General features: G+C 40.5%; 56 protein-coding genes and 1 tRNA gene (2 of these 57 cut by a window edge). 28 read left to right on the plus strand and 29 right to left on the minus strand.

The features are described 5' to 3' along the window. From B9Y81_RS14315 to B9Y81_RS14330, 4 genes are all read left to right on the plus strand, one after another. Positions 1 to 303 carry the 3' portion of a beta-ketoacyl-ACP synthase III gene (locus tag B9Y81_RS14315; protein ID WP_085537583.1) on the plus strand. The gene continues 696 nt to the left of window position 1, outside the view, so only the last 303 of its 999 coding nucleotides appear in the window; its start codon lies beyond the left edge, outside the window; the stop codon is at positions 301 to 303. Then, positions 287 to 1177: a GTPase Era gene (gene era, locus B9Y81_RS14320; protein ID WP_085537584.1), complete on the plus strand. Its 891-nt coding sequence runs from the start codon at positions 287 to 289 to the stop codon at positions 1175 to 1177. The genes B9Y81_RS14315 and era overlap by 17 nt, the downstream gene beginning before the upstream one ends. A gap of 18 nt (positions 1178 to 1195) precedes the next feature. Continuing rightward, positions 1196 to 2506, plus strand: coding sequence for a ribosome biogenesis GTPase Der (der, locus tag B9Y81_RS14325; RefSeq protein WP_085537585.1), 1311 nt, complete (start codon positions 1196 to 1198; stop codon positions 2504 to 2506). 408 nt (positions 2507 to 2914) lie between these two features. Continuing rightward, positions 2915 to 3997, plus strand: a complete 1083-nt coding sequence (locus tag B9Y81_RS14330) for an NAD(P)H-dependent flavin oxidoreductase (RefSeq protein ID WP_085537586.1) — start codon at positions 2915 to 2917, stop codon at positions 3995 to 3997. Positions 3998 to 4209: 212 nt separating this feature from the next. Here the strand turns inward: B9Y81_RS14330 and B9Y81_RS14335 are convergent. The 3 genes from B9Y81_RS14335 to B9Y81_RS14345 form a co-directional block, all read right to left on the minus strand. After that, positions 4210 to 4284: transfer RNA gene (locus B9Y81_RS14335), tRNA-Arg, on the minus strand. Between the two features lie 65 nt (positions 4285 to 4349). Next, positions 4350 to 5075: a DNA repair protein RecO gene (gene recO, locus B9Y81_RS14340; RefSeq protein ID WP_085537587.1), complete on the minus strand. Its 726-nt coding sequence runs from the start codon at positions 5073 to 5075 to the stop codon at positions 4350 to 4352. A 3-nt stretch (positions 5076 to 5078) separates the two neighbouring features. Then, positions 5079 to 5921 carry an MBL fold metallo-hydrolase gene (locus B9Y81_RS14345; protein ID WP_085537588.1) on the minus strand — a complete coding sequence of 281 codons (843 nt, stop codon included), beginning with the start codon at positions 5919 to 5921 and terminating at the stop codon, positions 5079 to 5081. 130 nt (positions 5922 to 6051) lie between these two features. Between B9Y81_RS14345 and B9Y81_RS14350 the strand changes: the two genes are divergently transcribed. The 4 genes from B9Y81_RS14350 to B9Y81_RS14365 are packed head-to-tail and all read left to right on the plus strand — an operon-like array spanning position 6052 to position 9964. Further along, positions 6052 to 6978, plus strand: a complete 927-nt coding sequence (locus tag B9Y81_RS14350) for a Mur ligase family protein (protein ID WP_085537589.1) — start codon at positions 6052 to 6054, stop codon at positions 6976 to 6978. Then, entirely contained in the window at positions 6975 to 7523 is a 549-nt protein-coding gene (locus tag B9Y81_RS14355; protein WP_085537590.1) for a DUF4924 family protein, read from the plus strand. The genes B9Y81_RS14350 and B9Y81_RS14355 overlap by 4 nt, the downstream gene beginning before the upstream one ends. Before the next feature lies 1 nt (position 7524). Beyond that, positions 7525 to 8382 carry a dTDP-4-dehydrorhamnose reductase gene (gene rfbD / locus B9Y81_RS14360; protein ID WP_085537591.1) on the plus strand — a complete coding sequence of 286 codons (858 nt, stop codon included), beginning with the start codon at positions 7525 to 7527 and terminating at the stop codon, positions 8380 to 8382. A 1-nt stretch (position 8383) separates the two neighbouring features. Then, positions 8384 to 9964 carry a peptide chain release factor 3 gene (locus B9Y81_RS14365; protein ID WP_085537592.1) on the plus strand — a complete coding sequence of 527 codons (1581 nt, stop codon included), beginning with the start codon at positions 8384 to 8386 and terminating at the stop codon, positions 9962 to 9964. A gap of 4 nt (positions 9965 to 9968) precedes the next feature. Here B9Y81_RS14365 and B9Y81_RS14370 read toward each other — a convergent pair whose 3' ends face one another. From B9Y81_RS14370 to B9Y81_RS14385, 4 genes are read right to left on the minus strand one after another with little or no spacing between them, the layout of a single operon-like run. Then, the gene (locus B9Y81_RS14370; protein ID WP_085537593.1) at positions 9969 to 10661 is read right to left on the minus strand and encodes a YjjG family noncanonical pyrimidine nucleotidase; all 693 of its coding nucleotides are present in this window, start codon (positions 10659 to 10661) and stop codon (positions 9969 to 9971) included. After that, a complete protein-coding gene (locus B9Y81_RS14375) occupies positions 10661 to 11533 on the minus strand; it encodes a Cbp1 family collagen-binding glycoprotein adhesin (protein WP_085537797.1) in 873 nt (290 codons plus the stop codon). The genes B9Y81_RS14370 and B9Y81_RS14375 overlap by 1 nt, the downstream gene beginning before the upstream one ends. Positions 11534 to 11547: 14 nt before the next feature. Then, the gene (rsmI, locus tag B9Y81_RS14380) at positions 11548 to 12249 is read right to left on the minus strand and encodes a 16S rRNA (cytidine(1402)-2'-O)-methyltransferase (protein ID WP_085537594.1); all 702 of its coding nucleotides are present in this window, start codon (positions 12247 to 12249) and stop codon (positions 11548 to 11550) included. A gap of 10 nt (positions 12250 to 12259) precedes the next feature. Beyond that, the gene (locus tag B9Y81_RS14385) at positions 12260 to 12919 is read right to left on the minus strand and encodes a hypothetical protein (RefSeq protein WP_085537595.1); all 660 of its coding nucleotides are present in this window, start codon (positions 12917 to 12919) and stop codon (positions 12260 to 12262) included. 202 nt (positions 12920 to 13121) lie between these two features. Between B9Y81_RS14385 and B9Y81_RS14390 the strand changes: the two genes are divergently transcribed. From B9Y81_RS14390 to phoU, 9 genes are all read left to right on the plus strand, one after another. Further along, positions 13122 to 13928 (plus strand): threonine/serine exporter family protein, encoded by an 807-nt coding sequence (locus B9Y81_RS14390; RefSeq protein WP_085537596.1) that lies wholly within the window; start codon positions 13122 to 13124, stop codon positions 13926 to 13928. Between the two features lie 3 nt (positions 13929 to 13931). Then, positions 13932 to 14462: a threonine/serine exporter family protein gene (locus B9Y81_RS14395; protein ID WP_176221500.1), complete on the plus strand. Its 531-nt coding sequence runs from the start codon at positions 13932 to 13934 to the stop codon at positions 14460 to 14462. A 379-nt stretch (positions 14463 to 14841) separates the two neighbouring features. After that, positions 14842 to 16194, plus strand: coding sequence for an Ig-like domain-containing protein (locus tag B9Y81_RS14400; RefSeq protein WP_085537597.1), 1353 nt, complete (start codon positions 14842 to 14844; stop codon positions 16192 to 16194). Between the two features lie 857 nt (positions 16195 to 17051). Continuing rightward, positions 17052 to 17372 (plus strand): DUF4249 family protein, encoded by a 321-nt coding sequence (locus B9Y81_RS14410; protein WP_394335453.1) that lies wholly within the window; start codon positions 17052 to 17054, stop codon positions 17370 to 17372. 127 nt (positions 17373 to 17499) lie between these two features. Further along, positions 17500 to 18993 carry a butyryl-CoA:acetate CoA transferase gene (locus tag B9Y81_RS14415; protein WP_085537600.1) on the plus strand — a complete coding sequence of 498 codons (1494 nt, stop codon included), beginning with the start codon at positions 17500 to 17502 and terminating at the stop codon, positions 18991 to 18993. Positions 18994 to 19270: 277 nt separating this feature from the next. Continuing rightward, positions 19271 to 20470 carry a phosphate ABC transporter permease subunit PstC gene (gene pstC, locus B9Y81_RS14420; RefSeq protein WP_085537601.1) on the plus strand — a complete coding sequence of 400 codons (1200 nt, stop codon included), beginning with the start codon at positions 19271 to 19273 and terminating at the stop codon, positions 20468 to 20470. 5 nt (positions 20471 to 20475) lie between these two features. After that, positions 20476 to 21366, plus strand: a complete 891-nt coding sequence (pstA, locus tag B9Y81_RS14425; RefSeq protein WP_085537602.1) for a phosphate ABC transporter permease PstA — start codon at positions 20476 to 20478, stop codon at positions 21364 to 21366. Positions 21367 to 21378: 12 nt separating this feature from the next. Continuing rightward, entirely contained in the window at positions 21379 to 22131 is a 753-nt protein-coding gene (gene pstB, locus B9Y81_RS14430; protein WP_085537603.1) for a phosphate ABC transporter ATP-binding protein PstB, read from the plus strand. A 20-nt stretch (positions 22132 to 22151) separates the two neighbouring features. Further along, a complete protein-coding gene (gene phoU, locus B9Y81_RS14435; RefSeq protein WP_085537604.1) occupies positions 22152 to 22832 on the plus strand; it encodes a phosphate signaling complex protein PhoU in 681 nt (226 codons plus the stop codon). A gap of 16 nt (positions 22833 to 22848) precedes the next feature. Here the strand turns inward: phoU and B9Y81_RS14440 are convergent, their stop codons facing one another. The 16 genes from B9Y81_RS14440 to B9Y81_RS14520 form a co-directional block, all read right to left on the minus strand. Continuing rightward, entirely contained in the window at positions 22849 to 25275 is a 2427-nt protein-coding gene (locus tag B9Y81_RS14440; RefSeq protein WP_085537799.1) for a glycoside hydrolase family 95 protein, read from the minus strand. Between the two features lie 105 nt (positions 25276 to 25380). After that, a complete protein-coding gene (rny, locus tag B9Y81_RS14445; protein ID WP_085537605.1) occupies positions 25381 to 26916 on the minus strand; it encodes a ribonuclease Y in 1536 nt (511 codons plus the stop codon). A 104-nt stretch (positions 26917 to 27020) separates the two neighbouring features. Beyond that, positions 27021 to 27320 carry a cell division protein ZapA gene (locus B9Y81_RS14450; RefSeq protein WP_085537606.1) on the minus strand — a complete coding sequence of 100 codons (300 nt, stop codon included), beginning with the start codon at positions 27318 to 27320 and terminating at the stop codon, positions 27021 to 27023. 5 nt (positions 27321 to 27325) lie between these two features. Then, on the minus strand, positions 27326 to 27619 hold the full coding sequence (locus tag B9Y81_RS14455; RefSeq protein WP_085537607.1) for a hypothetical protein: 294 nt from the start codon (positions 27617 to 27619) through the stop codon (positions 27326 to 27328). A 154-nt stretch (positions 27620 to 27773) separates the two neighbouring features. Beyond that, positions 27774 to 27974, minus strand: a complete 201-nt coding sequence (locus B9Y81_RS14460) for a winged helix-turn-helix domain-containing protein (RefSeq protein WP_085537608.1) — start codon at positions 27972 to 27974, stop codon at positions 27774 to 27776. Positions 27975 to 28102: 128 nt separating this feature from the next. Beyond that, positions 28103 to 28768, minus strand: coding sequence for a B3/B4 domain-containing protein (locus tag B9Y81_RS14465; protein ID WP_085537609.1), 666 nt, complete (start codon positions 28766 to 28768; stop codon positions 28103 to 28105). Then, on the minus strand, positions 28765 to 29562 hold the full coding sequence (gene pgeF / locus B9Y81_RS14470; protein WP_085537800.1) for a peptidoglycan editing factor PgeF: 798 nt from the start codon (positions 29560 to 29562) through the stop codon (positions 28765 to 28767). Before pgeF ends, B9Y81_RS14465 begins: the two co-directional genes overlap by 4 nt. Positions 29563 to 29569: 7 nt before the next feature. Next, positions 29570 to 30742 (minus strand): GTPase ObgE, encoded by a 1173-nt coding sequence (gene obgE / locus B9Y81_RS14475; RefSeq protein ID WP_085537610.1) that lies wholly within the window; start codon positions 30740 to 30742, stop codon positions 29570 to 29572. Between the two features lie 14 nt (positions 30743 to 30756). Then, complete coding sequence (locus B9Y81_RS14480) at positions 30757 to 31326, minus strand: adenylate kinase (RefSeq protein ID WP_085537611.1); 570 nt, start codon at positions 31324 to 31326, stop codon at positions 30757 to 30759. 24 nt (positions 31327 to 31350) lie between these two features. Further along, on the minus strand, positions 31351 to 31887 hold the full coding sequence (gene hpt / locus B9Y81_RS14485; RefSeq protein ID WP_085537612.1) for a hypoxanthine phosphoribosyltransferase: 537 nt from the start codon (positions 31885 to 31887) through the stop codon (positions 31351 to 31353). 436 nt (positions 31888 to 32323) lie between these two features. Next, complete coding sequence (locus B9Y81_RS14495; protein ID WP_085537614.1) at positions 32324 to 33142, minus strand: phosphate ABC transporter substrate-binding protein; 819 nt, start codon at positions 33140 to 33142, stop codon at positions 32324 to 32326. Positions 33143 to 33230: 88 nt separating this feature from the next. Then, on the minus strand, positions 33231 to 34517 hold the full coding sequence (locus B9Y81_RS14500; RefSeq protein WP_085537615.1) for a porin family protein: 1287 nt from the start codon (positions 34515 to 34517) through the stop codon (positions 33231 to 33233). A 130-nt stretch (positions 34518 to 34647) separates the two neighbouring features. Beyond that, complete coding sequence (locus B9Y81_RS14505; RefSeq protein ID WP_085537616.1) at positions 34648 to 35181, minus strand: hypothetical protein; 534 nt, start codon at positions 35179 to 35181, stop codon at positions 34648 to 34650. Between the two features lie 105 nt (positions 35182 to 35286). After that, positions 35287 to 35868 (minus strand): porin family protein, encoded by a 582-nt coding sequence (locus B9Y81_RS14510; RefSeq protein ID WP_085537801.1) that lies wholly within the window; start codon positions 35866 to 35868, stop codon positions 35287 to 35289. Positions 35869 to 35981: 113 nt separating this feature from the next. After that, positions 35982 to 39671, minus strand: a complete 3690-nt coding sequence (gene purL, locus B9Y81_RS14515; protein WP_085537617.1) for a phosphoribosylformylglycinamidine synthase — start codon at positions 39669 to 39671, stop codon at positions 35982 to 35984. A 198-nt stretch (positions 39672 to 39869) separates the two neighbouring features. Continuing rightward, positions 39870 to 40346, minus strand: a complete 477-nt coding sequence (locus tag B9Y81_RS14520; RefSeq protein WP_085537618.1) for a DoxX family protein — start codon at positions 40344 to 40346, stop codon at positions 39870 to 39872. Positions 40347 to 40743: 397 nt separating this feature from the next. On the opposite strand from B9Y81_RS14520, the gene B9Y81_RS14525 reads away from it, so the two are divergent. After that, on the plus strand, positions 40744 to 42675 hold the full coding sequence (locus tag B9Y81_RS14525) for a UDP-N-acetylglucosamine 4,6-dehydratase family protein (RefSeq protein WP_085537619.1): 1932 nt from the start codon (positions 40744 to 40746) through the stop codon (positions 42673 to 42675). 25 nt (positions 42676 to 42700) lie between these two features. Here the strand turns inward: B9Y81_RS14525 and B9Y81_RS14530 are convergent, their stop codons facing one another. From B9Y81_RS14530 to B9Y81_RS15545, 6 genes are all read right to left on the minus strand, one after another. Further along, entirely contained in the window at positions 42701 to 43108 is a 408-nt protein-coding gene (locus B9Y81_RS14530) for a hypothetical protein (protein WP_085537620.1), read from the minus strand. After that, positions 43105 to 43548 carry a D-Ala-D-Ala carboxypeptidase family metallohydrolase gene (locus tag B9Y81_RS14535; RefSeq protein WP_085537621.1) on the minus strand — a complete coding sequence of 148 codons (444 nt, stop codon included), beginning with the start codon at positions 43546 to 43548 and terminating at the stop codon, positions 43105 to 43107. The genes B9Y81_RS14530 and B9Y81_RS14535 overlap by 4 nt, the downstream gene beginning before the upstream one ends. Next, positions 43532 to 43750 carry a hypothetical protein gene (locus B9Y81_RS14540; protein ID WP_085537622.1) on the minus strand — a complete coding sequence of 73 codons (219 nt, stop codon included), beginning with the start codon at positions 43748 to 43750 and terminating at the stop codon, positions 43532 to 43534. Before B9Y81_RS14540 ends, B9Y81_RS14535 begins: the two co-directional genes overlap by 17 nt. A 20-nt stretch (positions 43751 to 43770) precedes the next feature. Further along, complete coding sequence (locus B9Y81_RS14545) at positions 43771 to 44220, minus strand: HU family DNA-binding protein (protein WP_085537623.1); 450 nt, start codon at positions 44218 to 44220, stop codon at positions 43771 to 43773. A 695-nt stretch (positions 44221 to 44915) separates the two neighbouring features. Continuing rightward, positions 44916 to 45080, minus strand: a complete 165-nt coding sequence (locus B9Y81_RS15345) for a hypothetical protein (RefSeq protein WP_176221501.1) — start codon at positions 45078 to 45080, stop codon at positions 44916 to 44918. Positions 45081 to 45944: 864 nt separating this feature from the next. Continuing rightward, positions 45945 to 46427, minus strand: a complete 483-nt coding sequence (locus B9Y81_RS15545; RefSeq protein ID WP_085537624.1) for a hypothetical protein — start codon at positions 46425 to 46427, stop codon at positions 45945 to 45947. A gap of 459 nt (positions 46428 to 46886) precedes the next feature. Here B9Y81_RS15545 and B9Y81_RS14560 point away from each other — a divergent pair, with 459 nt between their 5' ends. The 10 genes from B9Y81_RS14560 to gmd form a co-directional block, all read left to right on the plus strand. Then, positions 46887 to 47870: an SDR family oxidoreductase gene (locus B9Y81_RS14560; protein ID WP_085537626.1), complete on the plus strand. Its 984-nt coding sequence runs from the start codon at positions 46887 to 46889 to the stop codon at positions 47868 to 47870. A gap of 1 nt (position 47871) precedes the next feature. Continuing rightward, positions 47872 to 49149, plus strand: a complete 1278-nt coding sequence (locus B9Y81_RS14565; protein ID WP_085537627.1) for a nucleotide sugar dehydrogenase — start codon at positions 47872 to 47874, stop codon at positions 49147 to 49149. A gap of 7 nt (positions 49150 to 49156) precedes the next feature. Next, positions 49157 to 50683, plus strand: a complete 1527-nt coding sequence (locus B9Y81_RS14570) for an MATE family efflux transporter (protein WP_085537628.1) — start codon at positions 49157 to 49159, stop codon at positions 50681 to 50683. A 4-nt stretch (positions 50684 to 50687) separates the two neighbouring features. Continuing rightward, positions 50688 to 51698 (plus strand): glycosyltransferase family 2 protein, encoded by a 1011-nt coding sequence (locus B9Y81_RS14575; RefSeq protein WP_085537629.1) that lies wholly within the window; start codon positions 50688 to 50690, stop codon positions 51696 to 51698. Then, positions 51695 to 52702 carry an ATP-grasp domain-containing protein gene (locus B9Y81_RS14580; protein ID WP_085537630.1) on the plus strand — a complete coding sequence of 336 codons (1008 nt, stop codon included), beginning with the start codon at positions 51695 to 51697 and terminating at the stop codon, positions 52700 to 52702. Before B9Y81_RS14575 ends, B9Y81_RS14580 begins: the two co-directional genes overlap by 4 nt. An 81-nt stretch (positions 52703 to 52783) precedes the next feature. Next, a complete protein-coding gene (locus tag B9Y81_RS14585) occupies positions 52784 to 53965 on the plus strand; it encodes an O-antigen ligase family protein (RefSeq protein WP_085537631.1) in 1182 nt (393 codons plus the stop codon). Beyond that, positions 53952 to 55046: a glycosyltransferase gene (locus B9Y81_RS14590; RefSeq protein WP_085537632.1), complete on the plus strand. Its 1095-nt coding sequence runs from the start codon at positions 53952 to 53954 to the stop codon at positions 55044 to 55046. The genes B9Y81_RS14585 and B9Y81_RS14590 overlap by 14 nt, the downstream gene beginning before the upstream one ends. A 75-nt stretch (positions 55047 to 55121) precedes the next feature. Next, positions 55122 to 56339: a glycosyltransferase gene (locus B9Y81_RS14595; protein WP_085537633.1), complete on the plus strand. Its 1218-nt coding sequence runs from the start codon at positions 55122 to 55124 to the stop codon at positions 56337 to 56339. A gap of 12 nt (positions 56340 to 56351) precedes the next feature. Then, a complete protein-coding gene (locus tag B9Y81_RS14600) occupies positions 56352 to 57113 on the plus strand; it encodes a glycosyltransferase family 2 protein (protein ID WP_085537634.1) in 762 nt (253 codons plus the stop codon). Between the two features lie 7 nt (positions 57114 to 57120). Further along, on the plus strand, positions 57121 to 57671 hold the 5' end (the start) of the coding sequence (gene gmd, locus B9Y81_RS14605) for a GDP-mannose 4,6-dehydratase (RefSeq protein ID WP_085537635.1). 601 nt of this gene lie beyond the right edge of the window; the window shows 551 of its 1152 coding nt (coding positions 1-551); its start codon is at positions 57121 to 57123; its stop codon lies off the right edge, out of view.

A 57671-nucleotide genomic window follows, 5' to 3' on the forward strand; every position in this document is an offset into this window, starting at 1 on the left:
GCGGCAGCTGAAATTGTTGAAAGGAATGGATTAACGAATGATGATATTGACTGGGTTGTTCCGCATCAGGCAAATTTACGTATTATTGATGCTACGGCGAAACGTCTTGGTGTTCCGGAAGAAAAGGTAATGATTAACATTCAGAAATTTGGAAATACAAGTGCAGGTACTATACCCCTTTGCCTTTGGGAATGGGAAAGTAAACTCAAAAAAGGCGATAATTTAGTACTGGCTGCATTTGGAGCAGGATTTACTTGGGGAGCAATATATCTGAAATGGGGATATGATGGAAAAAAAGCATAAGTCTGGTTTTGTAAATATTGTAGGAAATCCGAATGTTGGAAAATCTACGTTAATGAATAAGTTGGTGGGAGAACGTATTTCAATCATCACTTCAAAGGCGCAGACTACACGGCATCGAATATTAGGAATAGTGAATACGCCTGATATGCAGATTGTCTATTCAGATACTCCAGGAATATTACGTCCGAACTATAAGCTTCAAGAGTCCATGCTTAATTTCTCGGAATCCGCCTTAGGCGATGCTGATGTTCTTCTCTATGTAACTGATGTGGTTGAAACTGTTGATAAGAACGAGGATTTTCTGCGAAAAGTTCAGGCTTTGGATTGTCCGGTGCTTTTATTAATTAATAAAATAGATCAGACGGATCAGAAAAATCTGGAGTCTCTTGTAGCTCATTGGACAGAACTGTTACCTAAAGCAGAAATTCTTCCTATTGCAGCGTTGTCAAACTTTAATATCGATTATATCAAACGAAGGATAGAGACATTGATGCCTGAGTCTCCGCCTTTCTTTGAGAAAGACGCTTTGACAGATAAGCCTGCCCGTTTCTTTGTGACAGAAATTATCCGGGAAAAAGTGCTACTTTACTATCAGAAGGAAGTTCCTTACTCGGTAGAAGTAGTTGTTGAAGAATTTAAAGAAGAGAAGTCTTTGCTTAGAATCAAAGCTTTGATTGTAGTAGAACGTGATTCCCAAAAAGGTATTATCATAGGTCATCAAGGGCAAGCGCTGAAGAAAGTGGGTGCCATGGCAAGAAAAGATATTGAGAAATTCTTTGGGAAGAAGGTTTTTTTAGAAATGTATGTCAAAGTAGAAAAGGATTGGCGTAATCGCGATAATCTTTTAAAAAACTTTGGATACCGAATGGAATAATATAGTATAAGGAGTTTTATGGGAAATATAGTAGCGATTGTTGGAAGGCCTAATGTTGGTAAATCCACTTTGTTTAATCGTTTGACACAAACACGTCAGGCGATTGTAAATGAGGAGGCCGGAACAACACGTGATCGGCAGTATGGAAAAGTAGAATGGACAGGACGTGAGTTTTCTCTGGTTGATACCGGAGGTTGGGTTGTTAATTCGGAAGATGTATTTGAAGGAGAAATTAATAAGCAAGTTCAGATTGCGATTGAGGAATCTGATTTGATTCTTTTCGTTGTAGACGTTGTAAATGGTGCTACAGATTTGGATAATGAAGTTGCATCGATTCTTCGTCGTAGTAACAAACAAATTATTGTTGTTGCAAACAAGGCGGATAACTATGAATTACATCCTCTTGCTGCTGAATTTTATTCTTTCGGACTGGGTGATCCGTCTTGTATTTCCTCAATTAATGGTTCATACACTGGTGATTTGTTAGATAGGATCATTGAACTTCTTCCCGTAAAAGAGGAGGAGGAACTGGAAGACTTCCCTCGTATTGCCGTTGTTGGACGACCTAATGCAGGTAAATCCTCCTTAATAAATGCTTTTATTGGAGAAGAAAGACATATTGTAACGGATATAGCCGGAACAACACGTGATTCGATATACACACACTACAATAAATTTGGACTAAACTTCTATCTGGTGGATACCGCAGGTATTCGTAAAAAAGGAAAAGTCAACGAAGATTTGGAGTATTATTCCGTAATACGCTCTATCAGGGCGATAGAAAATTCGGATGTATGTGTCCTTATGTTAGATGCGACTCGTGGTGTAGAAAGTCAGGATCTTAATATATTTTCATTGATACAAAAAAACAGAAAAGGATTAGTTGTTTGTATTAATAAATGGGATTTGGTTGAAGATAAATCACAAAAGGCAATCGAAACATTTATCGGTGCAATCCGTAACAGATTAGCTCCGTTTGTGGATTTTCCAATTCTCTTCATTTCCGCACTAACCAAACAGCGTATCTTAAAAGTGCTTGAATCAGCGAAGATCGTTGATGAAAACATGAAAAAAAGAATACCAACGGCTAAACTGAACGAGGTTCTACTTCCATTGATTGAAAGCTACCCTCCTCCCGCTTGGAAAGGGAAGTATATTAAGATTAAATATGTAACACAATTACCTGCAGGAAGAGTACCATCTTTTGTGTTTTTCTGTAACCTGCCTCAATGGGTGAAAGATCCTTACAAACGATTCTTGGAAAATAAGATCAGAGAGAATTGGAGCTTTTCAGGTACGCATATAAATATATATATACGGGAAAAATAAATGAAAAGGATTACGGAAACGTAGTCCTTTTTTTATTTTAATCAAATCAGTTTAATCACTATCCTTAGGTAGCACCGCCTTATTTATACTTATTTTTAGGTATTGTACACTCCTGCACAGCGCCTTATCTTTGCTGATGTAAAAAGTAACACTATTAGTATAATCGCTATATCAGAACCTTATGCTGATTATGTAAGCATATAAGATGATTAACACCGTATAAAGAGAAGAGTTATTGGTTACTTCTCTTTGTGAAAAATATAGCCTCCTTGTGAAGGGTGGCTATTTTTTTTTGCACTTGAAAACGTAATTCACAAAAAAAGAGAATGTGTGCAATAATATTATAGATCGTGCACATAAAATGAATATGTGTGTTATCTTTGCTTTCAATTACTAAAATATAACTGAATGAAAGCATTAACAATTGGAGATTTAACAGCTCGTATACCAATAATACAGGGTGGTATGGGGGTAGGAATATCTCTTTCTGGATTAGCCTCAGCCGTAGCCAAAGAAGGGGGTATTGGTGTGATTTCGGCAGCAGGATTAGGTCTTTTATATAAAAAACTCTCTCCTAATTATACCGAAGCCGGAAACCTCGGACTTATTGAAGAGATACGGAAAACGCGCGACAAAATGCGCGAGACAAGAGGTGTGATAGGTGTGAATATCATGGTCGCTTTATCAGACTTTGCAGAACTTGTGAAAACGAGCATCTCAGAAAAAGTAGATATCATATTCAGTGGAGCAGGACTTCCGTTGGATTTACCCTCTTTTCTGAAAAAAGATAGTGTTACAAAACTTGTTCCAATCGTATCAAGTCCTCGCGCGGTACGAATTATCTGCGAAAAGTGGAAAACAAACTACGACTATCTTCCTGATGCCGTAGTGCTGGAAGGTCCTAAAGCAGGCGGTCACCTTGGTTATAAAGAAAACCAACTGGAAGATGAACGATTCTCTCTGGAAGAACTACTTCCCCAAGTAGTTCATGAAGTATCTCTTTTTGAACAAAAATACCATAAAAGCATCCCTGTTATTGCTGCCGGTGGTATTTATACCGGAGAAGATATCCTCCGGATTATGGAATTAGGAGCATCCGGTGTGCAGCTTGGGTCACGCTTTGTTACCACTACGGAATGCGACGCGTCCGACACCTTCAAGAATAGCTATATTGAGGCGCATGAGGGCGATATTGAAATAATTAAAAGCCCTGTAGGTATGCCCGGCCGAGCCATTCATAGCTCGTTTCTGGAAAAAGTAAAAGCAGGAGTAAAACAACCCAAAAATTGTCCTTACAACTGTATCAAAACCTGCGATATAAGTACAAGTCCTTATTGTATTGTAATGGCGTTGTATAATGCTTGTCGTGGAAATTTCGAAAATGGCTATGCCTTTGCAGGAACAAACGCATTTAAAGCAAAACGTATAATGACCGTAAAAGAAACTTTTATGGAATTACTGGATGAATGGAAATCATCCATGAAGAAGTAAGTACAGCTACTTACTAAAAAAATTAAAGCGCGTAATTCAGGTTTTTAATCTGAATTATGCGTTTTTTTTGTTGGAAAAACGCCCTTTTTAAACCCTATGAAAATCAACGCCTGTAGAGGCCGAAAAACATAAAGGTTATTTTTCGAAAAATAAAGGATATATTTTGAAAAATAAAGGATATGTTTTAAAAGATAAAGGATGTGATTTTTTTATGGTAGCTCCGAGGGGAATCGAACCCCTATCTAAAGTTTAGGAAACTTCTATTCTATCCGTTGAACTACAGAGCCGTGTTCGGGTTTGCAAAAGTAAGACCTTTTCCTTATATGAGCAAACAATCCTGCCGCAAAGTAATTTAGTCGAACAGGCTTTGCATTACTGAAATAGACTTGATTTCAGGGAATTCCGGTATGTGCAAACGATAATATTCTATGATGCGGTTAATGATGGATACGCGTTCGCGGCGAGAAAAGGTATACAATGACATGTTTTCAAAACTTATGCGGAAAAGTGTATTGAAGGCTTCGCTCTCTTCGCGATTTAAGAAATGACGGTGTGCCGGAATTGAGCTGACAAATGTACCGTTGAGCATATCAAAATAGCTGTTTATTCTTTTTCCGTCCGTATTCGGATAAATCCCTAAGTGCACCAGCAGTCGAAGCAGGAAAACGATGTGAAAGTTTGCCACCCCTTCTTCCGCGATTTCGAATAGTTGAATAGACGAAAAAAGATAATTGAAAAGATGCGGATCGGGCTGGGTGTCTTTTACTGCCCTGAATAAAACCTCGGCAAGGAATAGGGCTATGATGTTTTTTACCGGATTGCAATAAATCTCGGTTTGAGGAAAGCACATCCGGGTTTCCTTTATACGATGGAGGTCTCTTTTATTCAGGTGCTCCACGTCCATTTCTACAACCGACAAGGGGATGAATAGGGCTTTAGACAGGTTTGTTCTTTTTCCTTTCCTTCGGGGAACGAGAAACGATGCGCGACCAAATGCCTCGGTGTAAATGTGTGTTATCGAGTATGTGTCGTTGTAGGCTATCGTATGCAATACGATTCCCCGTGTTTTAACTAACATACTCTACCTGTATTTAGAATGGTCAAAAACTTCATCGGGCTTGAAGAAATTGCCTATTTTTTTTATGGTTGCACAGCGTGTGTAGGCATCATGACAAAAGATAACAACCTGGTTTTCTTTTACGGCGTAGTCCAACATTCTTATTTTTTCGTCGTAAGATAACATCGGGTTCGTGTCATAGGCCGATATCCAATGTGGAGAAACGCTCGCGGCTAAGGGGACAACATCTCCGGCAAACAAATAGGTATTCTTTTCTCCCCTAATATAAGGAACAAGCTGACCTTTTGAATGCCCGTTGTAGAGCTTTAGCATAATGCCCGGATAAATGGATGTGTCGTCTTGTATTAGTTGAACAACGCCTTTTTGGATGGCCAGGTCCAGATTTTCACGCATGAACGAAGCGCTTTCTAATGGATGGGGATGCATGAAGCTTTGCAGCTGAGACTCGCTGAGCCAATGTTTGGCGTTTGGAAAAGCAAGCTCTAATGTGCCCGTTTCTTTATTTTTGAGAGTTACGTAGCCGCAATGGTCAAAATGCAGATGAGTTAATATTACATCTGTTACATCATTACGGGAAATGCCTCTTTTCTGAAGCTCTTCTGCAAGGTCTGTTAGGCCATAAAACTTATAATAACTCAGCAGTTCGAGTTGTTTATCTCCCGCTCCGGTATCGATCAGAATAACCCGTCCGCCGGGAGTTTTTACCAGCACGGTGCGCATAGCCAAGACGCAGCCGTTTGTATCGTTCGAGGGGTATCTTTTGCTCCAGGAAGTTTTCGGGATAGCCCCGAACATGGCGCCACCATCAGCATAAAAAAAACCAGTGTCAATTAACTCTATTTCCATTGCGACTGTATGTTATTACCCAAAGATACGGAATCTGTAGAAAATATAAAAAATGAGCAGAATTTAAAAATCTGATCGGGAACTTTTGTTATCTCTTTTTTCATCGTATTTTTGTTGCAAAATGGGAATAATGCGAAAGGTTCATTTAGTGTCCGGTACGGAACCATTGTTGTTTGATATAACTTTGGCCATCCGTGAGAAAGGATACGAAGTATCTGTTTCCGGAAATAATTTTACTCCGGAGATGATTGATCGTCTGGAACAGTCGGGCTGTACTTTTTTTGGCGAAGGCTGGTTTCCGGAAAAAATGACAAAAGACATCAACTTCGTTGTCTTAGGCTCAACTGTTGATAAAGACAATCCGGAATTGATAAAGGCTAAAGAATTAGGTCTTCTTGTTCAATCAATCCCTGAATTTATATATCAGCGAGTGAAAGAGAAAACCCGTGTTGTAGTTGCCGGTACGCGAGGGAAAAAAACGATTCTCTCCATGGTCAGCTATGTGCTGTTAAAACAAAAGGTGGTGTTCGACTATGCATTCACAAGTAAAACTTCGGTGTTGCCGGATCAGGTGAAAATGAGTTACGAATCACGAATCGCATTAATTGAGGGAGACGAGTTGATAACCTCTGCCCTTGATCCTCGTGTGCGTATGGAGTTTTATCGTCCGCATATCGGAGTGCTTACAAATATTTTGTGGGAGCCATCTTCAGAATATCAATCGCTGAAAGATTACACGAAGACATACCGTTCATTTATCGCTTCCATAGAACGCGAAGGCAAACTTATTTATTTTGGTGGTGACCAAACCGTTAGCTCTCTGGCAGAAGAAACAAGAGAAGATATTACCGCAATACCGTATGAACAACATGTGGTTGAAGAAGAAGACGGAAAAATATATCTTTCCACCCGGTATGGGAAATTTCCGGTAGAGATTCCTGATACCTATTTCCTCGTAAACATGAATGCGGCGCGACTGATATGCCGTCAGTTAGGTGTAAAAGACGCCAGTTTTTATCAGGCAATATCTGAATATACCTTATCTTTGCAACCATGATTGTTGCAAAGCAAAAAAGAAAAGAAAATATAGTTGAATATTTATTGTACATGTGGCAGATCGAAGATCTGATACGTGCGAATAACTTCAACTCCGAACTGATCAGTAAAAACATCCTGTCAAAATACGATCAGCCCGAAAGCGTGAAGAGGGAAATCCTTGTATGGTATGAAGAGTTAATCGAGATGATGAAGCAGGAAGGTGTAACCGAAAAGGGGCATATTCAGCTCAACCGAAACATCATTATCACACTTACGGATTTACATCTCCGCCTTTTGAAAACACAGGATGAGATGGTATATGCCGCGGCCTACTACAAAACACTTCCCTATATTGTAGAGTTGAGAACCAAATCCGGATCACAGGAAACTCCCGAGTTGGAAACTTGTTTTACGGCCATATACGGCTTTCTGCTTCTGCGTATGCAAGGAAGAGAAATTAGTGCGGAAACAATGGATGGTATCAAACAAATTAGTTCATTCTTAGCTATTTTGGCAGAGAAATACCGTCAGGATATGAACGGCGAACTCAAACAAACTGATTAATATGAAACAGGTTCTTGTTACGGGATCAAACGGACAGTTAGGTAATGCGTTGAAGACTTTATCTTCCGGCTATCCTTCTTTCAGGTTCATCTTCGCCGATATCGACGTGTTGGATTTAACAGACCGGAATGCTGTTTTCTCGTTTGTTGAAACCAATAAAATAGACTATATACTGAATTGCGCGGCCTATACCGCTGTAGATAAAGCCGAAGAAGATCAGGCGCTTTGCACATTGGTAAACCATGTGGGGGTTAAAAATATAGGAGAAGCAGCGTCTCAATTTAAAATAAAGGTGATTCACGTTTCAACCGACTATGTGTTTGACGGAACGAACCACAAGCCCTACGAAGAAACCGATGCAACAAATCCGGTTTCTATATACGGGAAAACAAAACTCGCAGGAGAAAAAGCATTGTTCGAGGCATGTCCCGGATCAATCGTTATCCGAACCTCCTGGCTTTATTCAGAATTTGGAAACAACTTTGTGAAAACAATGTTAAGACTCGGAAAAGAGCGAGACCAATTGTCAGTTGTCTACGACCAAGTCGGTACACCGACATACGCAGGAGATCTTGCGCTTGCCATGCTTACAATTCTACAGTCCGGAGAGTTTATACCCGGCATATATCATTATTCAAATGAAGGAGTTTGCAGTTGGTATGATTTTACAATCCGTATCCACCAACTCGCCGGCATAGACTGTCGCATATATCCGATCGAAACAAAAGACTATCCAACAAAGGCCATTCGACCGCATTATAGTGTATTGAATAAGAGAAAGATAAAAAGTACGTATCAAATCTCGATCCCTCACTGGGAGGAGAGTTTAAAAAATGTAATTTTCCAATTAACGAAATAAGATGAGTCAGTATTCAGAAGAGATAAAGAGAAGAAGAACTTTTGCAATTATTAGCCACCCTGACGCGGGGAAGACTACATTAACTGAGAAGTTATTGTTGTTTGGAGGTGCTATTCATGTGGCCGGAGCTGTAAAATCAAATAAAATTAAAAAAACGGCTACGTCCGACTGGATGGAGATCGAAAAGCAGCGCGGAATTTCGGTCGCTACTTCGGTAATGGCTTTTGATTATTCTAATCATAAAGTAAATATCCTGGATACGCCCGGTCACCAAGACTTTGCTGAGGATACTTATCGTACGCTTACGGCTGTTGATAGTGTGATTATCGTTATTGATATAGCGAAGGGTGTGGAGATACAGACACGTAAACTGATGGAAGTGTGTCGTATGCGCAAAACTCCTGTGATTGTCTTTGTTAATAAAATGGACCGTGACGGGAAAGATCCTTTTGATTTACTTGATGAGATTGAGGAAGAATTACAAATCAAAGTTCGTCCTCTAAGTTGGCCGATAGATATGGGACAACGTTTTAAAGGTGTTTACAATATATTTGAGAAAAAACTGAATCTTTATACTCCGAGCAAGCAGTATGTTACCGAGAATATAGAGTTCAAAGATGTAAATAGTCCTGAACTTGAAAAGCATATCGGTGATCCGTTGGCGGAAAAGCTTCGTTCGGACATTGAACTGATTGAGGGAGTTTACCCTGAGTTTGATGTGAATACCTATCTGAAGGGAGATATTGCTCCGGTGTTTTTTGGATCGGCACTTAATAACTTTGGGGTGAAAGAACTCTTGGATTGTTTTGTTCAGATTGCTCCTTCACCTCGTCCGATACAGGCTGTAGAGCGTGTTGTTGAACCTGAAGAAGATACTTTCTCCGGCTTTATTTTCAAGATACATGCGAATATGGATCCGAACCATAGAAGTTGTATTGCGTTTGTGAAGATCTGCTCCGGACGTTTCGAAAGAAATGCCAACTACAAGCATGTGCGATTTGGTAAAGGTATGCGGTTTAGTAGTCCGACGGCTTTTATGGCACAAAAGAAAGAAGTGGTAGATGAGGCCTTTGCCGGTGATATTATCGGTTTGCCGGATACCGGTAACTTTAAGATTGGCGATACACTTACTGCAGGCGAAGAACTTCACTTCAAGGGTTTACCAAGCTTCTCGCCCGAAATGTTTAAATACATTGAGAATGCTGACCCGATGAAGGCAAAACAATTAAATAAGGGTATAGAGCAATTGATGGACGAAGGAGTAGCTCAGCTGTTTACCAACCAATATAACGGACGAAAGATTATCGGTACAGTAGGGCAGTTGCAGTTTGAAGTGATCCAGTATCGCTTGCTTCATGAATACGGAGCCCAGTGTAAATGGGAACCGATCAGTCTGTATAAAGCCTGTTGGATAGAAAGCGACAACAAAACCGTGCTGGAGAACTTTAAGAAGAGAAAATCTCAGTATATGGCCATAGACAAAGAAGGGCGGGATGTTTATTTGGCCGATTCAAACTATGTGTTGACTATGGCGCAACATGATTTCCCCGAAATAAAGTTCCACTTTACTTCGGAGTTCTGAAATACTAAAGAATAGAACGAATATCAGCTAACGAGCGGACGTTGAACGTGGGTTCAAATCCGTTCGTTTTTTTGTTGTCCGGATTAAACCATAGCTGCTCTATGCCGGATTGGTGGGCACCAATAATATCGGCCTCCCAACTATCCCCGATCATTAGCGATTCTTTACGGCGGGAGTTTGTGTTTATCAGAGCAAAATCGAAGATGCCTTTGTGCGGTTTCTGAATGCCGGCATCTTCAGAAAGGATTGTCTTTTCAATGTAGGGCGCAAGACCGGAATTGTTTAGTTTGTTGGCCTGTACTTCGCGAAATCCGTTTGATAAGATATAAAGTTTATAACGTGGGCTAAGGTATTCTAATAATTCGATTGCCCCCGGAACGAGACGGGTTTTGCGACCTGTTCTTTTCAGGAAGTCTCTGTTGACAGATAAGATGGTTTCTTTATCATTGATACCCATCGGACGCATAACATAGGCAAACCGTTCCAGAATTAAAGTCTGTCTGTCTATTTTATGTTCTCTGTATTGCGCCCACAAATACTCATTGTTAGGCATATAGAAGTCAAAGAAAGCCTCGAATGAGGCGTAATGCCGATCCCAATGGTAATCGGCAAAAAGCTCTTCGAGGCATTCCTTATTGTTGTGATACGTATCCCAAAGCGTATCGTCAAGGTCTATAAATAAATTCTTATACTTCATTATCCAATTTCAATCACCAGATATTTTCCTAAGCTCCAGAAGTGCGTGTCGTCTAAGATCTTGAACGTAAGATTTCCGTCTGCGTCTTTTACAAACTCAAACGAGCCTTCCGGATGATTTGATCTCAATTTAGCTTTCCCGGCGAACAATGGAATTTCTTTTACTTCACGTACATCGATCGAGATAAAATAATCGCGATTGAAACCACTTTGAAGTACTTTTGATTTTGAGAAAAGACCACCACCGGATAAGATATTCTGATCTTTCAATTCCTTAGAAGTACCAAAGCAGTAATAAGCAGTGTGTAACGACTTATCCTGAGCGTGTATTTTCTCTTTCTGTGCAGCACTTGTTGTTGATAAATTCTCAACATCTTCGTTCAGTGCAACAACCTGATCGTCCAGTTCCTGGATGCGTATATTCTTTTTAGCTAAATCTTCCTGAAGCACTACGATCATAGACGTTTTCTGGTCTATTTCAGAAGAAAGACGCGCAACTGTTTTGCGTAAAGAGCTTGATTCGATACCACTCTTTTTAACTTTCTCTTCTAATAAAGCCAGCTGTTCTTTGTTCTTTTTGAGTGTTTCCGAGATCAGCTGAACATTCTGCCGGATACGTTCCTGATTTGTTTTGTTCATTTCAGCACCGGGTTGTTGCTGTATGTTCAGGTAGTTTTCCGCATCACGGATAGATTGGAAGTCAGCTTCTACTTCGTTGAGGATAGACAAAACTTCATTAATTTCAGAAGATTGCTTCGCGTTTTCAATTTTTAGAGAATCATTCTCAGCCTTTAGTTTTTTATATTCAGTAGATTGTTGTCCACACGATACTAATATGGCTACGGTAATAAATGCTAATAATAACTTTTTCATTTTGTTCATTTTTTTTATTCGACTTCAGTCCTTTTGTCTTTTTGGCTTTTTAAGCCCGACAGTATAATAACAATTTCACCTTTCGGTTCGTTCTGCGTGAAATGGGTAATTACTTCTTCTAAAGTACCACGTACGGTTTCTTCGTGCAACTTAGAGATTTCGCGTGACACAGAAACCTGTCTGTCCCCTCCCATGTGTTCGCTGAATTGTGTTAGTGTTTTCACCAAACGGTAAGGTGATTCATAGAAAATGATCGTTCTTGGCTCGACGGCTAATTCCTGAAGGCGCGTTTGACGCCCTTTTTTTTGCGGAAGGAAGCCTTCAAAGCAAAACTTTTCATTCGGTAACCCAGACGCTACAAGAGCCGGAACAAATGCTGTGGCGCCGGGTAAGCACTCAACCTCTATGCCTGCACGTACACACGCTCGTACAAGCATAAAGCCGGGATCAGAGATGGCCGGAGTTCCGGCGTCGGAAACAAGCGCAATATGCTCACCGCTTTTTATACGTTGCGCAATTTGTTCAACAGACTTGTGTTCATTGAACTTATGATGCGATTGCATCCGGTTCTGAATCTCAAAATGTTTCAGCAAAAAACCGGTAGTTCGTGTGTCTTCGGCCAGAATTAAATCTGCTTCTTTCAACACACGAATGGCCCTGAAGGTCATATCTTCCAAATTACCGACCGGAGTTGGTACTACCGTTAGTTTTGCCATAGTTTTTATATTAAAGGAAACGTTTTTCCAGATGACTTATAAAAGCAGCAGCCGTACTACTATTAAAGTCCCAGTCCATTTCGTTTCGAAGATAACGCATTGCACCCTCCAACGAAGATTCCTGATTTAAAGAATCCACTACCCGATGCATAACGCCTTCATCCCCTTTAAATAATTCTTTTTTAAATAAAAAACGATCATTCACGCTGAACGATTTTCGTAAATCAGAGACATTTTTCCGTTCTAATGTTTCTTTCAGAGAAGTAATACTTTTTTCTTCAACTTTAGATGAAATTGTTTTCGGTTCTTCTTTTTGAATAATTATCGGTTTCTCATTAAATGCTTGAACAGGAACAGAAGCAGGTTCTGCCGGAGCAGCTACTGTCGCTTTCGCTTCTTTTTCTTCGGTTAATTCTTTTACTTTTTGTTCTTCAGCCTTTACGCGAGCACTGATTGCTTCAATACACGAGCGTTGTTCTTTCAGTTGATTTTCCAAGTCTGAAATTCTGATTTGCTCTATCGTATAAACAGACCGGGAAATTCTTTGGATTAGTTCAAAGGATTCACCGAAAAACGAAACCGATGCTTCATTATTTTGAAGTCCGGAAACGAGCTGTTCCAACTCATGAAGATGAGTCAATAGTTTATCAACTTCTACCCTGTCAGTCATTTTCTATTAATTAATACAACAAATTTAGGCGTTTCTTTAAATAAAAACGTATTTGTTAATGAAAAAGTGTGTAATTGTCAGTCTTAAACACTTAATTTAAGTTATCAGAAGGCGTTTTGCCCTCGTATAATCCTTTCTTATTAAGGGAAAAGCCTACTTAAACGCAAAAATTAATACCTTCGCATGAGATTTACTATAGATTATGGATTATACATCTCCTGAATATAAAAGACTCGATCATATTGCCACCCTTGCGGTTGATGTTGGCACGTTTTTACTGGCATGCGGTGCTCATTGCGGGCGTATCAGCCGTAATGTTAACCGGATTGTAAATACATGGGGTGTTAATATTCATATGCATTTTTCGTATACCGGTATTTTGGTAACGGCTTGTTATGACGAATATCCGGAAATGCCTGTCACAATTTATAAACGTTCGCCGGCACATGGCGTAAACTTCACCGCGATTAATGAAATCAGTCAACTCTCCTGGTTGGTGCAAGAAAATAAAATTTCAGTCAACGACGCCGCTGAGTTGTTTACCCAGATTAAAAACAAAAGAGCTTATCCGAAATATGTTCTGCTGGTTGCTATCGGGGTGTCGTGCGCATGCCTTTGTGTAGTTGCCGGCGGCGATTGGCGTGATGCTGTTGTTGCTTTTGCTGCTTCTATTGCCGGAATGCTGGTACGGCTTGAAATCATCAGGCATAAATATAACCCGATGATTTCCTTTATTGTGGCCGCGTTCGTAACTTCACTGATCACCGGATTGAATGTGATCGGGGCGTTTCATCCGGTTTGGGGAGAAAGTTTAGCCCCGGATCGCGCATTAGCTACGGCTGTGTTATATCTTGTACCCGGTGTGCCGTTGACCAATTGTATTATCGACCTGATAGAAGGCTATATTCCGTCGGCAATTGCGCGTGGTGTATTTGGCGCTTTTATTTTACTCTGCATTGCCGTGGGGATGTCGATCAGTATATTGTTGTTTGGAATCAATAAATTTTAGCCGATGCTACCTGAAAGCCTGATATTAGCTACTTTGTTCGACATCCTGATGGGTGGTTTAATTGCCATAGGGTGGGGGATTCTCTTTAATACACCTCGGCAAGTTCTTTATGTAGCCGCCCTGTTGGGCGGATTGGGGCATAGCATTCGTTTTCTTATGTTGGAAGCCGTTGGCGCACCGCTTGTGCTGGCTACCCTGGCCGGAACGGTGTTTATTGGTTTTCTGGGCATTGCTTTTGCCCGTAAAGTAGATACGCCCCCCGTAGTGTTTACTATGCCTGCTTGCATAACGATGATACCGGGCATGTACGCTTACCATACGATGCTTGGGTTTATTAAAATGGCAGGTGCTGATATTACAGTGCAAGATCCCGCTTTAGTATCGCAAACAGCACAGTATTTTGTAATTACGATATCTCTATTGTTTACCCTGTCCATCGGAATTACAATCGGGTCGTTGCTGTTTCGTAAAAAAACCGCCCGCGAAATAAAACTGAATCTGCCGAGTTTGTTTTTCTTTAAACATAAGTCTTAATTTTCCCGTTTTTTGAACCTAAAATCAGGGCTTTTTTACTGCATTTTTACCGTTTTTTATATGGCTTAAAATCAGCGCATTAGGCTATCGTAAAAACATAAAGGTTATTTTTCGAAAAATAAAGGATATCTTTTTAAAAATAAAGGATATCTTTTTAAATAGATAGTAATGCAAAAAAAACTCACTGATTTCAGGCTGATTTTTTTATACTGATCCGTGGCCGGAACAACATAAAAAAACGACCAACGGTGAAAACCATTTGACTCTTTTTGTGCCGGTTCAGGGGTATAATTAAATCTTAATTCGTATTTTTGTTTTTTCCTTTATACACAGTCTATTGTATTTTATCATCTTTTGTATAAAATTTAAACGAATACGAATGAAATCAAATTTTTACTCCTTGTTTAGTGCCTTATTTTTACTCTCCGGATTTACGCTTAATGCCCAAACGTACAATGAGCACGACTTATCGAAGTTGAAAGCATTTGTGGAACAGACAGCCGATGGTGTTAGGAATATCGATCTTCTATGGGATGAGGCACCCGAAAAATTAGCAAAAGACGGAAGCAACTGGGTGTCCGGTCTAAAAGAATATTTATGGTGGAGTGATGATCGCTTAGTGGAAATCGACGCGATGTACAAGAACCTTACCGGGATAGTTGATTTCGAAGGTTGTACGAAACTTTCAATGGTCTCACTTCGAAACAACAACTTTACGGAAGCAAATTTGAAAGGTTGCACCAATCTTAAAGCGATCTATCTTTGTGTGAACAAGATTACGTCGATCAATATTGAAGGTTGTGATAATATACAACGCTTTTCGGCCAACACGAATGAGTTTACAACCCTCGATGTGGCAAACAAAGCGAAACTAACACACCTGTATATTACCTATAATAAGTTGGCCTCTCTTGACGTGACGGGTTGTTACTCACTAAAAGAATTGGCTTTCACGAAAAGAGGTACGCTTACAAGTATAGATCTTTCCGACTGTTCGGAATTGACCTTGTTGGAATGTCAGGGCAATCAGCTTACATCGCTTGATTTGAGCAAGAACCCTAAAATTAAAAAGCTGATACTCACACAAAGTGGTTTTACAAACCCACTGACCGCTTTGAACATTAGCGGATGTAAGCAGCTCGAATCTTATGACTTTATCAGCTTATTGCCCGATTTGAAGACACTGAATATTTCGAATTGCGGTTTAAGTAGTATTGATCTCAGCGAAAACACAAAACTAACGAAGCTGGAAGCTGGAGGGCAACAGTTACAGGTGGAAAAGCAGGAAACCGATAATAGCGAACTCAAACTTGAGGTGTTGCCTATTGATGATATTCTTGTTACGCCTTCGGACGAAGGTGTTTTTGAAAACGGAGTCATCACCTGGAGCAATCTTCCTGTAGGCGAAGGCGCATATTCCTATAACTTTACCACTACGCTACCCGCAGGTGCTACCGGAACGCCATTTGGCGGAACCGTATCTGTGCCTTGGAGCAACCATGACACGCCTGTTTCTAATGTAGAAGTAGAAAATAACCCTATCGTGATTTACGCTGCAAATGGCGCGGTTTACGTTCGTGCAGAAACCCCGCAAGCCGTTCGGGTATTTAATTTAATGGGACAATTGGTTAAACAAGCGACGGCAGTAACCGAGGCTTCGTTTTATTTGCCTAAAGGTATATATATCCTGCAAATAGGAAACCAAACGATTCGAAAGGTAATTGTAAAATAATTCCATCCTATCAGTTTTTTCCGCATAAGATAGAAAACGGATAGAGGGTGTGCTTCGTCTGAAGCACACCCTCATTCTTTTTGTTTAAAAACTTTTGCAGATAGACTAGTTCTTTAACAACCATTCCTATTATAAATAGGAAAAAGGAGAGTAATGGTTAGAGGAAAAAGAACATAGTGATAAAAAATGGAATAATGTTTAAAACGGATCTCAAATAATTCATATGTTTATTGATTCTGACATTTATGATTTGGGTTTTGTTCGGTCAATTTTTCGTTGTTAGCATCCTCTTCCCATTGTTTGCAAGCATCCTCCTCGTTGGGTGGCGGAGGCAATTCAAAATTTATTTTGCTACATGAAAAAATAACAAACGAGGATGGAAGAGCTGATAGTTTCATTTTAATTTTCATTTTTTCTTTATCAAATAAAATTTGTCAATAAAGTATATCTTGTACAATAGAGAAATAAAAAAACAGTCCAAATGGTTTGGCGAAGATATTAGATGCAGGCGACAGGCGTGTTAACTTAATGCAGAAAGTACTCCCGTTGATGCAAAAAAGTTCTTACCTCCGCAAATAAGATTCCTGTTTTAGCAATACCACGTAATTTAGTGTTTCCATCTGATTCTTAACAGTGTGTAGCTATTTCTTTTAAGTTATTTGCAATGAAAAGGGAAATGTTTAGTTCTCAAGATATGCAAAGGATCAGATGCTTAATTATTGTTTCACTATGCTGTTTTACTATTTCAGGAATAAAGTCTCAGGTTGAAAAGCGCGATTCACTACTTATAAAGGTTCAGCAATCGTCGGGTGATGAAAAATTAGAGTATATAAGACAGCTCGCCATTTCGTGTCAGGATACCAAAGAGTTACTCCCGTATTAACGGAACCTATACCATGACTGTTTCCGCTTTTTTAATACCCTATTATTACTATCTGCCGGACATGGATATAAAACGGCTAAGTTTAGATGTGCAAGTAAACTTATTCAGTTTGTGTGAGGCTGAGTATTATTATCTGCGGGCATTAAATATTTATGACTCGGACGATTACGACGAAGCCTTTAATCCACCGGTACGATTTCCATCCAATGTTAATGGAGGTGTTGGCATTGTTGGCATAAGTAATCGTACAAGTCAAACTATCGAACGGGTTAGCGTGATGGACATATTGTATTAAGAAAGTATCGCAAAGTCCTTTTTATTGTGTGGGGTTATCGGTGGATATACCTATTTTATGTACATTTGTAGTGAATGTGAGGTTTTACTCTATTAGGATAACACATAAGAACATAACTAATAATATCATGGCTTTAAAATTTATTACTGCAGAAGAAGCGGCTTCGTTCATTAATCATGACGATACAGTCGGGTTTAGTGGATTTACCGCGGCAGGCTGCCCGAAAGTAGTGCCCGCAGCAATTGCCAAAAGAGCAAAAGAAGAACACGAAAAAGGAAACCCTTTTAAAATCGGAGTATGTACAGGTGCTTCTACCGGAGATAAGATCGACGGTGAGTTGGCACGCGCGAACGCGGTTAAATTCCGTACACCTTACCAGTCCAATAAAGATATGCGGTTGGCTCTTAATGGGCATGATGCTCATTATTTTGACATGCACTTGTCTGAATTGGCGCAAACACTGCGTTATGGTTATCTGGGAAAAATTAACGCCGTTATTGTGGAAGCAGCCGATGTAACCGAAGACGGAGAGATTATTTTGACTGCCGGTGTGGGTATCGCACCGACTCTTTGCGGATTGGCCGACAAAATTATTGTTGAGCTGAATGCTTTCCACCCGAAAGAAATTCGTGGAATGCATGACATTTACGAACCGGCAGACCCTCCTTACCGTCGTGAAATTCCAATTTATAGTCCTTCCGATCGGATTGGAACGGCTTATGTAAAGGTAGACCCGAAAAAAATCGTGGGTGTGGTTGAAACGAACCTTGAAAATGAAGGTGGCGAATTTTCTCCGCTTGATGAAACTACGATGGCAATCGGAAAAAATGTGGCGAACTTCCTTGTGCAAGAAATTAAAAACGGACGCTTGCCGAAAGAGTTTGTTCCACTTCAGAGTGGCGTAGGGAATGTGGCCAATGCTGTATTGGGTTGCATGGGCGAAAATCCGGAGATTCCTGCGTTTAATGTTTATACGGAAGTAATTCAAGACGCCGTTATCTCATTGATGAAAAGCGGACGTGTGAAATTTGCCAGTGGTTGCTCGTTGACAGTTAGTAACGAGGTAATGAAAGAAATTTACGCCGATCTGGCTTTCTTTAAAGATAAGATTCTGCTTCGTCCGCAGGAAATTTCCAATAATCCGGAGGTGGCGCGTCGTTTAGGTTTGGTAACGATCAATACCGCGCTTGAGGCAGATATCTTTGGTAATATTAACTCAACCCATGTTACAGGTACACGTATGATGAATGGTATCGGAGGATCGGGAGACTTTACCCGCGCCGCCATGCTGTCTATCTTTACGACGCCTTCTACGGCCAAAGGTGGCAAGATCAGTGCTTTTGTGCCTATGGTGTCTCACCTGGATCACAGCGAACATTCGGTTAAGATCATGATCACCGAATATGGTGTGGCAGACTTGAGAGGAAAATCTCCTATTCAACGCGCGCGTTGTATTATTGATAATTGTGTGCATCCGGATTACAAACCTCTGCTCAACGAATACCTTGAAATGGGAATTAAAGGACACACTCCTCAAAATCTTAAATGTTGTTTTGCTTTCCACCAGGAACTTGTAAACAGCGGCGATATGCGGAATGTAAATTGGGAAACTTACAAATAAAAACACATCCCAAATAACGCTTAAAAAGCATTCGCCTGTGAACGCGAAAATCAGGTAAAAAAAAGACATTACTATGTCTTTAAAAAGATAAAGGATATTTTTCGAAAAATATCCTTTATCTTTTTATGTGCCTTGTAGGCCCTCCAGACGGGGTTCCACAAGGCTCTTTTTTTATGTAATATTTTTGTAACTAAAACGTAATCTCTACTTCAAATTCGTTTAACACGTTCTTAATATAAATGCACGTCTTTTGTAACAGAAATTAAAGGCTAAAGACGTGAGAAAATTTATAGAAAAAATAGTGGAGGGAGGATTTCTGATCAGCGGTAGCGTGAGCAGTCTGGCAATCCTTCTTATCATATTATTCCTTTTTAAAGAAGCCGGCGGATTATTCAACAGTCCGGTTGTAGAAGATGGTTACGTTGTTGCCGTTCATAAGGATAACCCTGTGAAGCATCTTTCCGCTGAAAAAATCATGGATATTTTTGATTCCGAGATAACGAACTGGAACGATGTAAGCGAAAGTGAGCCGGGCATTGACCAGGATATTCTGGTGTTTCGTTTTTCAGACCTGACAAACTATTATGCTGAAGAAGAACTGGGCGATGAATTTCAATACGTGCCCGATAAAATAAGTGAATTGGTATCGAAAGAGCCGGGCATTATTGCTTTCTTTCCGGCGCAATATGTGGCGAAAGATTTTCAGGGTAGGGTGCTGGCTGATGATAAAATCTCTTTAGGCGATTTTTTTGGAGGAACGGAATGGTATCCTACCTCTACACCGGCTCCGATTTTCGGGCTGCTTCCCTTATTGCTTGGAACCTTGTTGGTTAGCTTTGGCGCCATCCTGCTTTCCCTGCCGTTTGGTTTGGCGGTCGCTATCTATCTGGCCGAAATAGCCAGCAAACGAACACGTGATTTCCTGAAGCCGGTTATCGAACTGCTGGCCGGTATTCCTTCGGTTGTGTTTGGTTTCTTTGGCTTGGTTGTAATTGTGCCGTTAATTCAGAAAGTACTGAATCTCCCGGTGGGAGAGACGGCTTTTGCCGGAAGTGTAGTGCTGGGAATTATGGCTTTGCCCACGATCATCACCGTGGCCGAAGATGCCATGCGTACGACTCCTTCGGCTATGAAAGAGGCAAGCCTGGCACTCGGAGCTTCGAAATGGCAAACGATCTATAAAGTAATTATCCCGTATTCAATATCCGGCATTACCTCGGCCATTGTGTTAGGAATAGGTCGTGCCATCGGTGAAACAATGGCTGTATTGATGGTTACCGGAAACGCGGCGATTATCCCGACTTCATTCTTTGAACCGGTGCGTACCATCCCCGCTACTATTGCTGCTGAGTTGGGCGAAGCTCCTGCGGGAGGTGCACATTACCAATCGTTATTCCTGCTCGGTGCGGTGTTGTTTGTAATTACCTTATTGCTCAGCTTTACGGTCGAGTATATTTCATCTAAACGAAAGATATAAATACAATGATAATCTCAGAACAAAAAGAAAAAAAGATAGATAGCCGGAAACGTCTTACCGAACGTGCTGTGTTTGGATTTTTCACCTTCCTCAGCTATCTGGTCGTAGCCATTCTTTTCACAATTCTTGGCTTCATAATCATAAAAGGCGCGGGAGTAATCAGTTGGGATTTTTTGACCAAGGCGCCCGAAGATGGAATGACCGCCGGAGGTATCTTCCCGGCTATCGTGGGTACGCTCTACCTCGTGTTGGGCAGTAGCCTGATTAGTTTTCCGATCGGCATTATGAGCGGAATTTATATGAATGAATATGCTACGAATGGAAAACTGATCCGCTTTATCCGGATCATGACGAACAACCTGAGCGGTGTTCCGTCTGTTGTTTTCGGGCTGTTCGGTATGGCTTTGTTTGTGAACACCATGGGATTTGGCGATTCAATCATTGCCGGATCATTAACGTTGGCTTTACTTTCGCTGCCGCTTGTGATTCGCACCACGGAAGAAGCGCTGAAGAGTGTAGACAATAGTTTCCGGCACGGTAGTTTGGCATTGGGGGCAACGAAGCTGCAAACCATCCGCCGGGTAGTGCTTCCTATGGCTTTCCCGAATATTATCACCGGGCTTATCTTATCTATCGGCCGTATTTCCGGAGAAACTGCCCCGATCCTGTTTACCGTAGCGGCCTACTTCTTGCCTCAATTGCCGGATAGTATTTTTGATCAGGTAATGGCGCTGCCTTACCACCTGTATGTTATCTCCACGAGTGGAACAGATATTGAAGCGTCACGTGGAATGGCGTATGGCACGGCCCTTGTGTTGGTTAGCATTGTTTTAATTGTTAATTTGCTGGCTAACGCGTTACGTACCTACTTCGCTAAAAAAGTAAAAATGAATTAATGTCAATCAGCTATGTATAAAATAGACACACAAAACGTAGATTTCTATTATGGAGACTTTCATGCGTTGAAGAACATTTCGATGCAGATTTCGGCAAACACCTCGGTTGCGTTTATCGGACCGTCTGGTTGTGGGAAATCTACTTTTCTCCGTCTCTTTAACCGAATGAATGATTTGATACCGGGAACACGACTTGACGGTAAAATCTACATTGACGAAAGGGATATATACGACAAAAACGAAAATGTTGATCGCCTGCGTAAGAATGTAGGCATGGTTTTTCAAAAGCCGAATCCTTTTCCTAAATCGATTTTTGAAAATGTGGCTTACGGACTTCGTGTAAATGGCGTGAAAGACCAGTCGTTTATTGAAGAAACAGTAGTGGATACGCTTAAAAAGGTTGTGCTGTGGGATGAGGTAAAAGATAAATTGAAAGAATCAGCATTTGCCCTTTCCGGCGGACAGCAGCAGCGTCTTTGTATTGCCCGCGCGTTGGCTATTTCTCCGTCAATTTTGTTGATGGACGAACCTACTTCCGCGCTTGATCCGATCTCGACCGGCAAGATTGAAGACTTGATTCACCAACTCAAGCAGCAATATACGATTGTAATCGTGACGCACAACATGCAGCAGGCTGCGCGCGTGAGTGATAAAACCGGTTATTTTTACCTTGGCGAATTGATTGAATACGGTGATACGAGAAAGATATTCACCAATCCGGAGAAAGAAAGCACTCAAAATTATATTACAGGAAGATTTGGGTAATTAATAAAGAAAGGAATCCTATGAAAGTCATCGATCAGGAAATAAGATCACTAAAAAACAATGTGAGCGAAATGTGGTCGCTCGTTCGTCAGCAGCTTTTCAATGCAGGTGAGGCTATGCTTAGCGGAGACAAAGAACTGGCCTATAAAGTAATCAGCCGTGAAAGACGTGTGAACGCTTTTGAGTTGAAGATAGACAGCGATTGTGAGGATATTATTGCCCTGTATGCACCTGTGGCAATTGACCTTCGCTTCGTTCTTGCCATGTACAAGATCAATACCAACCTCGAACGGTTAGGTGATTTTGCCGAAAGCATTGCTCGCTTTGCAGGCAACCTGCCGGAGGGCGAACCCGTTGATCCGGACTTGATAAAAGAAACCCGGGTACAAATAATGCTCGACGAATTATTGGAAATGCTTTCGCTTGCACAAGAAGCTTTTGAAAAGGAAGATTCGGAAATTGCCTCCCGCATTTTTCTGAAAGATAATCTTGTAGACGAAATCAATGTTGCCTCTACTAAAATTATCGCTAATTATATAGAAACTCATCCCGGTAGTGCATTGATCGGGTTATATATGGCGGGAGTAATTCGTAAAATGGAACGCTTCGGCGACCATTGTACAAATATCGCCGAAGAGCTTATTTTCTATCTGGATGCCAAAGTGATGAAACATATAGGCAAAGCCGATCCGAAAGCTTAAGTAAAGATCAGTATCTTCAGAATTTAAGCAGAACGCTATCTTCTGCCCGCATATCCAAGGTAATGATACCATCTATTACCGGAAGAGATGCGGGTTTTTTATTGATAAGGATACTTAGCCCTGTGGACTCTGCCGGAATTTCGATGTTGAATGTTCCCGGAATCGTAGCCTTGAGTCCGGCTTCGATTAGTTTTCCTTGTTTCCATTTGGCCGAAACTTCTCCACCTCCACGTACTTTTAATCCGTTGAAGCTTCCGTCCGGCCAGGCTGTCGGTAAGGCAGGGAGGAATTTAATTCTGTTGGTATGGCTTTGTATAAGCATTTCGGCAATACCGGCACTACCCCCGAAGTTGCCATCTATCTGAAATGGAGGATGCGCGCAAAAGAGGTTGGGGAAAGTTCCGCTGCGTTTGGCTTCTGTTTCTCCTTCGGGAATGCAGGGTAATAGCAGATCGGATAATAATTTATAGGCGTGATCACCGTCATACAGTCTTGCCCAGAAGTTCATTTTCCAAGCCATGGACCATCCGGTACTTTTGTCTCCACGTACTTCGAGAGACTTGCGTGCGGCTTCAGCTAAAGCCGGGGTATTCTCCATGCTTATTTCGTCACCGGGGTAAAGTCCGTACAAGTGGGATACATGGCGGTGTGTAGGTTCGGCTTCTTCAAACGCTTCGAGCCATTCCATAATACGTCCGTCTTCTCCGATGGTAGTCGGCATCAGTCTGGAACGCTTGGCGGTTAACTCTGACGAAAAAGCGGAATCAATTCCGAGTATGTGTGCTGCATCAATTGTGTTTGTAAACAATTCGCGTATAATTTGATTGTCCATTGTAGAGCCGGCACAAACATGTACCACCTGACCGGAAGGCATTCGATAGGCGTTTTCGGGTGATGTTGTCGGGGCTGTAACTAAATACTTACTGCGCGGATCCTGTACCAACATATCAACAAAGAATAGCGAGGCTCCTTTCATGGCCGGATAAACCTGCTCAAGATAAGCCTTGTCTTTTGTAAAGAGATAGTGTTGGAATAAATGCTGGCACAGCCAGGCTGCTGACGTATTGGTTGCTCCCCAAGATGGATGCTCGCCGGGCGCGGTAAACTCCCATACGTTTCCAAGAATATGAGTTACCCAACCGCGTGCGTTATAAAAAGCTTTAGCTGTACGTTCACCACTTGGAAGTTGTTTTAAAGTCCAGTCGATCAGTGGTAAATGCAGTTCCGAAAGATTGGTGACCTCCGCCGGCCATAAATTCATTTGCAGATTTATGTTCAGGTGATAATCTCCGTTCCAAGGTGTGTTGATTGTGTTTGCCCAAAGCCCCTGCAAGTTTGGCGGTAAACCGTTCTCGCGGGTTGAAGAGATTAGCAGATAACGACCGAACTGAAAATAAAGAGCAGCCAACGCCGGGTCGTTTCCTTCTTTTGCAAACAACGCCAACCGTTTATCCATCGGTAGTTTCTCCCGATCACTCGATCCCAGATTCAGGTCTACGCGTCCGTATAGTTTTTGGTAAGCCTCAATATGTTCTCTTTTCATATCAGCATAACTTTTCCTTGTAACCTGACTAAGTTGTGAAAAGGTTTCTGATTCAATATCTTGCCCAAAATAATCTGTAGCCATGCTTACTAAAACAATAGCTTCGGAAGCATTCTTAATGGTGAGCGTGCTGTCAATAGCCGCAAGTTCCCCTCCTTTCGGCAGTAAAACCCGTACACGAGAGATATATCGCATGCCGTTGCCGTCTGTGCCGTTGTTTAACTGTCCTTGCATGATCAGGTCGTTGCCATCAACCGAAACGCTATAGTGCTCCGGTCTGTCCATTTTTAAGGAAAAGTGCAGCATCCGATCAATATCTGCCGTAAGATAAACAACTCCTAAGTCGGAATTGAAAGAAGTAAAACTTTCCCTTGTATAACGCGTATTTCCTTGTTTGTAGCTTACGGTAGAAATCGCATTGTTTAAGCTTAGATTACGGTAATAGTCCTCTATTTTATCTGTGTTGTCGGAGTGATGATACGTAATATTCAGATTACCCAATAACTGATAGCTTCCGTAAGGCGCATTCGCTCCATTTCCCAAAGCACTGCCTTCGCCCTTACAAACAAATGTGTTGTACATTAACTCCTGTGCTTCGTCATTACGTCCCTCAAACAGCAGCTGGCGTATACGAGGCAGATACCATGAAGCCTGTGGATTATCTGCATCCTGTTTGCTACCGGACCACAGGGATATTTCATTAAGAACAATCGTTTCTTGTGTTGTTCCTCCGTCGGGAGTCATTCCGATTCTTCCATTTCCTAACGGAAAAGATTCCTCCCATATTCTTGCCGGACGGTCAAAGAAATAAGCTTGTGTCTTTTCAATGGTAATGTCTGTGTTTGTACAGGCAGATAGCGTAATTAGTAACAAAAAAAATAAAGGGTATAATTTTTTCATCGCACGAGGATTTATAAAAGCTGCGAAGCAAAGATAACTAAAAAAAGAAGCCCCAAACAAATCCAACTTGATTGTTTGGGGCATTTATAGTTGTGTTCTGTAGCTTTACTTCGCGTAACTTACTGAACGAGTTTCACGTATAACCGTGATCTTAACTTGTCCCGGATAAGTCATTTCGTCCTGAATCTTTTTCGCGATTTCATTTGACAGATTCTCCGTGTCTTTGTCGTCGATCTTGTCGGCTCCTACTATTACACGTAATTCGCGACCTGCCTGAATAGCATAAGTCTTAACAACACCCGGATAAGAAAGTGCCAATTGTTCCAGATCATTTAAACGTTTGATGTAGGCTTCTACGATTTCTCGACGAGCACCCGGACGAGCACCAGAAATGGCATCACACACCTGAACGATAGGAGCAAGCAATGTTTGCATCTCAACCTCGTCGTGGTGAGAACCTACTGCGTTGCAGATGTCCGGTTTCTCTTTATATTTTTCGCAAAGCTTCATTCCTAAGATCGCGTGTGGCAATTCCGGTTCATCATCGGGCACCTTGCCTATGTCATGCAATAAACCGGCTCTTTTTGCCTTTTTTGGATTCAGACCTAACTCAGATGCCATTACAGCACAAAGATTAGCTGTTTCACGGGCATGTTGCAATAAGTTCTGACCATAAGAAGAACGGTATTTCATTTTTCCGACCATACGGATCAATTCCGGATGAAGTCCATGAACACCTAAGTCGATTACCGTACGTTTTCCGGTTTCGATCACCTCTTCCTCTATTTGTTTCTTTACCTTAGTAACAACTTCTTCGATACGCGCGGGGTGTATACGTCCGTCTTGCACTAACTGGTGCAATGCTAAACGTGCTATTTCACGACGTACGGGGTCAAATCCGGAAAGAATAATTGCTTCAGGCGTATCGTCTACTACGATTTCAATTCCTGTAGCTGCTTCCAGCGCGCGGATATTCCTACCCTCACGTCCGATGATACGTCCTTTGATTTCATCCGATTCAATGTGAAATACGGTGATTGAGTTTTCAATTGCTGTTTCCGTGGCCACACGTTGAATAGACTGGATCACTATTTTTTTAGCTTCCTTATTTGCCGTCATCTTCGCTTCTTCGATGATTTCGCTGATGTAGGCCGATGCATTAGATTTTGCTTCGTCTTTCAGTGATTCCACTAAGCGTTCCTTCGCTTCTTCGGCAGACAATCCGGAGAGAGTCTCTAATTGTTCTACTTGTTTTTGATGTAGCTTCTCTAATTCCGCTTTTTTCTTGTCCACAAGATCCAACTGTACGGCTAAATTTTCTTTAACAGTGTCGATCTCCGTGTTTTTACGTTGCAATTCGTCCTGTCTTTGATTCAGCGTTAATTCTCTTTGTTTTAATTTTGTTTCAACAGACTGGATTTTAGAATTACGAGCAGACACTTGTTTTTCGAGATCTGCTTTCAGGTGAAGGAATTTCTCCTTAACCTCCAATAGTTTATTCTTCTTTATTACTTCTGATTCTTTTTCAGCTTCTCTTAAGACAGCTTCGTATCTTGACTTAAGAATAAAGCGCATACCAATCCAGGTTAGTATACCGCCAAGTAATAAAGCAACTATCGATATGATTATATACATTTCCATATTACTTTATTTATTAAAATTCAAACTTTAGTACAAACAAAAAAGCACCACGTTATGAGGTTTCTCTCACAAGGCAGTGCGGAATTTATATAAAAGATAATTGACTACTGTTCTTTTAAGAATGCTTCCATTTTATTGGTCAATTCCTGTATTTTATCAGTAAAAGGTACTGTATCGTTTTTATCTTTTAATTGCAAATTATATATAGACAATTGCAAAGCAACCATGGCTAACAAATCTTTTACATCCACATCGGATTTAGCATATCGTTGACGGTACTGAAGCATTTTATTACGAATAGCTTTAGCGGCTTCACGAACAATCTGTTCTTCCTCCCGCTTGATCCAGATACCATAGCTTTTTTCTGCTATTTCTATATGTATAAGAAATTTATCATCGTCCATCGCTTCTATTCATTTAATAGTGCAATGCACTTATCTACTTCCCGCACTAATTTAGATAAACGCATTTTCGCATTTTTTAGTTCTCCTTCATCGGCCGAAACTACTTTTGCCGTCAATACGTTATCGTATCTGGTATTCAATTCCTGGATCATCTGCAATGCCTGTTCCAGCTCTTCCTCTTTCGTGGCAAGAACTTTGTTAAGCTCCGTAATAGTTTGCATCCGTTCCTCACATACTGAAATCAGATCATGAAGCCTAACTTCAAATACAGCCATTAATCTTTTGTGATCTTCGGTCATATCTTACCAAATTCTTTACAAAAGTAAACTTTTGGATTGTAATTCGCAACAATCTACAATATATAAATGTGGAGAAGCGAAACGAAAGGATATAAAAAAAGCTGTCCAATAGAAAAGTTGAACAGCTTCTTGCTTCTTTTTACGTGGTTGCTTCTCACAATAGAAACACCAGAATTTCCCCCTCGTTTTCTTCAAAACCTAATTTACCTTCTTTTGACAACCAGCCAAATGAGGCATAAAGGTCTTTGTCAGATTTGATTTTAGTAGCTTTCTTTAGTTCTTTCAAGCTTAGTTTTCCCTTTTCGTTCAGGGCATGCCATACTAGTCCGGCATTTGTACCTATTAATTCAATCATACTCTATAATTTGAGTTATTATATGACACAAAACTAAGTAATATTTTAATAAAACAAAAATAAAAGTATGTTTTTTAGCATAAATGTCGAGTATTCGCCAAAGATTGGTTCAAATCGGACTATAATGGTTATTTAGAGGCGATTATTGTTGAGCTAATTTGTGTGGCAGCGGCATATTTCTGTAAAACTTCGATAGTCCACGCTGCGGTATCTTCTAATCCGGATATGCCTGAGTAGGCATTGACCAGCATCAGAAGATCAGCCGTGTTCATTTCTATTTTCGTTCTTTCTTCATCGCTGGTGGGGGTTCCGATTCCGCCGATTTTATCCCGGTATACGGGCAGGCCTTCTATGTTTAGTTGTCCGCGGCCAATGCCTTGATATAATTCGTCGGCACGACCAACGCCCAACACTAAATCGCCTTCTATTTTATTTGCGTCGAATCCACCGATGGAATAACCTGTTTTGATCGAGATGAGGTTAATCAGATCGACTAATGTGTTGATCTGGTAAAGCGGAAGTCCGCGGTGTATGCGCCGGTGTAATGCTTCTGCTGAGGGGCGATAGCGATTCGGGTCTTTCCCGAGTTTCTTGTATGCTTGCCTTGTTGCCTGTATGGTTGGAATTTTGTTTATCCCTTCGAGTTTGTTTTCCGAACGGATATGTTGTTCTAACCGGGCGATTTCTTGCCAGAGTTCCGTGTCGTATGGGGTGTTTTTAACTTGTGCCCGGATGATGAGTACATGCAGATCCGGACAGGCTGTCTTTATTTCATTGGATAGTTCTATTTTCATTGTGTTGGTTGAGGGGCTAATAAAATTCCGGTGAGAAAACGACCGCTATGTATGCTTAATCGGCGCGCGGAATAGAAATCGTTGTTCATCGTATGTGTGCAAATCCCCGATACGTTGATCTGCCGGGCGTTTACTCCGGATTGGATTAATTGTTGGCGGTTGGCTTCCGCAAGGTCGATATGCGGTTTGCCGGATGCTTTATTGTAACAACATATTGCGGAGATGTCTGCCTGGTTTAAGGAAAAAGCGTCGGCCACTTCCCGGCCTACTTCAAATGCCTTCTGACCGATTGCCGGGCCTATACCTACGCATAAATCGGACGGATCTACATTGAACAAGCGCACCATCTCTTTGATCGTTTTAACGGCGATACTGTTTACCGTGCCGCGCCATCCCGCGTGTACTGTAGCTATAACCTGTTTTTTAGGATCGTAAAGCAGTAAAGGAACACAGTCGGCCGTAGTAACGGCAATGCAGATGTCCGGAACAGTGGTGATTAACGCATCTATTCCTGCTAATTCAGTTGTTTGAAACGCTTTGTCTGCCGAAAGAAAAGCCTTGTCGATTACGCGAATTTTTGTATCGTGTGTCTGATGCGGCACAAATAAGGAAGAAGGAGAGATGCCGAGTGCATCGCACAGGCGTTTGCGGTTCTCGGTAACGTGTTCCTTTTGGTCGCCGCAATAAGCACCCAGGTTGAACGAAGCGTAATTGCCTTCGCTTACGCCACCCCGGCGCGTTGTGATGAAATGAAAAATGTTACAATCCCGGGCAAGGCCTTCAAATTGTAACATTTCAATGTTATTTTTCCGTATCGTTTTCATCGTCTACCTCGTCCCAATCGTATTCTTCGTAGTCTTCCTCGGAGAAATCATCATCGTCATCTTCCATTACAGGAATTACAAATCCGTCGTCGTCATCCAAATCCAACGTCGATATGTCCAAATTCTTATGAACAATCCGCTCTACCTCGTGAAAGTTCTCTTGATTCAGTTCTTTCCACAGTAAATCCTTTAGTTCGACAATGCCCTTGTTGGTAATGGAGGAGATAAAGACATAAGGAACACCTTCCGGCAGTTCCGCCTTTAAGGCTTCTTCCAGTTCTTCGTCCAGCATATCGCTTTTTGTAATCGCCAATACGCGTCTTTTCTCTACCAGGTCGGGGTTGTAGGTAACCAATTCATTGTGCAATATCTCGTATTCTTTTGCGATGTTGTCTGCATCTGCCGGAACCATGAACAGGAGTAACGAATTGCGTTCGATGTGGCGAAGAAAACGAAGTCCTAACCCTTTACCTTCGCTTGCGCCTTCAATAATTCCGGGAATATCTGCCATAACAAATGAGCGGTTGTCGCGGTAGCTTACAATCCCCAGATTCGGTTCTAAGGTGGTGAACGGATAGTTCGCTATCTTCGGTTTGGCGGCAGACACAACCGACAGCAATGTTGATTTGCCCGCGTTGGGAAAACCTACAAGACCAACATCTGCCAGCAATTTTAATTGCATAATAACCATTCGCTCTTGCGCCGGTTCGCCGGGTTGAGCATAACGGGGAGCCTGATTGGTCGATGTTTTGAAATTCCAGTTGCCTAAACCTCCGCGTCCGCCTTGCATCAGCATAACTTCCTGTCCGTCTGAGGTTACATCGCAAATGAATTCGCCGGTTTCGGCATCAAAAACCACCGTGCCGCATGGTACTTCAATCACGCGGTCTTCACCATCTTTCCCGCTACTTCTTTTTCCGGTTCCCGAAGCCCCGTTTGTCGCCATTACATGGCGGTCATACTTTAGGTGAAGTAAGGTCCAGTAGTTACGGTTGCCACGTAAAAAGATATGGCCTCCTCTACCACCGTTGCCACCGTCGGGACCTCCTTTCGGAATATATTTTTCCCGTCGGAAATGCGTAGATCCGCGCCCACCTTTTCCGGAGCGACAATAGATCTTTACGTAATCTACAAAGTTTGATTCAGCCATTTTATATCTTTTATTTAAACGTTTTTAACCGCGTCTTTAATGCGTCCGAAGATTTCTTCCACCGTGCCCATTCCTTTGATGGCAACGTGTTTTCCTTCTCCGATATAATAATCCGCTAAAGGTGCGGTTTGATTATGATAAACTTCAAGGCGAGATTTGATCGTTTCGAGGTTGTCGTCTGAACGGCCGGAAATTTTTCCGCGTTCCAGCAAACGGTTTATTAGTTCCTCTTCGTCAACCTGCAGGTTCAACATAACTGATACGTCCGTGTTGCGTTCGTTCAACATCTTTTTCAAAGCCTTAGCCTGTGGAATAGTGCGTGGAAAACCATCGAAAATAACACCTTTAGATCCTTTTTTCGAATCTAACACTTTCGCTAAGATGTCGATGATCAGCTCGTCCGGAACCAGTTGTCCTTTTTCGATATAGCCGGAGGCTATTTTTCCTAATTCAGTTTCTCCTTTAATCTCCGCGCGCAAAACGTCGCCGGTCGAGATATGATCCAACCCATACTCTTTAATAATCAACTCGCTTTGTGTTCCCTTTCCTGAACCGGGAGCACCGAAAATTACGATATTCAACATGTTCTGTTCGTTTGTTATTCTGTCTTATTCTATAATTGTATATATGTCGCGATAAGCGCGTCCCATTTCATCATAGTCTAATCCGTAGCCCACAATAAAGTCGTTCGGAATTTCGATACCGATATAGTCGGGCCGTAAGTCACATTTCAGCGCGTCGGGTTTAAGCAGCATGGTTGCCAGCCTTACCTCCGCGGCTCCTTCGTTCCGCAGCTTTTTCATCACGTGCTGCATGGTGTAACCGGAGTCGACAATGTCTTCCAGTAGAACAACAACACGCCCTTCTATGTCGCTTGTGAGGGGCATTACTTCGTGTATCTTGCCCGTTGTGCTGGTGCCCTGATAAGACGAATAGCGGGCAAATGTCAACTGGTAAGGACCGTTTAACTGCCGCATGAGTTCGGCCACAAACATAAATGCTCCGTTCAGTACTCCTACAAAAAGCGGGTTCTTGCCTTCCATATCTTCCTTAATACGCGCTGCCATCTTCGCGATAGCTTCCTGAATCTCTTTTTCGGGAATAAAAAGTTTGAATTCTTTGTCCCTTAACCGGATTTTGTCCATTTACTTATATGAAAATATTGAAGCAGCAAAGTTACGTTTTTTTCAGCGAAGCGGCAACAAAGAGATTGTTTAAAAAAGACAATCGGGAATGCGCCCACAGCAAACCAAAATACGGAAACAAGAAGCCGTTAATACAGGGTAAAAACCAAGGCTGTATGTTCAATTTTAAGTTAAAATCGGGGCTGGATTGCCTTTTTTTATTTGTTTTGTAAATGCCTGTTTATCAGCAGATAAGATATGCAAAAAAACATAAAGGTTATTTTTTTAAACATAAAGGATATTTTTGGAAAAATAAAGGATATCTTTTTAACTATATAGTATTGTAAAAAATAGCCTTTGGCATACGCCGGAATTTGAAATGTTAATTAACTCCGGATAAAACGTAAATTGCCGGATAGCTGTATTTTATGTGCTATCCGGCAATTGGCTTCGATTCTTATTTTACAGGAATATACCCCACTTCTTTTACCATGGCTTGCCCTTCGGCCGAAAGCACATAGTCGATAAATGGTTTTACGGATCCTTCCGTTGTTACGTCATAGTAGTAAAACAGCGGACGAACAATCGGGTAGGAGCGATTCGTGGCGTTGGCCATTGTTGGCTCTATGGCCGTTTTACCCCCATCGTAAGAAATGTGTAATGCTTTTACTTCTTTGTTCAGGTAGGCCAGACCAACATAGCCGATGGCTCCTTTTGTTTGACCTACACTCTGAATAATTGCTCCGGTAGCGGGCATGCTTAAAATGCCGTTCATGTAGTTTTTATTTTTCAGTACGCTTTCTTTGAAAAACTCATACGTTCCGGAAGAGGTCTCGCGCGAGTAGGCTACTATCTTCAGATCGGCACCGCCTACTTCTTTCCAGTTTTTGATTTTTCCGGTAAAGATTCCTTCCAACTGTTCACGGGTAAGCTTGTTTATCTTGTTGGACGGGTGGACAACCACGGCCAGTGCGTCATAGCCAATCACTACTTCCTTTATCTTTTTCTTTTCTTCCTGAAATTTTATTTTTTCATTGAATTTTATCTTGCGCGAACTCATCGCTATTTCTGTAGTACCTTCTCTTAATGCGGAAATACCCACCCCGGATCCGCCACCGGTTACCGTTATTTCGGCATCTTTGTTTTTCTGCATATACTTTTCGGCTTCCTTCTGCGTCAGAGGGAGGCACGTATCGCTTCCTTTGATTCGTTGAGCAAACACAGACGTCGTAGCTATTCCTAACATCATTACGACCAAAAAGATTATTTTCTTCATTTTTTACAGCATTATAATTATCTGATACAAAGAAAACAATGTCATGTTTCAGCAACGTGAAACAGGTATTACATTTCTGTTAATGCTGTTAGAATTTGTATTGAAGCCTAACGGTTAGTACGTTGTCTTTACGGTCTTTTTCATAGCCAATCACCGAATCGCTCGTTTCGTTGGAGTTGAATTCGTAATAACACTGAAGGCGGATATGCTTGCTGAACCGGTATAAGGCGCCAACGCCCACTGTGCTTTGCGCAAGATCTGCGGAATGGGTAAGACTTTCTTCCCGGCCAACTTCATCTCCCTTGATCTTGGTGTTCGGGTCATAGGCATCATATTTCAAAACGAAAGAGAAAGGACTGCTGCCAATGTCTTGTATAAAGTAAAAGAAATAGCCTAAGAACGGACGGGCATAGAGCGCGTTTTCCTCCAGGTTGGTTGGTCGAGAGCTGTAGTTAGGGCTTCTGCTGCTTGTGGTGATTCCCGGTTGTGTTCCCCACAGTCCTTCGGCGCGTAGTTCTGTTTTCCCCATAGCCGAAAGCAGACTGAACTGGGCATCCAATCCGAAGTATTCTCTTTTCATGAAACTGCCTGTTTTGCCTTTGTCTACGGGTCTGAAATGTTTATCTTCCATCTCGAAAGCGGTTGAGGTAGGATTGTAAACGCTTCCGTTGTAGTACGAAAACCCGAGCCCCCATTGCATATCTTTGCCTATGTTTTTAGAAGCTCCGAGGCGTCCGATGAAATCTTTCCGGTTGTCGGTTTCCCGGTTGATACTGTTTCCGGCAAATACTCCGGCATCTAAACGCAGAAAATTCAAGGGCGATTCAATCGGTGTGCGTAAAGAAAGCATGGCGCCGAGATCACGTTCGTCCGGAAAGAAATATTGAATAACGGTTGCACGCTCCGGCGATTCCAAGCTGGACGTAGAAAAGGTAACTTCGTGTCCGAAGGGTCTGTTAAACACCCCTGCCATTAGCTGATTGCGTTTTGTCCAAGGGTCTTTAACGCCGATATACAGGTCTCGAAAACTAACCCCTTTGTCATTCACTTCAATCTGTACAGCTCCTGTGCCAATTCCATCGTCATAGGCGAACTTCATACGCCCTCTACGAATGCCGATGCGGTTAAAGCCTTTCTCCGGATTCTCGTTACTATCGCCAACTTTTAGCGTAGCGTCTTTCTGACCGTATTGATACTGACCTTGTATATACGCGGAAACTTTGAATTTGCTTAGATTCCGTACGATCTTATCCAGCGTTTCCACCTCATTAGACAATGTGTCAATACGCTCATCTAATCGTTCGATTTCTTGCGCAAAAGAAGTTGCGGACAGTAATGATACTGCAAGTAAAAGCGTAAATTTTATTTTTCTCATCCCTGATAATCTGTTTAATATGAACAGAACTTTTATTTTGCCGACAAAATAACGACATATATATTACAAATATAATTCAAAAAGATTAAGAATATAAAACAGAAGATGTAGGGAAAGAAAAATAAAGGCGCTACTGCAGGTAAATGTAGTCGGCCTTAATAACAAACTTGATCGTTAATTCGTCTTCATCCGTTATTTTTCGCGAGGGAGTAAATGTAGAGCTGATCGTTAATTTCTTCTCTGAAACCATCCTATTGAAGAATTTCTTAACGTAATCCAGGTTGTCTGAATTATAGAGCTCCGTATTATCTACGGTTAGGTTACCTAAGTTAAGGTTCATTTTGTTTACGGTCAGTGTAAAGTTTTTCAGTTCAAGGTTGCTGTTTTTAGCACTGACAATAATAGATGTTTCACTTGTCAGGTTTAATTTTCCCGATTTTATGGTGCCGTTATAGGGATATTCCACTAAAAGGGCATCCAATGTAATGCTGCTCTCAGGTGTAGTAATCTGTCCGCCTTTATTAGCTACACCCAAGTCATACGTATATTCGAAAACAGCATCCTTCAGTGTGAATTCTTGTCTATCGTCATCTTTTCCGCAAGACGTTAGTGTTATTATACAAAACAGCAGAAACAGCTTGCTAATACCCTTAATTGTCCTCATGTCATTATGTCTTTGTTTAATAATCAACTCGTTTAAGTCGCCAATAATGTAAAAGTAATGATTTTTAGACCTAAAGGGCACTCAATCCATATTATTTAATATTTGTTAGAACCTCCAGCCAAAATTAATCCGGAATACGCTGTTGTTCCCATTTTCGTCATCACCGACATAACCTCCAGTGATATTTTTTGCTTTATCTAAGTCCATAACGCCAATAAGTCCGTAAGTGTAAGATGCCGAAAGCTGAAGCCCCATGTCGAATTGATAGCCTGCGCCAATCTGCAAACCGGTGTCGAAACCTTTGATCAGACCACTTGGCATATCAACAGTTACAGCGCCGGTTTTTCCTTTAGCACTTGTTTTGAAACTCAATTGCGGACCGGCGAAGAAATTCAGCCCCTCATAAGCATAAACTTTAGCCAGAATAGGGAGGTTGATGTAATCAATGTTGAGTTTGATGTTGTCTTCTTTAGCACCCTGCATCGAATAATATAAGCCCGATTCGAGTGAGAACTTTGGTGTAAGCACCATTTCACCGGCAAAGCCAATATTTAATCCGATACGGCTATCAGAATCAGAATTAGTTACGTTGGCGATGTTCATGCCTATTCTCGGTGCGAAATGAAATTTTTGTGCACTAACTTGTAAAGCGCATAAAGTGAAAAATAAGAGGATTAACTTTTTCATAAGACTTATCATTAAAAATGGTTGTTAAATTGAAATGCGAATATAAACAAAAAAACGTCATTGGTTAACTGAGTTAATCAATGACGTTTTTTTTAAATGTTTGTATTTAGCCTTTACTTATTTTCTTCAATCCATTTTCTGGCGTTGACGTATGCCTCTAACCATGGGGTTATTTGGTCATTGTCTTTGCGGTCTTCAGGATAGTAACCACATTGCCAGGGGAAGATGGAGCGTTCGGGGTGAGGCATCATTGCCAAATGACGTCCGTCTTTCGAACATACACCGGCAACCGACCAAGGTGAGCCGTTCGGATTGGCAGGATAGCCATCGTAGTTGTATTTGGCAATTACATTGTATTTCTTTTCATCGTAAGGGAAAGAGAACTTACCTTCTCCGTGAGCTAACCAAACGCCTAACTTCGTGCCGCTTAGTGAACCAAGCATTACAGAGTTGTTTTTGGGAATCTCCAGTCCTACGAAATTAGACTCGAACTTATGCGACTCGTTATGAGTCATCTTGTGCTTTTTCTCATGTTCAGGATAAAGCAACTCCAGTTCGGCCATTAATTGGCAGCCGTTACAAATACCCAGACTCAACGTGTCTTTACGAGCATAAAACTTATCGATTGCCGTCTTCGCTTTTTCATTGTATAAGATGCCTGCTGCCCATCCTTTAGCCGAACCCAATACATCCGAATTTGAAAAACCGCCGCAGAATACGATGAAGTTTACATCTTCCAAGGTTTCGCGCCCGGAGGCTAAGTCCGTTAAATGAACGTCTTTTACATCGAATCCGGCCAAATACATGGTGTAAGCCATTTCACGTTCGCCGTTCGTGCCTTTATCCCGAATGATAGCCGCTTTGATGCCCGAAGGTTCCCGGCGGTCGGCAGACACACCGTAAGACGATAATTTTCCGGTGAATGACTTGTTCAGTTTGTATTCAATCGGCTGCATCTTGTAGTTTTCAAAACGATTACCTGCGCACAAGCTACCACTTTGCTTGATATCTAACTTGTATGAAGACTGATACCATACGTCACGCATATAATCGATACCGAAATGATATTGAGCATTGTCTTTCGAAATTAGGATATGGCGTTCGCTGGTTGGTTTAGCGATGATCGCGTATCCTACACCTGCTTCCTCCAATAGCTTTTCAAAAGCTTTCTTTTCTTTTACCTGAACGAGGATTGCCGGGTTCTCGGCAAACAAAATCTTGATAAGGTCGGTTTCCGCCAGCTTATCCAGGTTTACTTCCAATCCACCCTCTACATTCGCGAAACACATTTCCAACAGAGCCGTAAGCATACCTCCTGCGGAAATATCGTGTCCGGCTAAGATCAGTCCTTTCTCGATTGCTTCCTGCACAGCGTTGAACGCGTCGTGGAAATATTCCGCATCCTGTACGGTAGGAACCTCGTCGCCCAATCTGTTTAGCGTTTGAGCAAAAGCCGATCCACCTAACTTCAATGTGTCAAATGAAAAATCTATATAGTACAGCACGCTCGCTTTCTCTTTGGATAGTACGGGCGAGACGATCTTCTTTACATCACTCACTTCACCGCCGGCCGAAATGATTACCGTTCCCGGAGCAATCACTTTTTCGTCTCCGTATTTCTGCGTCATGGAGAGTGAGTCTTTCCCTGTAGGGATATTGATGCCCAATGAACAGGCAAAATCAGAGGCTGCTTCCACCGCTTTATATAAACGTGCGTCTTCGCCTTCGTTACGGCAAGGCCACATCCAGTTCGCACTCAGCGAAACACCTTCTATTTTGTCGCTCAAAGGAGCAAACACTAAGTTTGTCAATGATTCGGCGATTGCCATTACTGATCCTGCGGCCGGGTCGATCATTGCCACTTGCGGAGCATGACCGATAGACGTGGCGATTCCGGCTTTTCCCCGGAAGTCTAATGCAACAGCACCCAAGTCGCTCAGCGGTAATTGTAGTTCACCCTGGCATTGTTGGCGCGCGATTTTACCGGTTACCGAACGGTCTACTTTGTTGGTTAACCAGTCCTTACAAGCAACAGCTTCTAACTGAAGCACGTTTACCAGATATTGGTGTAACTCGGATTCTTTATAAATAACCGGTTGATAAGATACCTCAACCGTGTTGTCGGTCATGACTGTTTTGGGCGGTTTGCCAAACATGTATTCCAGCTTAATATCAATTGGACGAGTGCCATCTGCCTGTTCAAAAACAAACTGCATGTCATTGGTCGTTTCGCCAACCACATAGATGGGAGCGCGTTCACGTTCTGCGATACGTTTTACACGTTCTACGTCTTTTTCTTCCATTAACAGCCCCATACGCTCCTGACTTTCATTCCCGATAATTTCTTTCGCGGAAAGAGTAGGATCGCCAATCGGCAGCTTGCTCATGTCTATTTTGCCACCGGTAGCTTCAACTAATTCCGATAAACAGTTCAGGTGTCCTCCTGCGCCGTGATCGTGTATAGAAACAATCGGGTTTTCGTCGGATTCAGCTATGGACCGGATCACATTGGCCGCGCGTTTCTGCATTTCCGGATTGGCGCGTTGTACGGCATTTAGTTCAATACCGCTGGTGTATTGTCCGGTGTTTACCGACGAAACAGCACCGCCGCCCATGCCGATACGATAATTGTCACCTCCGAGAAGTACCACTTTTTCACCGGGTTTCGGTTCGCCTTTCAACGCATCACGCATATTTGCGAAACCAACACCTCCGGCAAGCATGATCACCTTATCGTAAGCATATTTCTTGTTGTTTTCTTCATGTTCGAAAGTAAGTACCGAACCACAGATAAGCGGTTGGCCGAACTTGTTCCCAAAATCAGATGCTCCATTAGAAGCCTTGATCAGGATTTGTTCCGGCGTTTGATACAACCATTGGCGCGGATCCATGATCTTTTCCCATTCACGGGAACCTTCCGTACGAGGATAAGCAGTCATATAAACAGCCGTTCCTGCGATAGGCAAGGAAGCTTTACCGCCACCCAAACGGTCGCGTATTTCTCCTCCCGTACCCGTTGCAGCTCCGTTAAAAGGCTCAACGGTAGTTGGGAAGTTATGTGTTTCGGCTTTCAGCGAGATCACCGTTTTAATATCTTTAATAGCGAAGAAATCAGGCTTATCGCCACTCAAAGGGGCGAATTGTTCCACAACCGGACCCTCGCAAAACGCTACATTATCTTTATAAGCAGAAACCAGTTTGTTCGGATTTACTGCAGATGTTTTTTTTATCAGGTTAAAAAGAGAACTTTCCTTTTCTTCTCCATCAATTACAAAAGTACCCCCAAATATCTTGTGGCGGCAATGCTCTGAATTCACCTGTGCGAAGCCATACACTTCGCTGTCGGTTAGCTTGCGATTCAGCTTTTCGCTTACCTCTTCCAGATAAGACACTTCATCTTCGCTCAACGCTAAGCCTTCCTTTATATTATAGGCAGCAATGTTGTCGATGTAAATAATCGGATCCGGCTGCTTATTGATCGTGAACAACTCCTGATCCAGTCCGTTGTAAATACGTTGCAGCATAGGGTCGTGATCTGCTTCGGCAGAAGAAACCGGGAAATACTCCTCAATACGGGAAATACCCGAAAGGCCCATGTTCTGCGTGATTTCCACGGCATTTGTGCTCCACGGGGTAATCATTTCCCTGCGCGGACCTACGTGCCATCCGGCAATGTTTTCCGAATCAATTGGGGTTGCTTCACTAAACAACCAGACTAACTTTTGAATATTTTCGGAAGAAAAAGGCTGAGCAGTTTCCACCGCCAGCAAACTTTTTGTAGATGATCTGAAGAAAAGAATCATATCGTCGTTTTTTATTATATAGTAATGAATACGATAAGTTCTGCAAAGATAATTAAAATCCCGAAGCCAACCCCCGGAGCAAGCAAATCTTTCACCCTTATCAGCTATGTGGCTGTGTGTTTGCGTGCTAACAATAAAGGCTCAAAGAATCAGAAAAAAAGAAAGCCTAAGCGAGCAGAAAAAAAAGATAGCTCCGCATCACCTCGAATAATCCAGTCCGGAATACGAGTCGTAAGAACGGTTCCGTTTATTGACAGCATGATTGATCAACGAATCAATTGAAAAACGCCCCGGACCAATGATCAATAAAAAAGTAAACAAGGCCAGGTATAGAAATGAAAGTTCACGTATCGCAAAAGGATCTCCGCCATGAATAACGAAAAAGGCCATCAGCATGGTAAAGATCATCGGGACTAAAGCCAAACGATAAAGAAAGCCCAGGATAAAACCCAACGGACAAACAATTTCGGCAAACAAGGCCAGCACCAACGATGCCTGACTTCCTACCCCTAACGGATCGGGGAAAGATTGCAAAAGAGACTCTGCCTGCGTCCATTTCTGCCATCCGTGAGACATGAACGTGCAGCCGAAAACAAGGCGAGCCGCAAGCAAAAATACAGAACTGACCTTATTTACAGGTCTGATCCCAAAAAGTATTTTATTTAAAACAGACATAGTTCAAGTAAAAATTAACAGGGTGGAAAGTTAGGAACTATCTGCCAATATCGCAAGGTTTTTTTTATTGTTCATCTTTTGTACGTGTTTTTATAAGCTCGTTAAGATTAGGATTATTAAAAAAATGTCAAAAGGGAATAAAATAATGTTATAAGCTAATAGACAATGCGTTAATACGGATAACGCTTGAATTATAAAATAAATCGATTAGAATAAATTTGCTTATATGATAAATAAGTGTATTTTTGTTTCCAATAGTGCTGTTTTTTTGTTATTATGAAAGAGAATAGCATTGTCACGGTTTATTTTAGAACTTTATTACCGTGCATAGTTTAGAGCCGTTTGTCTGTGACTGACGAGCTTTGTTGTGTAAAGATATTACTTTATTTTGACGCTTATGTTTACTTTTCTTATCCGGATATTTTCGGCTAAGTACCTCAGTAGGTGGTTAATATTGCTGAATGATCTATTAATATCCACGCTGTCCAGCGTTGGAGCTTTCCTGCTTACCTGTTTTGTGTTTGCAAGGCTGCTTACGTGGCAACAGTTCATCTGTATCGGCCTTTTTTCGGCATTCAGCAGTTTGGTCAGTTTCTATTCCTTTAAGATATATAAAGGAGTAATCCGCCATTCTTCGTTTTCCGAAACCGGACGTATTGCATTGGCAGTCATCCTGAAAGTTACACTTTTGGCGGTGATCGTTTTCTTCTTACTGCCACATGTACCTGCTCCCTTTATTTACATTACTATCCTGCTCGATTTCCTGATTACCTTTTTCGCGCTGATCACCCTTCGTGCCGTGATGATTATGAGTTATAATCACCTGGTTCGTACAATAAGTATATCCAAAGGAAACATACTTGTCTTCAAAAGTGACCTGCATGAAAAGGCATCAATGCACTCTTCATTTCCTGATACGATCGGCGAATACCACATGGTCGGTTTCCTGCAATTCGGAGGGAAAGACCTGTACCGGATCAACAGTTATAATGTATTTGTCGCTTCCGGCAAAGAGGAATTTGCCGCTTTGCAAAAGAAACATCAGATAAAGGCCGTTCTTTTTCAGAGCGACCGGGAGGTGAAAAACGAACGTGATCGGTTGGTGCGCTACTGCGAGGCGCTAAAAGTCCGTATGCTGATCCTCTCACCCATTAATGAGTTCAATAAACACAAAGGCTTCAACCGTCCGTTGGCTGAAGTTCGGGTGGAAGACCTCCTTAGCCGGGATGAAATCGAAATTAACCTGGAAGAAATAGGGCACGAACTCAACGGTAAAATTGTGATGGTTACCGGAGCCGCGGGATCTATCGGCAGTGAAATATGCCGTCAGCTCTGTTCATTCCCGATTAAGCATCTGGTACTGTTCGACAGTGCCGAAACCCCTATGCACAACCTCCGCTTAGAACTCAACGAGCTTTTCCCCCAATTAACATACTCCGTAATCTTGGGCGATGTGCGCAACGCTACGCGGGTCAACTCCATTTTCAAATGCTATCAACCTCAGATTGTATTCCATGCGGCGGCCTACAAACATGTGCCCCTGATGGAAGAAAATCCTTGTGAGGCTATACGTACCAATCTTTATGGTACACGCGTAGTGGCGGATGCGTCCATTAAGCATAAGGCCGAGAAATTTGTAATGATCTCCACCGATAAAGCCGTAAACCCCACAAACGTAATGGGTGCCTCAAAGCGATTGGCCGAAATGTATGTGCAGAGTCTGAACGGCGCGTTAAAACAAGGAATCTTGTCCGGATCCACTCGTTTTGTAACCACCCGTTTCGGCAATGTGTTGGGAAGCAATGGCTCGGTCATTCCTTTGTTTCGTGAACAAATAGCGAAAGGCGGACCGGTAACCGTGACTCATCCCGATATTATCCGTTACTTCATGACTATTCCGGAAGCTTGCCGCTTGGTGCTCGAAGCCGGAACGATGGGGCAAGGGGGCGAAATATTCGTATTTGATATGGGCGAACCGGTAAAGATCGTAGACCTCGCCAACCGGATGATCTCCTTGGCCGGATTAGAAGCCGGAAAAGACATTCAAATAAAATTCTCAGGTCTCCGACCGGGAGAAAAACTATACGAAGAGGTGTTGAGTGCCCAGGAAACAACACTACCAACACCTCACGAAAAAATACGTGTAGCCAGTGTCCGGGATTGCTGTTACCAACAGCTACTTCCCGAAATCGACGAATTAATTCAGGTTGCGCATACAACCGAAATCGTGGATACCGTACGTAAAATGAAAGAAATCATTCCGGAATTTATCAGTAAAAATTCCGTGTTCGAAGAACTGGATAAAGAACTGAAAGGAAAAGCAGTTTAATCCTGTTTTCCGGCACAAGGTGCTTTTACCAATTTTTTCTGAAAAGATAAAAAACAAGCAAACCGGCTAAGCCGATCCAAACGAAAGGACGAACAACCGCAAACGGAGAAACCTCCCGACTGTGCTGAAATTCGCTTTCTAAAGCCTCCCTTTCAACCAGCTTGTTTTGTCGCAACATGACGGAACTATCCGTTTCCGCCCGAATAAGGTGAGATTCAGTCACCGAAACAACCGCTTGCTTACCGGAACTGTCCGGAGGAGCAAAACGAACATTACGCGTCAATAACCGTTCAGAAACAATCCGGTTTACCGAACCGCGAAACAACGAACTGTCCGTTAGCAAATACGATTGCATCCGGTGCTCACTTTGCTTTCTGCCGGTTGCGCAAGCAGATAAAAACAACAAAAGAAAAAGTACACATCGACCATTCATACATAAATAAGCTGTTGCCGGTTTATGCCGGTGGATGAATAAGAAAGATGAACAAAATTCCTGTTAACATAATAGATCGCCTGATCGAACTCCGGAGAATTAACCGAACGGAGAGTGCGGATCAGAAGTCCGAAGTCGGTCATATACAAATCCGCTGCTTCACCGGTGAGGTGTTGAGACGAGGATACACCTCCCACGCGTTTATTCAACAGCGAACATCGATACCCACTCAGGATATGCATCGGACAATTACCGCAACAAACCCGGAGCGGCTCCAGCAACCGGACACAAAGATTACGCAAAGCCTCAATCACCTGAAGCGGCGGCGCGTTCTCGATACCATTTTCAATAGCCACCCGGCTGTAGGTAAACTCCTGCAAGCGAAAATGTTCACTCAGGCGAATCTCACCGTTACTCAACTCATTACTCTTTTGTTTCATTATTATTCTGTCGTTCTTTTAATTTGTACGTATAGTCAACACCAAACAACGCTCCGGCAAACGTGGATATCTCGCCGAAAGCGACCAATACACTCTGATGGATCATCCCCGGTGGATCAATCCAAAAAGAGCAGAAAATTAAAACGAGACCGGCTACAGTTAGTAGCACGGCCATCGTTAATTGGATCCGCATTTTATGCATACGCTCCGTTCAGTAAAACCTTACAGGTCACCCCCGATTTCAGTCTGATCATTATCCTCCTCAGTCTGATTCTTCGGTTTCCCCTCACTTGTTTGGCTAAAGCGCGTTGTTATACGCGTTTCTCTCAAAGACGCACCGGGAGTGAACACGATCTTGGCACCACGCAACATGCTCTGCGAGAAATCTTTTTTCTCCGCGGCACCTTCACTTCTTACTGTCATGCGGAAGTTGCCCAGTTCACCAAGTTTGACCGTACGTCCTGCTTTCAAGTGATAATCGATCACATAGTTAAGATTGTCGAGAACCGCTTTCACGTCAGCACTGGAAACCGTACTTCTCGCGGCAATCAAGCTACATACATCCGGCATCGTTGCGACACCGTTACTTTTAGCACTTGCGTACCATTTCTTTTCAGAAGTTGTGTCACCAGGTTTTGAATAACGTTGAACTAATTTAAATTGATGTTCCATAAAAAATAAATGTTTAAAATGTTAATAAATAATTGTTTAAATAAGACATTGCAAAGGTAACGGCAGCGAAGAGGGACAAATTGGGCTGAATAGGAGCAAGCAAAAAGCTGGAAATCAGAAAGAACAGACAAAAAACACCTGTATATTTCACCAAATTCCCGACAATTCACCCCAATTCAAAAAAAACAAGAAGAGCGCACACAAAGGGCAGATTAAAGATGAGTACAGAACTTTTTAATATTTGTTCAAGAATCAACAATAACGATTCAAACATTTCCCTTCTGTTATCACGCCCACCCTCTCTGTCATCCCACCCTCCCTGTCATCCCACCCTCCTTGTCATCTCGACCGAAGCGGAGAGATCTCTGCATAGAGGGTAATGAAACGATAGGAGAGAGTATAAGAAAGTATGAGATAATATATATATGATATGAGATGTTTCGACAAGCTCAACATGACAAGGGGTTGGTATGAGATCCTTCGACAAGCTCAGGATGACAGTGGATGGGACAGGGTTTTAAGGGGTTTCACCCCTGCGACCCCACATCATTTTTTGGCTTGATCCAAAAAACGAAGCAAAAAAGATCAAGGCTGCACTTCCTTCGCTAAAAAACACTGCGCTTTCGCTAAACAAATCGAAAACTCGCTACGCTCAAACAACGATTTGTTTTTAACGCTTTCGCTCCGTGTTTTTTTTAACGCTCATCCAGTGAGGCCGGTTTTTTCACGGCTCGCCGCTTTTCGCGGCATCGCGCTCTTTTCCGGGTAGGATCCGCTTTTCTCTCTGTCATTCCGACACCTTCCTTGTCATCTCGCCCACCCTCCCTGTCATCTCGACCGAAGCGGAGAGATCTCTGCATGGAGGGTAATAAAACGATAGAAGAGAGTATAAGAAAGTATGAGATAATATATATATGGTATGAGATCCTTCGACAAGCTCAGGATGACAATGTGAATCAAATAATCTCGCCCACCTTCCTTGTCATCTCGACCGCAGTGGAGAGATCTCTGTATGAAGGGTAGTAAAACGATAGGAGATAGTATGAGAAAGTATGAGATAATATATATGGTATGAGATCCTTCGACAAGCTCAGGATGACAAAGGGGTTCCTGCTCCGAAAAAAACGCATTATTAAAATAGTAAAACACGAAAATAACTTTTCAAAAAGCTAAAAAAAGAACAACTTTCACTTTTCTATCAGTGAAAACGCTATAAATATCGAAATGCTGTCATTAGAAACGCCTATTCGCGAACATTATATATTTAGAATACCTGTTTGAAGTAGGAGGAAAGAGTAAAACATTCGATCAGATAAAAGAACAACCGGCCAGCTATCTGGCTGTAGACGATATAGAATTAGGACGCAAAAACCGTATTCCATTATGGATGTTCGGTTTATTATACTAAACAGGTGGAACAAAAATATGATGATAGTCCCGTTGGTACAGGGCGAAAGTTTTTTCGCCCCTACGAACACCGACCGACCTGTTTGTCATTGCGACCACCCTCCCTTGTCATCTCGACCATCCCTCCCCTGTCATCTCGACCGAAGCGGAGAGATCTCTGCATAGAGGGTAGTAAAACGATAGGAGAAAGTATGGATGGATAGTATATATGGTATGAGATACTTCGACAGGCTCAGGATGACAAGGAGTAATTGGATGATTAATAGATAGTTTTGTTGATGAGGGCGATAAAATCGCCCTCATGCAAAAAACGAAAATCAATCGAAATCTCCGGTGATTTCAATAAGTCCGGCCAATTGGAGCAATTCGCCGGCCACGGGCTGCTTAGTACGCAAATACTCAGCCAAGGTTCTCAACGTGTACGGATACCGGAAAGCGATGAGAAGCGAAAACGCCAGATGCAGATAAGATTTTCGCCCATTCACCTTACTTTTCTCCAAAATATGCAACAAGGTCAGCAGCAAATCCGGCTTATAGAGCGGACACCGTAATTCACCCAACGGCGTATCCTCTAAAAGATAACAAAGCAAAAGCTCACGATCCTGAATAAACAAACGGACCAGGAACCGGCGAAAAAACAGTGGAAGATCCTTCCAATGCACGAACGCCAGAAAAAAGAGATCTTTTCTCAAACGATTACGCTTTGTTTCCGACAGTTGATTAAACACCTCCTTGCATAAAGGAGCAGTAGGGCGAGAAGAGCCCAGAACGGCAAAGACCCGTTCCAATGTAGTTTTCATAAGTTAAGTATACGAGAGGGGATTGGTTTGGTCCTCCCGGCATTCCGGGAAGGCAGCCAATGAAGCCCGAACACCTATAAAAAAACGCGTTCAAAAAGCCCTGTTGCAAATCATTGTGTTTCAGGAGTTTAAAAACGGTAAAAACATAAAGGTTATTTTTGAAAAAATAAAGGATATTTTTCCAAACATAAAGGATATCTTTTTTTTTATATAGTAATGCAATTAGAGGCCCGAAATAAAGTCGGATAAAAACCCTCTAAAAGCAGCACAAAAACAACTTGAAAAACGAGGGGCAAAAATAGAGAAAAGATATTGAAAGGTAATGGAAGATCACCCTTTGAGAAAATCTTTTTTTACCCTATCTTTTAGCCCTTTGGTTTGGTAGTTCAACACTGCAATGCAGGATGAGCAAATTAGTTAGAGAACACTTATAATTAATGTATATCATATTTAGAAGAAATGATAACTTTGAAACAATCAAAAATTTTAGTCACCGGTGGTGCCGGATTTATCGGCTCCAATCTGTGTGAAACACTTCTCCAGCAGGGACATTCTGTTGTCTGCTTAGATAATTTTTCTACAGGCAAGCCTGAAAATATCACCCCTTTTCTGGAGAATAAAAATTTTAAACTGATAGTTGGCGACATTCGTAAATTGGAAGATTGCCAAAAAGCCGTAGATGGAGTAGACTATGTACTGCATGAAGCCGCTTTAGGATCAGTACCTCGTTCTATCAAAGACCCGATCACCACTAATGACGTAAATGTCTCCGGTTTTCTGAATATGTTGGTCGCTGCCCGAGACGCAGGAGTAAAACGCTTTGTCTATGCTGCCAGTTCTTCAACCTATGGCGACTCCGCTTCTCTACCCAAGGTAGAAGACGTGATCGGTAAGCCGCTTTCCCCTTATGCTATTACAAAGTATGTGAATGAATTATACGCGGATGTCTTCTCGCGTACATATAATATAGAATGTGTCGGACTTCGTTACTTTAACGTCTTCGGACGCCGTCAAGATCCGAACGGAGCCTATGCCGCTGTTATACCTTTATTCGTAAAACAACTGATCAATCATGAATCGCCGGTGATTAATGGTGATGGCGAATACTCCCGTGATTTTACCTATATAAAGAATGTAATTCAAATGAATCTCCTGGCTTTGAGTACAACAAAAACAGAAGCCGTCAATACGGTATATAATACCGCTTATGGAGAAAGAACAACGTTGAATCAACTTACAGGTTATCTGAAAGAATTTTTGGGTGTTTATGATCCTGAAATCCTGAATGTAGAGATCAAACACGGGCCGAACAGATTAGGCGATATTCCCCACTCGTTGGCGAGTATTTACAAAGCAAAAGAATTATTAGGTTATGATCCGACCTACAGCATGAGAGAAGGATTGAAAGAAGCAGTTGAATGGTATTGGACTAATTTGAAATAAAATGCAAGAGATACGTATTGCTATAATTGGCTTAGGTTATGTAGGACTTCCCTTAGCCCGTCTTTTCGCAACCAAATACCCGGTTGTAGGTTTCGACATTAACACGAAACGCGTAAATGAACTGATGAGTGGTAAAGACCATACCCTCGAAGTAGAAGATAATATCTTACAAGCAACACTTAAGCCCAAAGCAGACAGCGCAATAGGCTTGTATTGCTCATCCGATCCGGCCGATATTAAAGCCTGTAATTATTATGTGATAACCGTTCCCACTCCGGTGGATAAAAACAACCGCCCTGATCTTACTCCATTAATCAAGGCGAGTGAAACCGTAGGAAAGGTAATTCAGAAAGGCGACATTGTAATTTATGAATCGACCGTTTACCCGGGAGCAACGGAAGAAGATTGTATTCCCGTAGTAGAACGGATATCCGGATTAACGTTCAATGAAGATTTCTTTGCCGGCTATTCCCCCGAACGGATTAACCCGGGAGACAAAGAACATACGGTAGAAAAAATAAAAAAAGTAACCTCCGGCTCTACACCCGAAACCGGTAAGAAAGTAGACGCCTTGTATTCATCCGTAATTATTGCCGGAACACACTTGGCACCAACAATAAAGGTAGCAGAAGCTGCAAAAGTAATCGAGAATTCCCAACGCGACATCAATATCGCCTTTGTGAATGAACTGGCAAAAATATTCAATCGTATGGGAATAGACACCCACGACGTGTTGGAGGCAGCCGGAACCAAATGGAACTTTCTGCCTTTCAAACCGGGATTAGTAGGCGGACACTGCATTGGCGTAGACCCATATTACCTGGCACAAAAAGCACAGGAATATGGTTATCATCCCGAAATCATTTTGGCAGGAAGAAGAGTGAACGACAGTATGGGCGAATACGTAGCTTCTCAGGTTGTAAAATGTATGATTAAGAAAGGTCTCTGCGTTAAAAACTCAAACATTCTGATTCTGGGAATTACGTTCAAAGAAAATTGCCCCGACGTGCGCAACACAAAGGTGGTAGATATTGTTTCAGCATTAAAAGGATACGAAGCGAATATTACAATTTACGATCCTTGGGCAAACCCAAAAGAAGTGATGCACGAATATGGACTTGTTACAACGAAGGAATTTCCTGAAGGGAAGTTTGATGCCGTGGTACTGGCTGTGGCGCATGAAGATCTTTTGAATATTGATCTTTTAAAACTTCTTAAAGAGGAGAGCGTTCTTTACGATGTAAAAGGGATTAGTAAGAATAGTGACAATCGATTGTAATAAAACAGTGTCAGAGCCAGGGCAAGTTCGGAAAAATCTTATTTTTAATATTCTAAGTTTATTAGCTAATGTTGCTGTTGGGATATTCTATACTCCCTATTTAGTTAAGAATTTAGGACTTATTGCCTACGGTATTATTCCTTTGGCGCTTGTTATGAATCAGTATATCAGTGTGGTTACAGGTTCGTTAACGGGTGCTCTTACTCGCTTTTATGCCATTGCTTTGCAGAAAGGAGACAAAGAAAAAGCTTCTAAATGTTTAAGCACTTCTTTGATAGCTATGTTTGGAATTATATCATTCTTGGTTATTCCTATTTATCTTCTAATCCAACATGTAGATAAAGTATTTACAATACCCATCGAACTGATTTCTAATGCCAAATTATTGTTTCTTTATACTTTCTTGAGTTTTATATTTTCCCTTTTCTCAAGCGTTTTTAATGTAACTTTATATGCTTTTAATCGCTTAGATATTCTAAATATCATTAAAATTATCAGAGTAACCGGAAAATGGTTGTTTGTTTTCTTTCTGTTTACTGCTTTTAGTAATAATATTTCTTATGTAGGTTTAGCTAGCTTTATAACAGAAATGCTATTACTGTTATATAGTATCTTGATATTCGTGCGGTTTTCTAAAGGGAAAGTAAGCCTGTCTTTTTCAAAATTTAATGGAACTGTTTTGAAAGCTGTTGGGTTTATGGCTCTCTGGACAATGCTACACCAATTTGGAGATACGATGCTTTATAGAATAGATAATATTTTGGTAAACATATTTTGGTCGTCAAAAGAATCTGGAATTTTAGGAGCTTTTACAGAGTTAGGGAATTATACAATGATTGTAGCTTCTGTTGTCGGAAGTTTATTTGGACCATTAATTTTGATTGCATATGCAAATGATAGACATGATGATGTCAAACAGATGACTTTAGATCGATCTGTGAGTGTGGGAGTGATGGTTGCGGTTATGATTGGCGTACTTGCTGGTTTTTCTCCTATTATTCTAAAAATATGGATCGGAGAAGAGTTTGTAGAATATAATAAGTGGCTTATTGTAAAATTAGCATTAGTTCCTTTTTATTCTGCTGCAGGTATTTTTGCTTTTGCAGCAAGAGCCTGGAATAAAGTTCGATTCCCAGCTTTGATGACAGTTTTTTTAGGAGGAGTTAATTTCATTATTCTATATTTTTTAGCGTCTCAAGCTGATAAACGTATGGAATTTATAGATTATATTCTTGTTGTTGGGCTTGTTATAGGTGTTTTGCAAAGTTATTTTTTGAATGGACTCTATTTTTCAAGATTTTACCCCAATACCCGGAAAATTATAGTACAGAACTTTCTTAAAATATTTATTGTTATGAGTGGCGTTGCTGCTATAACAATACTATTGACTCCTGTTATCAACGCATTAGATAGCCCAGTTTGGTCGATTTTTATTATTATGATCATATCTCTAGTGTTGTTTATTTTCTGCATAAAAGTTATATTGAATAAGAAACAATTGAACTCAATTACAGAGTTAATATATAAGAAGTGAGCTTATGAAAAAGAATGATCAAGATATAATTTCTGTATTAATACCTTTATACAATGTTGAAAAATATATAGCCCGGTGTTTAGATTCAATTTTAAATCAAACATATCAAAATTTTGAAATTATTGTTGTCAATGATGGAAGTTTAGATAAATCTATTGATATCGCAAAGTCATATGCTAAACAAGATAAGCGTCTCAAAATTATCGAAAATGGTAATAATATGGGACTTGCTTGGACTAGAATGGTCGGTTATTCCAATGCGTCAGGAAATTATATCGTTTTTTGTGATAGTGATGATTATATGCCTGTGCATGCTTTAGAAACTCTTTATAACGCAATCAAAGACACAAAAGCTGATATTGTTGTAGGGAATTATTGGTTGGCTTATTCTAACGAGCAATATGGTAATGTGTCAAATAATCAACTTCTTTATGGAGGTGATCAACGGGCGGTCTATCTATCTCTATTAAAAAAAGAAATGAGTCATTCTTTATGGGGAAAAATCTATAAAAAAGAATTGTTTGAACAAAAGCAATATCTTACCCACAAAGATTTTATAAATGCTGAAGATGCATATTTGTTTTATCAAATAGTTAAGAATACATCAAAAATAGAGGTCATTTCTGAAGTTGTATATAATTATTTTCAAAATATTGAATCTTCAACTAAGGTTCAGCTTTCCGAAAAAGCTCTTAGTTCTATTATTGCATTTTGGAATTTTAGAGATAAAATGTTTATAGAAGATGAAGAGTTGTATAAACTGACTATTAAAAGGAGCATAGACACATATTGTAATTTATTGCAAAATGGGCATAAAATATTTGTCTTAAATTCATTTATTGATATACCTAATTTCAATAAATATATAAGTATAAATAGTCTTATTAAATTATACCCAATAAGAGAAGCAGTGATTAAGCTTTTAATTATAAAACTGAGCATGATAAATAAAAGTCAATTTTGGTTAACAGTAAACAAATGTTTTAGGTTGTTAAAAAATAACAAAAAGAAATGAAAATAGCAATACACGATAGTCCTGGTAGCTTTTCAGACCATTGGATAGAATATTGTAAAGAGAATAATATTGATTATAAAATAGTCAATGCGTATAATTTTGACATTGTTAGGCAAGTTGAAGATTGTGATGCCTTTATGTGGCATCATCATCATGGAAATTATAAAGACGTTTTGTTTGCTAAACAACTTCTCTATTCGTTACAAATTGCTGGAAAAAAAGTCTTTCCCGATTTCAATACAGGATGGCATTTTGATGATAAATTAGGACAGAAGTATTTGTTAGAAGCAATTGGAGTATCTATAGTGCCAACTTATGCTTTTTATAGCAAACAAGCTGCTTTAGAATGGGTTAATAAAACAACCTTCCCAAAGGTTTTTAAGCTACGTGGGGGAGCTGGTAGTATGAATGTAAAGTTAGTTAAGACCCCAAAAGAGGCTATAAAAATGATAAATCGTGCTTTTAGTAAAGGTTTTACTCAATTTGATAGATGGGGAAGTCTCAACGAAAGGATACGGAAATATAAAGATGGAAAGGATTCTTTGTTGAGTATATGCAAAGGAATCGCTAGACTTTTTATCTCTACTGATTTTTCTAGAATGCATTGTCGCGAAAAAGGTTATATTTATTTTCAAGATTTTATTCCAGATAATAGTTTTGATACAAGAATAGTTGTTATTGGAGCTGAAAAGGCTTTTGGTGAAAGACGTTTTGTTCGAAAAAATGACTTTCGAGCATCAGGTAGTGGTGATTTTTCTTATGACGGGATTGACCTTGGTGCAGTTCGAATAGCTTTTGAGGTTTCTAAAAAGTTAGGCTTACAATCTGTTGCTTTAGACTTTGTTACTGATTCATCGAATAATCCTTTAATTGTAGAAATGAGTTATGGCTTTGGTACTGATGGAATAAAGAACAGTTTAGGATATTGGGATGAGCAGTTGCATTGGCATGAGACTACAATTAATATACCTGCTCATTTGGTAGAAATTTTGATGAAAGGATAATTTTTTTTCATTCTTGTGCGAAAGAGTTTTAAGTCTTGATAGGAAGTCTTGTTCTAAGTTCAAACAATAAGATTTATTTAGATGTTTAAATTATCAAATACTCGGAATTTATTATTTCTGCTTTTCCCTATCTATTATTTGCAAGGAGTAGTTTATCCTAAAGGGAGTACTATTTCACAACTATGTCTTTTTCTTATTTTATTAATATGTAGCTGGCTCTTTGTAAAGACATTACTGTTAAAAGAGAGAAAGCCTCTATTTTATAAAGCATGGACAGCTTTACTGCTGCTTAATATCGTTGGTTTTATTTTTACTGCAAATTATAGTGATCCCATGCATTTGGGAGCATTTAAAGAAATATTAGGATGTTTACTCCCTTTTTATGCTTTTTACTATTTCTCAAAAAAAGGATGTTTGGAATCTAAGCATTTGATAACTTTTTTTTTAATCATTTTGCCAGTAACTATTCTGTTTTATTTTGCAAATCGTTATCAAATATTACTTAATAGATCAATGGACGGTGATCTTGTAAATAATGTTGCTTATTCATTTGTTAGACTTATACCATTTGTGTTTTTGATAAAAGAGAAGAAGTTACTTTCCTTATTATCCTTTATGTTACTATTTATTTTTATTATTGCGGGAGCAAAGCGGGGAGCTTTTATTGCAGGAGGGATATACTTTCTATTGTATTTTTATTATCAGTTGAAGACTATTGATAAAAGACAGAGAAACTACTATTATTTTTTAATCATTATAGTTTTAAGTGCCTTTTTATATTATGTCTATAGCACAGTTGTATCAAATGAATTTTTTATGGATCGGTTGGTTTCTATGGCGGAAGGAGATAGTAGTGGAAGAGATTGGATTTATCAAAGCATTTGGAATGAATGGTATAAAAGTGAATCTTATTTAAACATATTATTGGGTTATGGTTTTGCTAGTTCTTTAGGTATGACAGGAGGTTTTTTTGCACACAATGATTGGTTAGAGTTGCTCTCAAGTTTTGGGTTGATAGGGGTTGCTGTTTATTTATTCCTTTTCTATGCTGTTTTTAAAACGATTCGGAATAAGCAATTGGCTTTGGATAAACGTTATTTATTGTTTTCAATTACTATAGTTTGGCTTTTTATCTCATTTTTCTCTATGTGGTATACTACTATGGGAAGTTATACACAAGCAATTCTATTAGCTTATCTGACACAGCAGACATCTTCCCACTCCCCCCAAAAACACAATAAGTTATCTGATGAAGGAGAATAATGTTCAAGTAATAGTTTTTTTAATACCTTCTTTAGGCTCTGGAGGAATGGAGAGGGTTATGAGTGAGCTTCTTAATTATATTTGCGAAATTCCATATATAGAATGTCATTTAATTCTATATGGTAAGGAGCGTAGTATTTTTTACCCAATATCTTCTAAAATTATAGTTCATAAACCGTCATTTGACTTTAATAATGAATACAGGAAATGGATGACTTTAAGAACGATCTTTTTTCTTCGTAGAAAAATAAAAGAAATAAGGCCTACTGTAATTTTAAGTTTTGGAGAATTGTGGAATTCATTAGTTCTATTGTCTTTGTTTGGATTAAAGTACCCTATTTATATCTCTGATAGATGTCAACCTAACAAAACATTTGGCTATAGGCAAGATACATTACGTAAAATATTATATAAACGTGCGGATGGAGTAATAGCTCAAACGACTAAAGCAAGAGACCTATATGAGTCGCAATTTTGTAATACGAATGTAAGGGTTATTGGTAATCCTATACGACATATAGTAAAAAAGAAAGAGGATATAAGGGAGAACGTGATTATCTCTGTCGGTAGACTAATATCGACAAAAAATTTTGATCGACTTATTGATATTTTTACAAAGATCAATAATGAAAATTGGAGGTTGATTATTGTTGGAGGGGATGCTGATCAACAGAATAACAGTATAGCTTTAGCTAGTAAAATTAAAGATTTGAAGATGGAGAATTTTATTCAACTTGTAGGAAACCAAAGAGAAGTTGACTCTTTTTTGTTAAAATCTTCAATTTTCGCTTTTACTTCAAGTAGTGAAGGCTTTCCGAATGTGATTGGTGAAGCGATGAGTGCCGGCTTGCCAGTTATAGCATATGATTGTATTGCAGGTCCTTCTGATTTAATAGAAAATGGGCGTAATGGGTTTTTAATTTCTCTTTTTGATGATTTTGAGTTTGAAAACAAATTACGTTTTCTAATGGAACATAAGGAAGAACGAGAAAAAATGGGTTTTTATGCGCGTGAGAGTGTTAAAAAATTCTCGGTGGAGAGTATCTGTTCGGAATACTTTACTTTTCTATTATCCCAATAAATTCTTATTTATAATAAGTTGAATATTTCTGAAAAAGAATTGATTATTATCAAAAAAGTAATTTAGACATTTGAAATGAGCATCCTTATCCAAATAAACTCCGTTATTAATTCTGGATCAACCGGACGAATCGCGGAGGAAATAGGTCAATTAGCAATAACACATGGTTGGACAAGTTACATAGCTTACGGTAGGAATGATAGTGAAAGTAACTCTCGTAAAATTAAAATAGGAAACTCTTGTTATATTAGATGGCATGGAATACAAACGCGCCTCTTTGATAAACATGGATTAGCTTCTAAATCAGCAACAAGGCAATTAATAAAGCAGATTGAGATAATAAAACCTGATATAATCCATTTGCATAATATACATGGTTATTATTTGAATATTGAAATTTTATTTAATTATTTAGCATCAATAGATACACCCATTGTTTGGACATTACATGATTGTTGGCCTATAACAGGACATTGCTCGCATTTTTCTTATGTTGAATGTGAAAAATGGAAAACTCAGTGTTTTAGTTGTCCGCAAAAACAGGAGTATCCAGGAAGTCTTTTTTTTGATCGTTCCAGACAAAATTTCATATTGAAAAAAAATCTTTTCACATCTGTTAAAAATCTGACACTGATACCAGTTTCCAATTGGTTAAATCAAATCGTCTCTGAGTCTTTTCTGAATGATGCATCAATTAAAACCATCCATAATGGTATTAATACAGATGTTTTTACCCCACTGGAAAACCATTTAGCACTTCGAAATAAATATGCTATACAAAATCAAACGGTTTTATTGGGAGTGGCAAGTGTTTGGAGTAAAAGGAAAGGTTTCGACGATTTTATTAAATTGTCAGAAAGACTTCCCAATAATATAATTATTATTCTGGTGGGATTGTCGAAACAACAAATAAAAGGATTACCTCAAAATATAAAAGGAATACAACGAACAGAAAGTGTTCAGGAGTTAGCTGAACTTTATAATGTTGCTGATCTATTTATAAATCCGACATGGGAAGATAATTTTCCTACTACAAATTTAGAAGCATTGGCATGTGGTACACCTGTGTTAACTTATCGTACCGGAGGAAGTGTTGAATCAGTAACTGCTGAAACAGGTTTTGTTATAGAACAAGGTGATATTAATGCAATATTGCAATGTGTTGATGAAATAGAGCAAAGAGGAAAGCGGTTCTATAGTGAAGCGTGTAGAAATAGTGCCCTTGCTTTTTATAAGAAGGAAGATCGGTATGCGGAATATATAGAATTGTATAATTCTCTTTTAAGGAAATAACGTAGATAAATAATGAAAGTATCCATAATAACAGTTTGTTATAATGCAGAAAAGACCTTAAAAGACACAATAGAGTCAGTCTTGTTGCAAACTTATGCTAATATTGAATACATTATTGTAGATGGAGCATCTAATGATAACTCTTTAGTAATTGTTAAAGAATGCGAATCGCTTTTTGAAGGACGGCTAAAATGGATTAGTGAACCGGATAAAGGAATATATGATGCGATGAACAAAGGGATTAGATTGGCAAGCGGAGAGATTGTTGGCATTCTAAACTCGGACGACTTTTTTGCAAATGAAGATTGTATTGCAAAGATTGTAGAGACCTTTAAAGATAAAGATATACAGGCTGTATATGGTGATGTTCGTTTTGTTTCACCTAAGGATTTGAGCAAAACGGTTCGTTATTATTCTTCCCAAATCTTCTCACCCAAGTTGTTTCGTTTTGGGTTTATGCCTGCTCACCCTTCTTTCTATACTTATAGGAAATATTTTGAAGAGTTTGGTTTCTACCGGATTGATTATAAGATTGCTGCTGATTATGAATTGTTGATTCGATTTTTATACAAACAAAAGCTAAAAACAAAATATTTACAGTTTGATATTGTAACGATGCGAACAGGAGGAGAAAGTACACGTTCGTGGAGAAGTAATTTAATATTAAATCAAGAGATAGTTAGAGCCTGTAAGTATAATGATATTTATACAAATCTACCATTACTTATGCTGAAATATTTATATAAAATAACGGAGTTGTTCGGAAACAAATAATATAATTATGTCAAAAATTGCATTAATAACCGGAGTGACCGGACAAGATGGAGCCTATTTAACTGAGTTTTTAATAAAAAAGGGTTATGTGGTTCATGGTTTGAAACGGAGATCATCTCTATTTAATACCGAACGTATTGATCATTTGTATCAGGATCCCCACGAAAAAGATCGGAATTTGGTTTTGCATTATGGCGATTTGACGGACTCGATGAATCTTACCCGTATTATTGGAGAAGTGCAACCGGATGAAATCTATAATCTGGCAGCTATGAGTCATGTAAAAGTGAGTTTTGATACGCCTGAATATACAGCAAATGCGGATGGTGTCGGAACGCTGAGAATCTTGGAGGCTATTCGTTTGCTGAATCTGACAAAAAAAACCCGTATCTATCAGGCTTCTACTTCGGAACTGTACGGATTAGTGCAAGAAGTTCCTCAAAAAGAATCTACTCCTTTCTATCCTCGTAGTCCGTATGCAGTAGCAAAGCTATATGCATACTGGATTACCGTAAATTATCGAGAAGCGTATGGTATGCACGCAAGCAACGGCATATT

Source organism: Massilibacteroides vaginae, from assembly GCF_900178525.1.
Taxonomy (GTDB): domain Bacteria; phylum Bacteroidota; class Bacteroidia; order Bacteroidales; family Tannerellaceae; genus Massilibacteroides; species Massilibacteroides vaginae.

Coding starts and splice junctions, on each gene's coding strand:
- era (WP_085537584.1), top strand. CDS start 287: ATGGAAAAAAAGCATAAGTCTGGTTTTGTAAATATTGTAGGAAATCCG.
- der (WP_085537585.1), top strand. CDS start 1,196: ATGGGAAATATAGTAGCGATTGTTGGAAGGCCTAATGTTGGTAAATCC.
- B9Y81_RS14330 (WP_085537586.1), top strand. CDS start 2,915: ATGAAAGCATTAACAATTGGAGATTTAACAGCTCGTATACCAATAATA.
- recO (WP_085537587.1), bottom strand. CDS start 5,075: ATGTTAGTTAAAACACGGGGAATCGTATTGCATACGATAGCCTACAAC.
- B9Y81_RS14345 (WP_085537588.1), bottom strand. CDS start 5,921: ATGGAAATAGAGTTAATTGACACTGGTTTTTTTTATGCTGATGGTGGC.
- B9Y81_RS14350 (WP_085537589.1), top strand. CDS start 6,052: ATGCGAAAGGTTCATTTAGTGTCCGGTACGGAACCATTGTTGTTTGAT.
- B9Y81_RS14355 (WP_085537590.1), top strand. CDS start 6,975: ATGATTGTTGCAAAGCAAAAAAGAAAAGAAAATATAGTTGAATATTTA.
- rfbD (WP_085537591.1), top strand. CDS start 7,525: ATGAAACAGGTTCTTGTTACGGGATCAAACGGACAGTTAGGTAATGCG.
- B9Y81_RS14365 (WP_085537592.1), top strand. CDS start 8,384: ATGAGTCAGTATTCAGAAGAGATAAAGAGAAGAAGAACTTTTGCAATT.
- B9Y81_RS14370 (WP_085537593.1), bottom strand. CDS start 10,661: ATGAAGTATAAGAATTTATTTATAGACCTTGACGATACGCTTTGGGAT.
- B9Y81_RS14375 (WP_085537797.1), bottom strand. CDS start 11,533: ATGAAAAAGTTATTATTAGCATTTATTACCGTAGCCATATTAGTATCG.
- rsmI (WP_085537594.1), bottom strand. CDS start 12,249: ATGGCAAAACTAACGGTAGTACCAACTCCGGTCGGTAATTTGGAAGAT.
- B9Y81_RS14385 (WP_085537595.1), bottom strand. CDS start 12,919: ATGACTGACAGGGTAGAAGTTGATAAACTATTGACTCATCTTCATGAG.
- B9Y81_RS14390 (WP_085537596.1), top strand. CDS start 13,122: ATGGATTATACATCTCCTGAATATAAAAGACTCGATCATATTGCCACC.
- B9Y81_RS14395 (WP_176221500.1), top strand. CDS start 13,932: ATGCTACCTGAAAGCCTGATATTAGCTACTTTGTTCGACATCCTGATG.
- B9Y81_RS14400 (WP_085537597.1), top strand. CDS start 14,842: ATGAAATCAAATTTTTACTCCTTGTTTAGTGCCTTATTTTTACTCTCC.
- B9Y81_RS14415 (WP_085537600.1), top strand. CDS start 17,500: ATGGCTTTAAAATTTATTACTGCAGAAGAAGCGGCTTCGTTCATTAAT.
- pstA (WP_085537602.1), top strand. CDS start 20,476: ATGATAATCTCAGAACAAAAAGAAAAAAAGATAGATAGCCGGAAACGT.
- pstB (WP_085537603.1), top strand. CDS start 21,379: ATGTATAAAATAGACACACAAAACGTAGATTTCTATTATGGAGACTTT.
- phoU (WP_085537604.1), top strand. CDS start 22,152: ATGAAAGTCATCGATCAGGAAATAAGATCACTAAAAAACAATGTGAGC.
- B9Y81_RS14440 (WP_085537799.1), bottom strand. CDS start 25,275: ATGAAAAAATTATACCCTTTATTTTTTTTGTTACTAATTACGCTATCT.
- rny (WP_085537605.1), bottom strand. CDS start 26,916: ATGGAAATGTATATAATCATATCGATAGTTGCTTTATTACTTGGCGGT.
- B9Y81_RS14450 (WP_085537606.1), bottom strand. CDS start 27,320: ATGGACGATGATAAATTTCTTATACATATAGAAATAGCAGAAAAAAGC.
- B9Y81_RS14455 (WP_085537607.1), bottom strand. CDS start 27,619: ATGACCGAAGATCACAAAAGATTAATGGCTGTATTTGAAGTTAGGCTT.
- B9Y81_RS14460 (WP_085537608.1), bottom strand. CDS start 27,974: ATGATTGAATTAATAGGTACAAATGCCGGACTAGTATGGCATGCCCTG.
- B9Y81_RS14465 (WP_085537609.1), bottom strand. CDS start 28,768: ATGAAAATAGAACTATCCAATGAAATAAAGACAGCCTGTCCGGATCTG.
- pgeF (WP_085537800.1), bottom strand. CDS start 29,562: ATGTTACAATTTGAAGGCCTTGCCCGGGATTGTAACATTTTTCATTTC.
- obgE (WP_085537610.1), bottom strand. CDS start 30,742: ATGGCTGAATCAAACTTTGTAGATTACGTAAAGATCTATTGTCGCTCC.
- B9Y81_RS14480 (WP_085537611.1), bottom strand. CDS start 31,326: ATGTTGAATATCGTAATTTTCGGTGCTCCCGGTTCAGGAAAGGGAACA.
- hpt (WP_085537612.1), bottom strand. CDS start 31,887: ATGGACAAAATCCGGTTAAGGGACAAAGAATTCAAACTTTTTATTCCC.
- B9Y81_RS14495 (WP_085537614.1), bottom strand. CDS start 33,142: ATGAAGAAAATAATCTTTTTGGTCGTAATGATGTTAGGAATAGCTACG.
- B9Y81_RS14500 (WP_085537615.1), bottom strand. CDS start 34,517: ATGAGAAAAATAAAATTTACGCTTTTACTTGCAGTATCATTACTGTCC.
- B9Y81_RS14505 (WP_085537616.1), bottom strand. CDS start 35,181: ATGAGGACAATTAAGGGTATTAGCAAGCTGTTTCTGCTGTTTTGTATA.
- B9Y81_RS14510 (WP_085537801.1), bottom strand. CDS start 35,868: ATGAAAAAGTTAATCCTCTTATTTTTCACTTTATGCGCTTTACAAGTT.
- purL (WP_085537617.1), bottom strand. CDS start 39,671: ATGATTCTTTTCTTCAGATCATCTACAAAAAGTTTGCTGGCGGTGGAA.
- B9Y81_RS14520 (WP_085537618.1), bottom strand. CDS start 40,346: ATGTCTGTTTTAAATAAAATACTTTTTGGGATCAGACCTGTAAATAAG.
- B9Y81_RS14525 (WP_085537619.1), top strand. CDS start 40,744: ATGTTTACTTTTCTTATCCGGATATTTTCGGCTAAGTACCTCAGTAGG.
- B9Y81_RS14530 (WP_085537620.1), bottom strand. CDS start 43,108: ATGAATGGTCGATGTGTACTTTTTCTTTTGTTGTTTTTATCTGCTTGC.
- B9Y81_RS14535 (WP_085537621.1), bottom strand. CDS start 43,548: ATGAAACAAAAGAGTAATGAGTTGAGTAACGGTGAGATTCGCCTGAGT.
- B9Y81_RS14540 (WP_085537622.1), bottom strand. CDS start 43,750: ATGCATAAAATGCGGATCCAATTAACGATGGCCGTGCTACTAACTGTA.
- B9Y81_RS14545 (WP_085537623.1), bottom strand. CDS start 44,220: ATGGAACATCAATTTAAATTAGTTCAACGTTATTCAAAACCTGGTGAC.
- B9Y81_RS15345 (WP_176221501.1), bottom strand. CDS start 45,080: ATGCAGAGATCTCTCCGCTTCGGTCGAGATGACAGGGAGGGTGGGCGA.
- B9Y81_RS15545 (WP_085537624.1), bottom strand. CDS start 46,427: ATGAAAACTACATTGGAACGGGTCTTTGCCGTTCTGGGCTCTTCTCGC.
- B9Y81_RS14560 (WP_085537626.1), top strand. CDS start 46,887: ATGATAACTTTGAAACAATCAAAAATTTTAGTCACCGGTGGTGCCGGA.
- B9Y81_RS14565 (WP_085537627.1), top strand. CDS start 47,872: ATGCAAGAGATACGTATTGCTATAATTGGCTTAGGTTATGTAGGACTT.
- B9Y81_RS14575 (WP_085537629.1), top strand. CDS start 50,688: ATGAAAAAGAATGATCAAGATATAATTTCTGTATTAATACCTTTATAC.
- B9Y81_RS14580 (WP_085537630.1), top strand. CDS start 51,695: ATGAAAATAGCAATACACGATAGTCCTGGTAGCTTTTCAGACCATTGG.
- B9Y81_RS14585 (WP_085537631.1), top strand. CDS start 52,784: ATGTTTAAATTATCAAATACTCGGAATTTATTATTTCTGCTTTTCCCT.
- B9Y81_RS14590 (WP_085537632.1), top strand. CDS start 53,952: ATGAAGGAGAATAATGTTCAAGTAATAGTTTTTTTAATACCTTCTTTA.
- B9Y81_RS14595 (WP_085537633.1), top strand. CDS start 55,122: ATGAGCATCCTTATCCAAATAAACTCCGTTATTAATTCTGGATCAACC.
- B9Y81_RS14600 (WP_085537634.1), top strand. CDS start 56,352: ATGAAAGTATCCATAATAACAGTTTGTTATAATGCAGAAAAGACCTTA.